Genomic DNA, 41,487 nt, shown 5'->3' on the forward strand with positions numbered 1-41,487 from the left:
GCACGGTGAACATCACCCCGAAGGAAGACGCGATCCTGCGCGATGTGCGCGATGCGCTGCGCGATGGCCGGGTCGACCTGCACCTGCAGCCCATCGTCTCGCTGCCGCAACGGCGCGTGTCCTTCTATGAGGGTTTCACGCGGCTCAGGCGCGCGGATGGCTCGCTCATCCTGCCGGCTGACTTCCTGGATGCTGCCCGCCGCTCCGGCCTGATCAGCACCATCGACAACTTCACCCTGTTCCGCAGCGTACAGATCGTCCGCCGCCTGGCCGAGCGCGACCGCCGCGTCGGGGTGTTCTGCAACATCGCCTCGGCCTCGCTGGAAGATCCCAGCCTGTTCCCGCTGGTACTGGAATTCATGACCGAGAACCGCGACCTCTCGGGCTCCGTCATCCTCGAACTTCGTGCGGACCGTTTCGAAGCCCGCTCGCCGGTGATGCGCGCCAATATGGAAAAGCTCACCGCGCTCGGCTTCCGCTTCTCCATCGACCACGCGCCCGGCCTCGCGTTCGACCTGCCGCGCCTGCAATCGGCCTGTGTCCGCTTCGTCAAGATGAATGGTAGCCAGCTGATCGAACAGCTGCGCGACCCGCAGGGCGAGCGTCCGGCCTCCAACATCAACCGCCGGATCGAAGGCAATGAGGTCAGCGCGGTGATGTCGCGTTATGGCATCACGCTGATCGCGGAGAAGATAGAGGATGAGGCCAGCGTCCTCGAAATCCTCGAATACGAGATCCCGTACGGACAGGGGCACGTCTTTGGCGCCCCGCGCCCTATAAAGGCCTCCCTGATGGAGGACACCGCCCCTCCTAAGGCCCTCATCGACCGCCTCTCGAATCTCGGCTGATCAGGATCAGGGCTTGAATCCGCCGGAATTTGCAGGACAGTGACTTCAGGATCGGGAGACCCGCGATGCGCCCACTGAAGTTTCTGCCGCTTGTTGTGACCGCCGCCCTCGGCGCCTGCGTGATTGCACCATCGACGACCGAGCTGGTTCCGGCCCAGGTCCAGGTCGAAACCGTGGTCACCGATGCCCGCCTCGCCTTCATCGGCATCACCGGCGTCCTGCCGGAAGAGGGCGGGGAGGGCCTGCCGCCCGCGCTGCTCGACGCGCTGATGGAGAACACCCCCGTCCGGCTCGACCTGACCATCAACCCGCCGCTGGAAGTCACGGCTAAAGGCGAGGACGGCTTTTTCCATCCGCTCACCGAGTGCGCCTTCGGCCCGGTCGAGGCCGGCGAGATATCAGTGCCGACCGGCTCTAATCACATGCTGCTGGATGTCCGCCTCGGCGCGCGCGAAACGTTCGCAGCCAACCTTCTGAGCTGCGAATATGCCCCGGCCGTCGCCTCGGAAGAAAACCCCGGCACTGTCGTGCGCGTGCGCGGCTGTTTCCTGCCGCAGCCGGTATCGATCCCGACCGCCGTGCAATGGGTGCTCAGCCCGCTGCCGGCCTCCGCCTGCGGCATTGGCGATTGACCCCGGACCCGGCCCGGCCTACCTCGCCCCGCGCATGACCCGACCCCAGTTTCCCTCCGGCCTCGCCGCGATTGCGGACCGCTATGACACGATCCTCTGCGATGTCTGGGGCGTGATCCACAATGGCCGCCGCGCCTTCACCGAAGCCTGCGACGCACTCGTCGCCTTCCGCAAGCAGGGCGGGCAGGTCTCGCTGATCACCAATGCGCCCGTCCCTGAAAAGCAGGTGGTGCGCTATTTCGAACCCCTCGGCGTGCCAGACGCCGCCTTCGACATCTGCGTTTCCTCGGGTGACGCCACCCGCGCCGAACTCGCCGCGCGCCCGGACATCACCGTCTGGCGCATGGGCGGCGACGAAGGCTGGGAGCATGACCGTTTCCTCTATGAAGGCCTCGGCCACACCTTCATCGACAATGAAAATGCCGATCTCCTGCTCTGCATCGGCCTGCGCGATCAGGTGAACGACCAGCCGGAAGACTACCGCGCCGAACTTGCCGGCGCCGTGCAGCGCGGCATCCCGATGCTCTGCGCCAACCCGGACAAGCAGGTCCGCGTCGGCGGCAAGCTCTACTGGTGCGCCGGCGCCCTCGCAGACATCTACGAGGATCTCGGCGGCCAGGTGATCTATCCGGGCAAGCCCTACGCCCCGATCTACCGCCTCGCCATCGAGCGCCTCACCGGCCTGAAACGGGCCCCTCAGCGCATCCTCTGCATCGGTGACAGCCCGGCAACAGACGTGCGTGGCGCCCGGCTGCAGGGGTTCGACAGCCTCTATGTCGGCACGGGCCTGAAGGAGCACGGCGCCAACTTCGAAGCCGAAGTGACAGACCTTCTGGCCGATTACGGCGAGCAGGCCACCTACGCCATGACCGGCCTCAGATGGTGACGCCGAGCCCGGCGGCGTGTAACGGACAAATCAGACACGGAAACAGGACCCCTACGGAATGACCCAGTTCACTGGCTACAAGTATGAAGACCTCCAGATCGGCCAGTCGCACGAGACCGTGCACACGATCACCGAGAACGACATCCAGCGCTTCGCCGAAGTCTCCGGCGACTTCAACCCGCTGCACATGTCCGACGAGTTCGCCGCCGGCACGATCTTCGGCAAGCGCATCGCCCATGGCGCGCTGACCGCCAGCTATATTTCCGGCATCCTCGGCAACGACCTGCCGGGCCCGGGCTCGATCTTCGTCGGCCTCTCCATGCGCTTCAAACGCCCCGTGCACATCGGCGATGTCGTCACCGTGCGCGCCGAAGTCGCCGACAAGCAGGACCGCGGCAACCGCGTCACGCTGAAAGTCGAATGCCTCGTCGAAGGCAAGCGCGTGATCACCGGCGAAGCCGAAGTGGTGGCCCCCAGCCGGGGAAGCTGATGGCGGTCTACGCGGACTTTCGCGGACTTCCCGAAAGCGCACGCGGCGCCTCGATCGCGCTTGGCAATTTTGACGGCCTGCATGCCGGTCACCGCGCCGTGATGGACGCGGCGAAGATTGCCGGACACGGAGCATTTTCCGTTGCCACCTTCGAGCCGCCGCCGCGCGCCTATTTCCGTCCCGGCGATCCGCCGTTCCGCATATTCCGCCCCGAACGGCGCAACGCCGCGATCCTTGCCGCCGGCGCCGCCACCGTGTTCGAGCTGCCCTTCAATGGCGAAATGGCCTCGATGACGGATGAAGGCTTCGTGCGCAGCGTGCTCGTCGAAGGTCTCGGCGTCAGCCACGTTTCCGTTGGCTTCGACTTCCGTTTCGGACGCGGACGCATGGGCCATGCCCAGCGCCTCTCCAGCCTCGGCCGCGCGCTGGGCTTCGGTGTCTCGATTGTCGAGGAAATCACCGGCCACGGCGCCAAGGCCTCCTCCACCGCTATCCGCCAGGCCCTCGTGGCGGGCGAGCCCGAGATCGCCGCCGAAATGCTCGGCAATCCGTGGACGGCCGATGGCATTGTCGAGTCCGGCGAACGCAATGGCCGCAAGCTCGGCTTTCCCACGGCCAACATCCAGCTCGGCGAACTGATCCACCCCAAGCATGGCGTCTATGCCGTCCGTGCACGGATCGAAGGCGAGGACAGCTGGCGCCCCGGCGTCGCCAATTTCGGCCGCACCCCCACCACCGGCCTGCGCGACCCGCTACTCGAAACGCACATCTTCGACTATTCCGCCGACCTCTACGGCAAGCGAATCGAAGTCCAGCTGATCGCCTTCCTGCGCCCGGAACTCAAATTCGCCAGCCTCGACCTGATGGTCGAGCAGATGCACAAGGACGCCGCTGAGGCGCGGGAAATCCTGGCAACGCCAGGCTGACAGGCGATTTTTTCTCTCCGAGAATGTTGGACTGAGCTTTTCACCAGGTCAGAATGGGCGCAGCATTACAGCCTGGAGACATTTGGGAGGTCACCATGCTAAAGGTTATCAGCACTCTCGCCATTCTCGCCGCTTTTGGGCTGCCCGCAGTGGGACAGGGCAATACGCCGCCCAGCGAAAAAGCGATCATAACATCGGTTACAGTCGAGGATATACAGGCGTTCGTCGTGTCCGAAGGGTATACACTTTCCGAGGCGGGCGCATTCGGTCCGCTTTCCGTAAGGGCGACGACCCCGGAAGGCCTCATCTTCGACATCATCGGGACAGCCTGCGAAACAGAGTATGGCGAGGGCTGCCTCGGTATGTTGATGCAGGTGGGATATTTCGCGGATGACGACGTGACGTATGAGCGGATCAACAACGCCAATCTCATGTGGCAGGCGACATCGACATGGTACGATCCGACCGAGGATGAAGAGGGCCCGACCTTAGGCATTACCCGGTACGTGATTCTTGATCGGGGCGTGACGCTCGACAACATCCGGGAAAACCTGGTCAATATGCTCGCCATTGCCCCACAGGTCGCGGACTATATCTGGCAGGTTGGTGCATATGCGCCGGAAATGGATGTCTCGGATAATCAGGGTTGGTAATGACGCGCCTCAGGGGGCAGGGGTGACAGCGCCCCGCCGGGCGTGATAACGCGTCCACCATGACCCGGCCGATACGCCTCATTGCGATACGAATTAGCGGCCCGGCCGCCGGCTGAACCGATTGTTCAGCGGTGGCCGGGTAAGCCATACTGGCTGATACCTCGATCCCTGATTCTTCCACGGCCCTGCTGAAGCGACGACACTTCCGATGACTGACACCGCCACGACCGAGCGCGACTACCGCGACACCCTCTTCCTGCCGAAAACCGAGTTTCCCATGCGCGCCGGCCTGCCCAAGGCCGAGCCGGAATGGATCAGGCGCTGGGACGCGCTTGGCCTCTACGAAAAGCTGCGCGCCGATGCAAAGGGCCGCCCACCCTTCATCCTGCATGATGGCCCGCCCTACGCCAACGGCCATATCCACCTCGGCACGGCGCTCAACAAGATCATCAAGGACATCATCGTCCGCTCCCACCAGATGCAGGGCTTCGACGCCTCCTACCTGCCGGGCTGGGACTGTCACGGCCTGCCCATCGAATGGAAGGTGGAGGAGGAGTTCCGCGCCAGGAACCGCCCCAAGGACTCAGTGCCCGCCGATGAGTTCCGCGCCGCCTGCCGCGCCTATGCCGAGCATTGGGTGAAGGTGCAGGGCAAGGAATTCCGCGCCCTCGGCATCGAAGGGGAATGGGACAACCCCTACCTCACGATGGCCTTCGAGAGCGAGGCGATGATCGTCTCCGAATTCCTCGACATGGCCATGAAAGGCGGCCTCGTCCGCGGCGCGAAGCCGATCATGTGGAGCCCCGTGGAACGCACCGCGCTGGCTGAGGCGGAGGTGGAGTACCACGACCGCAAGGTGCCGGTAGTGTGGGTGAAGTTTCCGGTCGCCGACGTAACCGGTCGCGATAAGGATGACATTCTTTATTCAAATGTGGTGATCTGGACGACGACGCCTTGGACGATCCCTGCCAATCAGGCGGTGAGTTACAACCCGAACATAACCTACGGATTGTATGACGTCACCGATGTGATGACCGAGGCTGAACTTGGGTTCGCGCCCTACATAAAAGCTGGTGACCGGCTGATTCTTGCTGACAATCTTGCAGAGGGCGCGCTGCAAGCAGCGAAGGCGAAAGCATGGTCTCGTGTCAGAGACGTCAAGCCGGGCGTCGACTTTGAATCTGTCCGCCACCCGCTTCATGGCGCGCCATGGGCAAAGGGATATTGGGGCGCAGACGATAGCGGCTTTGTTGTGCCCATGCTCGCCGGCGATCACGTCACCGATGACGCAGGCACGGGCTTCGTCCACACAGCCCCCGCCCATGGTGAGGATGACTTCGACGTCTGGGTCAACTCCGGGCGCACCACGCAGGAAATCCGCCAGATCGTCGATCCAGATGGACGGTATACGGACGAAGTGCCCGATCCCCTGCGCGGCCTCGAAATCATCGTCACCTCCGGCAAGAAGCGCGGTGAGGCGGGCAAGGCGAACGCGGAGGTGATCCGCCTCCTCGCCGAGTCCGGAAACCTGCTCGCGCGCGGCGTCACCACCATCCGCGATGCCCACTCCTGGCGCTCGAAAGCACCGGTCATCCGCCGCGCCACCCCGCAATGGTTCATCGCGATGGACAAGCCCGTGCACAATGGCAAGACGCTGCGCGAACTCGCCCTGAAGGCCATCGCCGACACCGAATTCTTCCCGCCCACCGGCCGCAACCGCCTGCAGGCAATGGTCGAAGGCCGCCCCGACTGGCTGATCTCGCGCCAGCGCAACTGGGGTGTGCCGATCACCCTGTTCGTCAACGCCAAGGGCGAGCCGCACACCGCCGCGCTGCCAAAGGAACAGGCTGACAAGCTCAACGCCAACATCAAGGCCGCCATCGAGAAAACGGGCGTAGACGGATGGTTCTCCACACCGGACGCAGAATTCTTCACCGGCACGGGCGTCTCGCCCGAAGGCTGGGAGAAGGTCACGGATGTGCTCGACGTCTGGTTCGATTCCGGCACCACCCACGCCTTCGCGCTTCGCAAGCGCGGCATCATCGACGAGAAAACCGGGCAGGCGGACGTCTACATGGAAGGCTCCGACCAGCACCGCGGCTGGTTCCAGTCCTCGCTCCTCGAAAGCTGCGCCACGCGCGGCATGGCGCCCTATAAAAAGGTCGTCACGCACGGCTTCATCGTCGATGCCGAAGGCAAGAAAATGTCGAAATCGCTCGGCAACACGATCGAGCCGCAGCAGGTGCAGAAGGAATACGGAATCGAAATCCTCCGTATCTGGACCGCCTCTGCCGACTATCAGGAAGACCTGCGCATCTCCGACGAGATCATCAAGGGCACGGTCGAAACCTACCGCAAGCTGCGCAACACGCTGCGCTACCTGCTCGGTGCGCTGGATGGTTTCTCTGCGGAGGAATCCCTCAGCCCGGACAAGATGCCCGGCCTCGAACGCTTCATGCTCCACCGCCTCGCCGAACTCGATGCGCAGGTGCGCGCCGCCTATGCGACTTTCGACTTCAAGCGCGTGATGACCCTGCTCATCAATTTCGTGAACGTCGAACTCTCAGCGGTCTATTTCGACATCCGCAAGGACTCGCTCTACTGCGATCCCGCCTTCGCCACCGCTAAGGCATGGGACAGCGAAACCTCCGCCTACGGAGATCGCCGCCGCGCCGCGCGCACAGTCATGGCCGCCGTCTTCGAACGCCTCCTCGGCTGGCTCGCCCCGGTGATGCCCTTCACCACGGATGAAGCCTTCGGCGAAAGCCACCTGAAAGGCACGGCGCCCTCGGTCCACCTCACGCTTTTCCCGCCGACGCCGGAGGCGTGGAAGGATGACGCCCTCGCCGCGCGCTGGGAGAAAATCTTCCATGTCCGCCGCGCCGTCACCGGCGCGCTTGAAGTCGAACGCCGCGAGAAGCGCATCGGTGCCTCGCTCGAAGCCGCGCCGAAAGTCTATGTCGCCGACGCCGCCCTCATCGCCGCCTTCGAAGGCGAAAGCGCCGCCGACATCTTCATCACCTCCGGCGCAGACCTCATCCACGCCGCCACCGGCCCCGCCGGCGCCTTCACGCTGGAAGATGCCCCCGGCATCGCCGTCGTCCCGGAAAAAGCCCCCGGCATCAAATGCCGCCGCAGCTGGAAGTATTTCGACCCGGCCGCCGCGCTGCCCGGCTTCCCGGACATCACGCCGCGCGATGCGCTGGCTGTGATCGCGTGGGACAAGGCCGCGGCCCGCTAAGCGATCTCAGAACCCTCTCCCCTCGGGGAGAGGGGCTTTGACAACCTGCACACAAGCGCTTGATCCCCCCGCCAGCCTCTGCAATCTCAGCCGCATGAAACTGGCGCCCGCCACAACCTGGCCGTTCTTCGTGATTCCCCTGGTCGTTGTGTTCGACCAGGTGACAAAGGCGATGATCCTGGCCGAGCCGCGCCTGAACGGCCTCGCCTGCCTCTCCGATGGCCGCCTCTGCGGCAAGATCGCCGTTCCCGGCCCCGTTGACCTGTCGATGGTCTGGAACCGGGGCATGAGCTACGGACTGCTGCAGTCCGAGGGCATCATGCGCTGGGTGCTTGCCGGCCTGATGGCGGCCATCGCGGCGGGCTTCTTCATCTGGCTCATCCGCGCCCATGGCCGCTGGCTGAAACTCTCGCTGGCGATGGTCGTCGGCGGCGCCATCGGCAACCTGATCGACCGGGTGCGCTTCGGCGCCGTGGTCGATTTCGTCGATGTGAACGAGCTGACCTTTGGCTACTTCCCCTGGGTCTTCAACGTGGCGGATGCCTCGATCACCATCGGCGCCATCCTCCTGTTTACAGACCAGTTCTTACTTTCGCGGCCAAAACAGGCTAACAGCGTGTAATCCGGCCTCTGGCCCTCAAGAAACGGACCTGCTCCTGACCATGAAGCACCCCCTCCTGATCCTCGCCGCTGGCGCTGCTCTTGCCGCCAGTGCGGCCTGCACCTCCTCCGGCAATAACAGCGGCAACACGCCGAACGAGTTCCGCGTCGTCACCAAGGCGCCGCTCAGCGTGCCCCCGGAATACAGCCTGCGCCCGCCGCCGGCCGGCACCACGATCCCCACCGAAGTCGAAGCGGCCCGCACCGGCTCGCCCACCGCGTTCGGCACGGTCATCGGCCAGGATGCCAGCGCTGCCGAGCGCGCACTTGTCGCCGCCGCCGGCGCCAATGCGGCCAATGCCGGCATCCGCGCGCAGGTCGACTATGAAGAGACCAAGACGATCCGCAAATCCGGCAGCGTGGCAGACCGCATCCTCTTCTGGCGCAAGGACAAGCCGGAAGATCTCGCGTCCGCCGCCACCGATAACGCCACCGGCGACCAGCAGGTCACCATCCAGAAAACGCAAGGCGGCCCGCGCATCAAACTGCCCGGCACCTGATCCGACCAACCTGCCCACCATCCCGAGACCGGAGAAAGCCCATGAAACGGAGTCTCGCCGCAGGGCTTCTCGCCCTGTTTGCTGCCAACGCAGTTGCTGAAGAAGCGGCCTGGTCGCCCACCACTTTCTCGCTCAGCAACGGGATGGACGTTGTGGTGATCCCCGATCACCGCGCCCCGGTCGTCACCCACATGGTCTGGTACAAGGTCGGCGCCGCCGATGAGGCGCCCGGCAAGTCCGGCATCGCCCACCTCTTCGAACATGTGATGTTCCAGCAGACCACCAATCTCGCCCCTGGCGAGTTCGACTCCATCGTCAGCCGCTCCGGCGGCCAGAACAATGCCTTCACCAGCTGGGACTACACCGCCTATTTCGAGCGCGTGCACAAGAAAGAACTCGGCACGATGATGGGCCTTGAGGCGGACCGCATGGTCAATCTCGTCATCAACGACGATCCCAAGGGCCCGTTCATCTCCGAACGCGACGTCGTGAAGGAAGAACGCCGCCAGCGCGTCGAGAACAATCCCGGTGTGATCCTGCAGGAAAAAGTGCTCTCCGCGCTCTGGAAGGGCCACCCCTACGAAATTACCGTGATCGGACGAATGGAAGAAGTCGCCGCGCTGACCCCGCAGGACGGCCTCGATTTCTACCGCGAATATTACAGCCCTGAGAACGCCATCCTCGTCGTCGCCGGCGATGTCACGCCGGAAGAGGTACGCACGCTCGCGGAGCAGCATTACGGTGTCATCCAGCCCACCGGCTCGGCGCATTCCGAGCGCAAGTGGCAACCCGTCGCGCCGCTGACCGAAACCCAGCTGATCACGCATGCCGATCCGAAAGTGCGCCAGCCTGTCTGGAGCCGCTACTATCTCGGCGTCTCGCAGCGCCGCCAGCCGGAAGAGGCGCTCGCCCTCGATGTCGGCCTTGAAGTGCTCGGCGGCGGAATGACCAGCCGGCTCTACCAGTCGCTTGTCGAACAGCAGAAGGTCGCCATCTCGGCCAACACCTTCGCCTGGACGACACTGCACGACGAGGGCCCGGCCGTGATGACGGCAACGCCCGCACCCGGCGTCTCGCTCGAAGACCTCGAGGCGGCCTTCACCGCCGAAATCGAAAAGGTTCTCGCCGAAGGCTTCACTGAAGCTGAAGTCCGCCGTGCACGGAACAAACTCGCTGCCGATGCCATCTATGGCCGCGACAGCCAGTCAAACCTTGCCAACACGTTCGGCGCGTGGCTCGCCCTCGGCGGCAGCGTCGAAGACATCCTCTCCTATCCGGATGATGTCCGTGCAGTGACGCCGGAACAGGCGATTGCCGCCGTGCGCGCCGTCTTCGCGCCGGAAAAACACTATATCGAATCCCACCTCCTGACGGCTGAAGGAGACTTCTGATGCGGGCCACCCAACTCCTCCTCGCCGGCGCCGCGCTGACTGCGCTTGCAGGCTGCTCGACCGTATCCGGATGGTTCAAGCCCGAACCTGCCGCCGTTACGGTCGTTGAAACCCCCGCAGAACCCGCCCTCAAGGTTGATGTCCACAAAGGCGAGTTCGCGGAGATCCAGCAATTCGTCACGCCGGGTGGTGTCTCGGTCTGGCTCGTCTCGGAGCCTTCGATCCCGATCCTCGCGGTCAACATGGCCTGGAAGGCGGGCACCGCGACCGATCCTGATGGCCATGAAGGCCTCAGCGAATCCGTCGCCTACAGCATGAATGAAGGCGCGGGCGACCTCGACTCGCTCGGCTTCCAGACGGCGATGGAAGACCTCAACATGAGCTTCGGCTGCAGCGCCGGCAGCGAATGGACCTCCTGCTCGGTCTCCTCGCTGACCGACAACGCCGCCGCCTCGATGGCGCTTGTCGCCACCGCCTTTGCGGAGCCGCGCTTTGATGCGGGCCCGTACGAGCGCTTCCTGCGCGAGAAGGAAGTCTCGCTGAAAACGCGCGAAACCAATCCGGGCTATCTCGCCTGGCGTGCCGGCGCGCAAGCTCTGTACCCGGATCATCCCTTCGCCCGCGAGACCAGCGCCGAAAGCCTCGCCGCGCTGACGCCCGAAAAGGCGAAGGAACGTATGCGCGCGATCATGACGAAAGACCGTCTCGTGGTCACGGCGGTCGGCGCGGTGACGCCGGAAGACCTCGCCCCGCTCATCGATGCGGCAACAGCCAGCCTGCCGGCCACGTCGGACGTGCCGGCAATCACTCCCATTGCCTTGCCGGAGACCGCGCCGCTCGCGGCGCCGAAGGTCGTCACGCTGCCCCAGCCGCAAAGCCTCGTGCGCTTCACCGGCCCCGGCATCGCGCGCTCGGACGCAGATTTCTTCCCGGCCTTCGTGCTGAACTACACGTTCGGCGGCGGCGGTTTCGAAAGCCGGCTGATGCAGACCCTTCGCGTCCAGAAGGGCCTCACCTACGGCATCTCCACTTCGCTCGACCCGAACCCGAGCTTCCTCACCTGGTCCGGCGGCGGCCAGACCAAGAATGAGAGCGCCGGCGAATTCATCGAGAACATCAGGATCGAGATGCAGAAATTCGTCGATGGCGGCGTCACCGAACAGGAACTGGCCGATGCGAAAGCCTACCTGATCGGCTCCTATCCGCTCGGCTTTGATTCGAACGCCAAGATCGCCTCGCAGATGATGACGGTGCGCCAGGAAAATCTCGGCGTCGATTATTTCGACCGCCGCAACGCGCTGATCGAAGCCGTCACCATCGAAGAGGTGAACGCCGCCGCCGCGAAATACCTCGTCCCGGACCGCTTCAACTTCGTTGTCGTCGGCGAGCCGCAGGGGCTGGAATAGTCCTCAGTCCACAGACTTCCTCGGCGTCGACAGTCCCGGCGCCGAGATACTTCCCGCATGGTCACGCCGGAAGGTGAACAGCTCCGCTGGCCGCCCGCCCGTGCCCGTCTCCATCTGACCCGTCCCGGCCACCAGCCCCGCCTTGTCCAGCGCGCGCCTAAAATTCTGCGTGTGCAGTTGCAGGCCCAGGATGCCCTCCACCGAGCGTTGCAGCGCCGTCAGCGTGAAGCGCTCCGGCATCAATTCGAACACAACCGGGCGATACTTGATCTTCCCGCGCAGCCGGTTCAGCCCCGTCGCCAGGATCCGCCGGTGGTCCGAGGCCATCGCCGCGCCGAGGCGCACGCCCGGCTCCGGCAATCCGGCATCGCGCGCGCATTCGGCCACCAGCCCCGTCTCGTAGAGCAGCTCATAGCGCTCCAGCACCCGCTCCTCGATCCAGCGCGCGCCGTCAAAGCCGAACGCGATCCGCGCCCGCTCCAGCCGTTTTTCGTTGCCCGCCGCCCAGGTCTTCAGCCGCGGCACGATCTGCCCGTCGATCATCGCCGGCCGGCGCAGGCGATGATCCTCCCACGGAAAATATTGATACCAGTCCTGCCAGGTCGCCTCGAATGAAGCCTCGGCGGGGCGTGCCTCCGGCGTCAGCGCCAGATAGCCGACCGAGATCACGCGCGCATCCTCCGGCCCGCCCGCCAGCGTCGCGCCCGGTGTCTCGCGGTCCTTGTCGCCGAACGTATAGAGCTGCTCCACATATCCGATCTCGAAGCCCGTCTGCTCACGCACCCATCCGCGAAGGGAAAGGTCAAACGTGCGGTGGTTCACCGGATCGAACGGGCCGAAGGGCAGGGCGTCCTCGCCGCTCGCCCGCCGCGTCACCAGCACGCGCGGCTCGCCGTCTTCCAGCGCCACCATCACTGCCGACAGGCCAATGATCACGGTCATCGCGCTTCCTCCTGCCGGGCGAGAGCCGCCTGAATGTCCATGAACCGGTTGAGGAACATCTCCTGCGCCTCCGTGGGCGGCAGCGGCGCCAGCTTCAGCTTGATGCCTTCCGGAGGTTTGCCGAAGAAGCCATTCGACTCCTCCACCGAAAACCCCGCCAGTTGCACCGCCTCGAACCAGGCGCAGATATTGTCTGCCCGCTTGATCGTCTTCTTCAGGCTCGCCGGCGTGATCGCCTTCAGGCCAAAGCGCACATGCACCGCCTCCTGCAGGCGCGCCTCCACACCCTTGTAGCTCTCCCCGAGGATCGCCTTGAACGGAGAGATCATGTCGCCGATCACATATTCCGGGCTGTCATGCAGCAGCGCCGTAAGCCATTCCTGCGGCCCCAGCCCCGGCTCCAGCTTGCGCACGATGCGCTCCACCAGCACCGAATGCTCGGCCACGGAAAAGGCATGCTCGCCCCGTGTCTGCCCGTTCCAGCGCGCCATGCGCGCCAGGCCGTGCGCAATATCCTCGATCTCGATATCCATCGGTGAAGGGTGCGCCAGGTCGAGCCGCCGGCCCGACAGCATGCGCTGCCAGACGCGTGGGGGCTTAACAGATCGCTTCACGGGCAGGCTCCATCGCGGTCATCTTAAGGGATTGGTAGCACGGGTAAACAAAGCGCGGCGATCCGCTTACAAACTCGCCGCATTAAGAACACCATTCCCCAATGCGCCATTAAGGCCTTTCCCGCATACAGGGCTCACCTGACAAGAGAACTATAAACGGGCCCAAGAGACTTATGACGGACGCGATCCTCAACTACTTCACCGGCCAGGCCTTCGCCATGACGATGCTCGCCTGCGGCACCCTTGTCGTCGTCGTCGAAGCCGTCCGCGCCAGCCGCCGCGCCCTCTGGGGCGACATGTTCACCGAGGATTTCGAGGAGTAGGGGGTTACCCCGCCTTCTCCACAAACACCGTCCCCGCCGAATAGCCTGCGCCGAACGAGCAGATCAGCCCACGTTCGCCCGGCTTGAAATCCGCCGAGTGTTTGTGGAACGCGATGATCGATCCCGCCGAGGATGTGTTCGCGTAAGTGTCCAGCACGGTCGGGCTCTCCGCCTCGCTCGCCTCATGGCCGAGCACCTTGGAGGAAATCAGCCGGTTCATGTTGGCGTTCGCCTGGTGCAGCCACATCCGCTTCAGCTCCGCTGCCGGAATGCCCAGCTCTGCCGAATGCTCGGTGATCATCTCCGCCACCATCGGCACCACTTCCTTGAACACCTTGCGGCCTTCCTGCACGAACAGTTTGTCCGGCGCGCCAATGCCTTCCGGCGCCGCGCGGTTGAGGAAGCCGAAATTGTTGCGGATGTTATTCGAGAACTGCGTCTTCAGTTTCGTGCCCAGGATTTTCCAATGCGCCTTGGGCGCCATCGCCTCGTCCTCCACGAGGATGGCGGTCGCCACATCGCCAAAGATGAAATGGCTGTCGCGGTCCGTGAAGTTCAGGTGTCCCGAGCAGATCTCCGGGTTCACCACCAGCACTGACCGGGCATTCCCGGCACGGATGAAATCCGCTGCCGTCTGGATCCCGAACGTCGCCGAGGAGCACGCCACGTTCATGTCGAACGCAAAGCCCTCGATCCCCAGCGCCTCCTGCACCTCGATCGCCATCGCCGGATAGGCGCGCTGCATGTTCGACGCCGCGCAGATCACCGCATCCACATCCTTCGCATCGCGCCCCGCACGCTTCAGCGCATCGCGCGCCGCATGCACGGCCATCTCCGCCAGAATGGAAATCTGTTCGTTCGGCCGTTCGCCGATACGCGGCGCCATGATATCGGGGTCCAGCACGCCGTCCTTGTCGACCACATAGCGCGCCTTGATGCCGGACGCCTTCTCGATGAACTCCACCGACGACATCGGCTTCGGTTCCGTCATCCCGGACTTGATCTCCGCCTCATTCTCGCGGTTCCAGTTTTCGGCCCAGGCATTGTAGCTGGCGACCAGTTCTTCGTTGGAAATAGAATGGGGCGGGGTCCACAGGCCTGTGGCGGAAATCACGGGGCTCGGCATTTGTCTCTCCGGCGGGGCCCGCCGGCACGCGGCGCCGGGCCCTTCTTGCTATATCTCTGTATCGCAAGGTGTAACGCGCGCCGCCCCGCCAGCACAAGGCCGGGGTTTCAGGCCCGGTTCGGGGGCCTTCAGGGCTTTTTAGGGTCGCCGAACACTTCGTTCAGCCGCGCGCGCTCTTCGGATTCCTGCTGGCGCAGCTCCATCTCATCGACCAGTTTCTGCTGCTTGGCCCGCTCGGTCGCCACCACCGTCTCACGGCACTTCGCGCGCTCGGCCTCGTCAGTGAACTTCGCGCAGGTCTCCAGCGCGGTCGCATCCGCCCGGTCGAGCCAGGTCTGGCACCCTGACAGCGTTACAAGGCCCGCCAGCGCCGCCGCAAGGGCTCCGCCGCGGCTCATCTCGGCGGCTTCCGCTCTTTTTCGCGCTTCACCGACAGCGCCACGTCTGCAACCACATTCTTCATGCACTCATCGCGCTCGGCCTGCGTTTCCTCATTCGCGCAGGCATCCACCGGATTGGCATAATAGGCCGCCGGCTCGCTCGAGGCGCAGGCCGCCGCCACAATCACAGCCGCCCCGGCGGCCAGCATCAGTCGCATCTTCATTTCGGTGTCCTCACGTCCCTGTGTCGGGGACAGCTTACCTCATGATCGTTCACCATGCCAACGGCCTGTGCCCAGGCATACACGATGGTCGGGCCGACGAACTTGAATCCCCGTTTCTTCAGGTCCTTGGACATCGCCTCGGACCAGGGGGTGAAGGTCGGCGCCTCGCGGAAATTGCGCCAGCGATTGATGATCGGCCGGCCGCCGACAAAACTCCAGCAATACTCGGAGAAGTCCTCGCCGCTCTCCATCATGAACAGATAGGCCTGCGCATTGCCGATCACGGCCTCGATCTTCTTCGCGCTGCGGATGATGCCGGGGTTCTTCATCGCCCGGTCAACCCGCTTCGGTGTCCACCGCGCCAGCCGCTCCGGGTCGAACCCGTCAAACTCCTCACGGATCGTCTCGCGCTTGCGCAGGATGGTGATCCAGCTGAGGCCCGCCTGCATCCCGTCCAGCTGCAGCTTCTCCCACAGCGCGCGCGGATCGCGTTCCGGAACGCCCCACTCCATGTCGTGATAGTCCCTGTACAGACGGTCGCTCACTGGCGCCCAGCCGCAATATGGTGTCTCGTCAATCATCGGCCGGGGTCTCCAGGTGCGCCTTCACTTCGGCAATCAGCCAGGGCGCGCCTTCAATCTCCGCCGGCGCGGCGTTCACCGTCACGGCCTCCTTGGCCATGATGGATTTCGCAAACCGGTCCGTGCGGATCAGCGCGAGGCCTTCGCCGCCCGCCGCGCTCGTCACGGTGCCGATCACGCCCGCGCCCGCGCGCACCTCTGCGCCGGCCTCCAGCGCGCCGCCGCGCACGCGCACCGTCCGTTTACGGATCAATCCCTTGCGCTTCATCCGGCTCGCCACTTCCTGCCCGACGAAACAGCCCTTGCGGTAATCCACGCCGTTCATCAGGTCCATGTTGATATCGGTCGGGAACACTTCCGCCGCGCCGTAGTCGCGCCCCCATTCGGGAATGCCCGCCGCAATCGCCAGCGCGTCCCAGCCGGGCAGGACGTCATCCGTTTCCGCCGCCGGCCGGATCATCCGTCTCGGCAGTTTCGGGCTCCGCGGATCGGGCACGCCTTCCAGGCTGATGACCGGGACCAGCGTCTCGTCCCGCACAATTTCCACCGCCGCCCGCAGCCGGAACATCTTCAGCCGCTTCAGCAGGTCGTCGGCGGCATCCTCATGCACATCGATCAGCACGCCGGAACCCAGGTGCAGCGCCAGATAGTCAGCGATCACCTTGCCCTGCGGCGTCAGCAGCGCGCCATAGCGCATCTGCCCCTCTGGCCAGCCGCCCACAGTATGCGTCACTGTGCGCTCCAGCAGCGCCAGCGTGTCCGGGCCTGTCAGGCGAAGGATCGCGCGGTGGGGCAGGCGGTGCATGCGCCGTCAGCCCTTCAACGTGCCCTTCGCCGCGATCACGGCGGTGGCAAGCCCGCTCTTCAGCAGCGATCCCGCGATGAACGGCACCACGCCGGTCGCCAGCGCAATCTCCGGCGTCGTCAGCATCGCCAGCCACGCCCCGCCCATCGCCAGGATCAGCGCGTGCAGCCCCAGGAAGCCCGCAAAGCGGAGCCCATGCCCGGCCACGCTATGAGCTTTCGGCAGGTACCCCGCCAGGAACGCCGCCACCGGGAAGGCAAACAGGTAGCCCGCCGTCGGCCCGGTGAACGCGATCAGTCCGGCCTTGCCCCACGCCAGCACCGGCGCCCCGGCCAGCGCAAGGCCGAGCCAGGCCATCACCACCGCCGCACCCGCTCTCGGGCCCAGCACCACCCCCATCAGCACCACCAACAGCGTCTGCATCGTCACCGGCACCGGCGCCATCGGCAGCGCCACATGGGACGACACGGTCAGCGCCGCGATCCCCGAAACGCCAATCAGCAGGGGCCGCAGCACGGGATGGCTCAGCGGAGGGGAAAGGGACTGCGACATGGAAAAAGCCTTCTGCAAATGACACGCGTTCATCCTCCCCCCACCCGCCAAGGTCAACCCGCCCCAAAATGTAAAAAGCTGGAATCCCTCGCTCTAAGCCCCCTCTCCCCTGGGAGAGGGGCTTGGGGGTGAGGGGGAGTGACGTCTGATCTTGTTGATCTGGGGTGATGCTGCGCCCCCTCATCCCCAACCCCTTCTCCCTGAGAGAGAAGGGGCTTGAAGGCGCCTTATGCAACACCAAATCAGCCCAAACGCCAAAAATCCCCATACGGATCAAAGCCCGAAAAGAAAAATCAGAAAACTTGCGCTACACCCCCAACACCGGGGTTACACTCCTCCCCATGATCCCGATGCGCGCCCTCCGAGCCAACCCGCACTTCGCGCCCCTGTTTGCGCATGTGCATGCGCTGTGCTGGCCGATCCTGTGGTGGTCTCTCAACCGGCTGCTGCGGTGGTATGCAAGCTCGGGCTATGAAGAGATCCTCTACGGCACAACCCCCTGGGGCTATGTCTACATCGCCTATCTCGGCGACCGGAAATCCGATCCCTCAGCCTACAGACCATACGAACTCACAAAACCTCGCTGGGATGACCCCGTGTGGAGCACCAACGTGCCCACGCCTCTCCTCGCCCTCACCACAGCCGAAACGCTGCGGCCCTGTCCCCATCCTCCCCTGCGCAGCGGGGGAGGTGTCGGCCTGCGAAGCCTCTGGCGTAGCAGGCTGACGGAGGGGGCCTGCACCCTCTCCTCCATCCCCAACACCTCCTAGGCCCTTGTCATCCCGGCGAAAGTCGGGACCCAGAGGCAGCCCCCGCGCACGCCTCAAGTCTGGGGCCTGGCTTTCGCCGGGATGACAGGAAATCGAGTTCAGGAAAAACCCACCGGCCGGGAACCCCCGCGTCCGGGCATTCGTGCTGCGCTCAATACCTGACGCCCCACGAGCAAGGCGCGCAGGTGCCGCGGGCTTCAGCCCGCGATCAGCACCGGGCAAAAACCAAAAAAACTTCAGCCCCGCTTTAGGAAACTCACCCGCGCCGCACCGTAATCGCGCGCTTCGATCACCGTCCAGCCGGTAAACATCAGCGCCTCGTCCGAGCCCGTCTCGACCACGGCGACCGCGTCCTCGCTCAGCCACTTGCCCGCCACCAGGCATTCCAGCGCCGGCTCCGCCAGCCACTTGTGATAAGGCGGATCGAGGAAGGCGAGGTTGAACGGCGCGCCGACGCCTGCGGGCTTCTCGCCGAGGTCGGTCGCCGAGCGGCGGTGCAGCCGCGTGTTCCCGAACAGGCCCAGCGCTTCGATATTGTCGCGGATTGCGCCGCGCGCAGCGTGGTCTGTTTCGACGAACAGGCAGAAGGCCGCGCCCCGGCTCATCGCCTCAAGACCGAGCGCGCCGGAGCCCGCGAACAGGTCGATCACCCGCGCGCTCTCCAGCGCCGGGGCCCAGTCGGCATGAGCGAGAATGTTGAACACGCTCTCCCGCGTCCGGTCCCCGGTCGGGCGCGTGCCCATCCCCTTCGGCGCCGCGAGGCTTCGTCCCTTGTGCTGTCCGGCAATGATGCGCATGGATGGGCCAATAGGCGAGCGCGCGGAGAATGGGAAGGGATGGCAGATTTTCCGGATGTCGAAACGCGGCTTATGCATGTCGGCGTTCCCGCGGCGATGGCTTCGGAGATTGCTGCCGAGGTCCCGGATATCAGGACCGCGACCCGGACTCGGAATGGTCTCGCCGCTGTCGTTGTCCTTGCTGCGTTCGTCGTCTTGGTCTTTCTGATGCCTGCCTTTCTGATGCTTGGTTCCTGGCTGGGCCGAGGCGGGCAGGAATGCAGGATCGGAAATTTCGGAACCACTGAGATTGCGATGCTGCTTCAACTGAATGCAATCTTTTCAGGTGTTCTTCTGGTGCAATGGCATTGGCTGAAGAGAGCAACCCACCGCACACGGATGCGCTTTCTCGCTGCCAGATTGCTTATGTTCTACAGCATGGGTGTCGGCCCTGCGCCGATGCAGCGCCTACTGGAAAAGTATCCGGAAACACGATCCGCCGATGATGTGCTGCGCATCGACCTTGCCCAAAGAATCCGGTTTTGGAGCTGGGGCTGGACCGGCATTCAGGCTGCAGCGCTGGCCTTTCTGTTGATTGCGCCACGGGTTTGCGCCTGACCCTGCGCCACGGCTTGCCTTCCCCAATGACAGCAGCCCGATCCTCCGCGCAAACAGGAGCCCGCCCATGTCCGCCACGGTCAAAATCGAAAACGACATCGCCCTCGTCACGCTCGACGATGGCAAGGCCAATGCCATCAGCCTGGACCTGCTCGGCGCCGCGAATGCCGCGCTCGATGAGGCTGAAGCGAAGGCGAAAGTCATCGTCCTCGCCGGCCGGCCGGAGCGGTTCTCGGCAGGCTTCGATCTCAAATTCCTCGCCTCCGCCGATCCGGTAAACCGCGCCAAGCTGGTGAACGGCGGCGGGCGCCTCGCGCTGCGCCTCTTCACGTCGGACAAGCCCGTCGTCATCGCCTGCACCGGCCACGCCATCGCGATGGGCGCCTTCCTGCTGCTCGGCGGCGACACGCGCATCGGGGGGCGCGGCGCCTACAAGATCGGCGCGAACGAGACGGTCAACGGCATGACCCTGCCGCCTTTCGGCGTCGAGCTGCCGCGCGCCCGGCTCAATCCGATGTATCTCACCGAGGCCCTCGCACAGGCGCGCCTCTACACGCCGGACGAAGCCGTGCCCGTCGGCTGGCTCGACCGTGTGGTGGAGCCGGGCGAGGTGATTGATGCCGCGATGGCGGAGGCTGAACGCCTGCTGCCCATCGCCAACGCAGCCTATGGCCGCAACAAACGCCTCGCCCGCCAGCCCACGATAGACCTGCTGACGCCGACTCTGGCGGGATAATACCTCGCGGCATTGAACCGCGCCGCGAAATCCCTAAGTTGCGTTCTCATTCGGGGGCCGGGAGGCGGCATGCAGAGACACACAGTCAGTTCCGGCTCGCCGTTCGAGGGGGAGATCGGCTTTTCGCGCGCGGTGCGTGCCGGGCCGCATGTTTGGGTCGCGGGCACGGCGCCGATTGGCGCGGATGGCAAACTGGCGGGTGAGGGCGATGTCTACCGCCAGACGCAGCGCTGCCTCGAGATCATCGCGCAGGCGCTCGAAGAGGCCGGTGCCTCTCTGCAACATGTCGTCCGTACACGGGTGATGCTCACCGATATCTCGCAATGGCGCGAGGCCGGCCGTGCGCATGGCGAAATATTCGGCAATATCCGCCCGGCCTGCACCTTTGTCGAAGTCAAAGGCTTTATCGACCCCCTATGGCTGGTCGAGCTGGAAGCAGACGCGGTGGTGCCATGACCTCGCCTATGGCCCGCGCGCTTGAGCTTGCCCGCGCTGCCGCCGAGGCGGGCGAGGTGCCGGTGGGCGCTGTCATCGTCAATCCGGTGACTGGCGAGATCATCGCCGAGGGCGCGAACCGTCCCATTGCCGGCCATGATCCGACCGCGCATGCCGAGATCATCGCCATCCGCGACGCCGCCGAACGCCTTGGCAATTACCGCCTCACCGGTCTCGACCTCTATGTCACGCTGGAGCCCTGCGCGATGTGCGCCGGCGCGATCAGCTTTGCGCGCATCCGGCGCCTCGTTTTCGCAGCGGCGGACGAGAAAGGCGGCGCGGTGCTACACGGGCCGAAATTCTTCGAGCAGCCGACCTGCCACTGGCGCCCGGAAATCCTTCAGGAATTTGCCTCCGCCGCCGAGGCTGCCGGGCTTTTACAGGAATTTTTTCGCTCGAGACGAAAATAAATTATTGCTGTACAATAATTTCTTGCGTATACGACCTCCATATTCTGGAGGCTGAGCCATGTCCGAACCCGAAATCCGCGAGACACGCGCCGAAAACCTGCGCGAGACGGCCTGGCTGTCAGTAGCAGCGATCGTGGTATTCGTCCTGCTCCTGCTCTCGGTCCTGGCCGATGTGGGCGGGCGCGTTAGCCATCTGGTGGTGACCCGTGAGAACTGGCTGGACGTGCTGAACGCTTTCCTGATCGCTCTGCTGGTCAACCTGCCCACGCTGATCCTGCTCGGTGTACTGACGGACTTCTCTGACCTGTTCAAACGCACGGGCGAGGGCGAAGTGTTCACGCAGAGAAACCTCCGTACACTGCGCAATGCCGGCTCGGGCCTGATCTGGGCAGCGGCGGCAAGCGCGCTGATCGTTCCCAACGTGTTGCGCTGGATCGAATTGAAAGGCGGCGGGGGCTTCCTGTGGCAGGCGAACGACCTTGCCCTCGGCGTCGCGGCCATGGGCATTGCCATCCTAGGTCTCAGCCACGTCTTTGCAGAAGGTATCCGCATCAAGACGGAAAGCGACCAGATCGTCTGATGGCCAACGAAATCATCGTCACGCTGGATGTCATGCTCGCCCGCCGCAAGATGCGGGCGAAAGACCTTGCCGCTGCCGTAGGCATTACCGAGGCGAACCTGTCGCTCCTGAAGTCCGGCAAGGTCAAAGGCGTCCGCTTCGATACGCTGGCGAAGCTTTGCGAAGTGCTGGACTGCAAACCGGGCGACCTGCTCGATTTCGGGCCAGCGCCGTAAGCGGCAATCTGCCAAATATTTTTGCCTGACAGCAAAGGGCTGGCGCGGCCCCCGCCCGGCATGATTAAATCCCCTGTAATCCGGCAAGGGGGTGGTTCATGGAGCATGCAGCGGTCAACGGTCACGGGCCCAGCCCGACCCTGATCAAGGACCTGCTGGTGTTCCTGATTGCCACCGGCATCCTCGTGCCGGCCCTGCGCGCGCTGAAGGTTCCCGCAGTCCTCGGCTTCATGCTGGCGGGCATCGCCCTAGGCCCTTTCGCGCTCGGCAATCTCGCGCATGACTATCCCGTCCTCGAATTCTTCTCGATCACGACACCGGAAGCGGCGCTGCCTTTTGCCGAACTCGGTGTGCTGTTCCTCCTCTTCCTGCTGGGCGTGGAATTCTCCTTCCAGCGACTCTGGGCGCTTCGCCGGGTCGTGCTCGGGGCCGGCAGCCTTCAGGCGCTCGTCAGCGCGGCGGTCATCGCCGGCATCGGCCTCGCCTTTGGTCTCGACCTGCCTGTGGCGATGATCCTCGGCTTCGCGCTTGCGCTGTCGTCCACGGCCATCGTCATGCAGGTGCTGATCGAGGCCAAGCGGGCGGCGCAACCGGTCGGCCGCTCGACCCTCGGTGTGCTGCTGTTCCAGGACATCCTCGTCGCCCCGATCCTGATCTTCGTCGGCTTCGCCGCGATGAAGACCGAAGCGAACATGGCGGGCGTGCTGCTCGACGCGCTTGTGCGCGGCCTCATCGCCATCGCCGTGATCTGGTTTATCGGCAACTATCTCTTGGGCCGCGTCTTTCGCCTCGCCGCGGCGAGCGGCGGGCGCGACTATCTGATGGCGCTGACCCTTCTGACGGTCGTTGGCGCCGCCGCCATCACCTACAGCGCCGGGCTCTCGCTCGCGCTCGGCGCCTTTCTCGCGGGGCTTCTGGTCGGGGAGACGGAGTTTAAGCACCAGACCGAAGTCGACCTCGAACCCTTCAAGGGCCTGCTGCTCGGCCTGTTCTTCATGACCGTCGGCATGAGCCTCGACCTGCCGGCGATTGAAGACAACATCGTCTACATCCTCGCCGGCCTCGCCGCGATGATCGCGCTGAAATTCATCATCGCCTATATTGCCTGCCGCCTGTTTGCAGGCGGCGGCCATCCGCTGGCACTGGAGGCAGGCCTGCTGCTCGCGCCGGCCGGAGAGTTTGCGTTCGTCATCCTGACAGCGGCGCAGACAAGCGGCGTGGTGACGGCAGACGTGGCAACCTTCGCCGGCGCCGTGGCGGGCCTCTCGATGATGACAACGCCGATGCTCGCACGCCTCGCCCGCGCGCTTGTGGGCAAGCGTCATGCGTCAGACGAAGGCACGCCGGATCTCGATCTCAGCCACCTCTCCGGTCATGTCATCCTTGCCGGCTATGGCCGTGTCGGCCAGTCGGTCGCCCGCCTCCTGCAGGATGAGGAGGCGACCCTGCTCGCGCTCGACCGGGAGCCGGACAAGATCCGCCTTGCGCGTCAGGCCGGGATACATGCTTATGTCGGTGATGCGGCGCGCAAGGAATTCCTCGCCGTCTGCGAACTCGACACGGCGGCGATGCTGATCGTTACGGTGGACGATGCCGAGCGCGCCGCCGCGATGGTGCGGGCTGCGCGCGAGCTTTGCCCCGGCCTCACCATTCTCGCCCGCGCACATGACGGCGATCATATGGCGCAGCTGCGCGAAGCGGGCGCGGCGCATGTCGTGCCGGAGGCCATCGAGTCCGGCCTGCAGATGGTGCAGATCGCTCTGGAAGTCTTCGGCTACGATACCGAAACCGTCCGTGACCGGATTGCCCAGGCGCGCGACGAGGAATACCGCAAGGCGTGAGGCTCAAACCCCTGCCGACACTTCGACGATCACGCGGCGCAGCCAGCTGATGGCGGGGTCTTCGCTCTTTTCACGCCGCCAGTAGAGCACACTGCCGAGCAGCGGCGTATCGAAGGGAAGGTCCTGCACGGCAAGGCCGGTCGCCTCCGCCATCGGGCGCGGCGCGACGAGGGCAAGGTCGGTAACGCGCACCACTTCGATGGCCGGCTGGTGGCTGGTCACGCGCAGCACTGGTGTGATGCGGATACCGGCGCTGCGCGCAATCTCCTCCACCAGGCTGCGGCCCTCGCGCCGGCTGGACACGGCGATATGACGCAGCGAGGCAAAGCGTTCCGGTGTCAGGCGTTTGTTCGCCAGCGGATGATCCTGCGCCAGCATGCAGGCATAGGGCGTCGTGAACAGCGGCTGGCGGTCCATGTCGACCCCGCGCAGTTCGGGCACATCGATGGCCACATCCAGCCGCCCCGAGGCGAGGTCGCCGGAGATCGCGGAGCGCACGGTCTGGCTCCAGGTGACACGCACGCCCGGCGCTTCGGCCTGCATCCGCCGGGCAAGGGCGGGGGCGATCATATAGACGCTGGCATCACGCGCGGTGATGTTGAAGACGCGCGTGGAGCGCGCCGGATCGAACTCCGAGCGCGGCTCAAGCCCCACCCGAAGCCGGTCCAGCGCTTCGCGAACGGCCGGCATCAGGGCCTCTGCCATGGCTGTCGGTTTCACGCCGCGCCCTTCGCGCACGAACAGCGGATCCTCGAAATGGGCTCTCAGGCGTGACAGCGCGTTGCTTACCGCCGGCTGTGTGAGGTGCAGAGTTTCGCTTGCCCGCGTCAGGCTGCGCTCTGTGTAGACGGCTTCCAGAACCGGCAGGAGATTGAGATCAAGGCTGCGCAGGTTCATCGGAGGGGTAAATTCCATATATCACTGACAGTGATGAATGGATTTCATAAAATAAAGTATCAGAATAGTCGAGTCTGCAGCATAATAGGCGGTGAAGTGGAGTTCCGGCATGAAAGCCGTGTTACAGCCATCCCGCCGCCTTCAGCAGTACCGCAGGTCGCGGTCCGGTGAGGCGAGCTTTGACCGTTCGCTGGAAGCTGACATCGTTGACGCGCTGGACCAGCTCGCAGCCGCAGGCAAATCGGAACAGGTCGAGCGCGACCGGCGAAAACTCGAACGCTCCCGCCGCACGATCTATCTCGGCCTACCCCAGCGCACGAACCAGCATGTAGGCGCACACGGCAGTTACCAGCCACTTCATCCACGCCTTGAAGTTCACATCGTTCATGGCGTCGAGGACCTTGCCGCCCAGCGTGGTGCCGGTCATCGACAGGGGAATAGCGGCGAGGATCAACCAGGCGGGCGGCAAGCCATCAATTCCGGCAGCGGTCACTACCGGAAGGCTCCAGAACACGATCTTCACGAGATGCGAGAGGGTCTGGGTGGTCGCCTCGGTCGCCACGATGGCCTGCCGGGTCATGTCGGTGCGGATAAAGAACAGCTGAACCAGCGGCCCGGCCACCCCCGCCAGCGTGTTCAGGCCCTGCGCAACGAATCCGGCGAACTCCGCCTGACCCGGAAGGCGGGCATCGAGACGAATCCAGCTGCGCGGAATCCAGACGAAGACCGCAATCGTGCTGATCAGGAAGTAGACGACCTGCTTCTCTGGCCGCCAGGCGAGCCAGAACAGGATCGCCATCGCAAAGGCAGAGCCAAGCGCGTAGCGGCGAAAAACCTGCCAGTTGATGTGGCCGCGCAGCCGGAAGGCGCGGTAGCCGTTGGAGACCATCTGGACAGTGCCGTGCATGACCATAGCGGCCGCCAGAGGCAGCAGACTGGTGAGCACCGCCATCAGGATCAGGCCGCCAGCGAGGCCGAAAATACCGGAAATGAAAGCGGTGACCAGCACCGTGGCAAGGATCAGAAAGGCCGAGAGCGGACTCATTCCGCGCGCTCTAGCGCAGTTCCTTCCCCTGCGCGAGAGCTTGGGAAAGCGTTTGCGCTGCCCCGGCGGTCTCAGCTAGGCTGAGCGCAGGAAACGGCCCGTAGATTTCAGGAATACCGAAGAGGAAATGACCCATGGCTGACACTCAGCACACCCCCGACGCCTATGCCGAACTCAACGACCTGCGCATGTCCGAAGCGGTCCGCCCGCTATACGAGCATGTGAAGCGGTTCATCGACGAGACTGTGAACCCGATGAGCGTCGAGTTCCACCGCCTCGGCGAAGGCAACAAGGACATCTGGACCTACGCCCCCGGCCAGCTCGAATGCCTCGAGAAAGCCAAGGACGAAGCCAAGAAGCAGGGCCTTTGGAACTTCTTCCTGCCGGATGCCGAAACCGGCGAAGGCCTTTCGAACCTCGACTATGCCTATATCGCGGCCGAACTCGGCAAGAATCCGATGGCGTCCGAAACGATGAACTGTTCGGCGCCGGACACCGGCAACATGGAGGTGCTGGAGCGCGTCGGCACGCCCGCCCAGAAAGAGAAGTGGCTGAAGCCGCTGCTCGAGGGCAAGATCCGCTCGGCCTATGTGATGACCGAGCCGCACATGGCCTCGTCGGACGCCAAGAACGTGTCGATGAAATGCGAACTCGACGGCGACGAATATGTGCTGAACGGCGAGAAGTATTACGCCTCCGGCGCGGGTGATCCGCGTTGCCGCATCATGATCGTGATGTGCCGGTCGAACAATGGCCCGGACGTCAACCGCCAGCAGAGCCAGATCCTCGTGCCGCTGCCGCATCCTGGCGTGACGATTGTCGGCCCGATGCATGTGTTCGGAGAGCCGGATGCGCCGCATGGCCACATGCACCTGCGCTTCGAGAACGTCCGTGTACCGAAGGAAAACATGCTGCTCGGCGAAGGCCGCGGCTTCGAGATTTCGCAGCTGCGCCTTGGCCCCGGCCGTATCCACCACTGCATGCGCTCCATCGGTCAGGCCGAACGCGCGCTCGATCTGATGTGTATCCGCGGCCTCAGCCGCGAAGCCTTCGGCAAGCCGCTGGCGAAACTCGGCGGCAATACCGAGATCATCAGCCGCGCACGGATCGAAATCGAAGCGATGCGCATGATGGTGCTGAAAGCGGCGAAAGCGATGGACGTGCTCGGCAACAAGGAAGCGCGCATCTGGATCTCGATGGTGAAGGCCATGGTGCCGGAGCGCGTCTGCACGATCATCGACCAGGCGATCCAGATCCACGGCGCCACCGGCGTGTCGCAATGGACCCCGCTCGCACGGATGTATGCCAGCCAGCGTACGCTGCGCCTCGCAGACGGGCCGGATGAAGTCCACCACATGGTGGTCGGCCGTCACGAACTGCGCAAGTACGAAGGCGGCGTCGAAGACCCGTCGCTGGCCGCTATCTGGCGCAAGTAAGCTCCAGCCTGCCGATGCAGGCTAACGTATGACTCCCGGCAGAGGCTCAGCTTCTGCCGGGATTTTCATGTCCGGGGTCAGGCCGCCTTGCCGCCGAACGGCAGGCGGATGAGATTTTTCCACCACTGGCGCCATTTCCAGGCACGGCGGAGCTTCGCATTCGAGGGCATGTCCATCGCGCCGCGCGGGACGAGCATGTCATTCATGCGCGGCTGGTAGCGCCGGATCAGGTCTTCCTCTATCCGCTCGCGATCCTTTCCGCTTCGTACACTGAGGATATGCCGCTCGGTCGCGCCGCGTTTCCACCAGGCCTCCCACCAGCGTTCATGCCCGTAGAGGCGCGAGCGGAAATCGGTGGCCTTGCCGATATAGAGCGGCTCGAGGAAAAACACGAAGCGGCGGCGCACGAAGATGTAGATGCCGCCGCCGCGGTCCGGAATGCCGCCGCGCGTCAGCGTGATCTTGAAGCGATAGGTCTCGCCCGTCTCGCCATACCAGACATGCCAGCCGAAGATGATCAGGCTGAAAGGAAAGATATTGAAGAGTGACATGGTCGCTGTGTCCCGGTCCCTGCGGATGCAGGCCCGGGCAACCTCGCTGGCGCCGGTTAACAGCGCATTAACTGTTGGCCGGCGCGCCCGTCAGGCGGGCAGCATGTGCACATACACTTCGTTGAGCGTGATCTTTCCGTCCTGCACGAGGCAGAGATCGAAGCCGCGCATCGCGCCATCCTTGCCGTTCTCGCCGATGGCGCAATACCAGCGCCCGCAGAAGCCGCCGGGGATGGGCCAGGTTTCGTCCGGCGTGTAGATCATCTTCGGCGTGGAGGCGAAGAGGCCTTCGAGATAGGGGCGCAGCTGGATATGGCCGGTGATCCCGGCGGCGGTGTTGTTGTCCTTGTAGACCGTGGTCTCGCTGTAGAAGCCGAGCAGCGTGTCTACATCCTTGGCGCTCCAGGCGGCGAGCCAGTCGGCATTGAAGCGGGCGATATCGAGGCTCATGCGGTTTCCAGTCCGAGCACGCGGGCGCGGTGTGCCTCGGTGAAGATTTCTGCGGGCGCATTTTCCGGGCCGGCCATGATGGCAACGCCGTGCAGGCCGAGGGTCGGGTCGGCGGCCTTGCGCTCATGATAGAGGCGGCGGCGCTCGCGGGCGGTTTCGCCGAATTCCATATCGAGCGCAGCCTGAATCTGGCCGGCAAAGCGCAGGCGGCGCATGCGCTCGGCGCGTTCCTCTGCATACGGAGTGAAATCCGGTGCCTTGCCGGCGGGCGTTTCCTTGAGGATGTCGGACACCATCCGCACATCCCGGTAAGTGATCGACAGGCCAAGGCCGTTGATCGGATCATTCCAGCCGGCTGCATCGCCGATGAGGACGCAGTCTTCGGCGAAGGGCTCGTCCGTCCAGCTGTCATTGTTGAAATAGGAGAAGAGCGGCCCGGCGGGTGTGCCTGCGGCGAGGGCGGCATTGTCCGGCGCGCAGTTCATGCGGAAGGCTTCGAGGAAACGCTGCGCGCCGCCTTCGCCGGCAAAGCGGCCTTTCTCCTCGAGTGCATAGCCGCCATAGACGCGCACCCGGCCATTGCCTTGCGGGAAGGCGAGGAAGCCGAAATTGTCTTCCGTGCCGATGGCCTGCCGGGTCGGGTTCCAGCCTTCGACATTCTCAATCAGCAGGCCGGCGAACCAGTGATGCGGTTTGTCCTGATGCAGGGGAATTCCGGCCGCGGCGCGCACTTCGGACTGGCGCCCTTCCGCGCCGACAATCAGCGGTGCGTGCGCCGTGCGGCTTTCGCCCTTGTGCGTGAAGGTGACGGACGGTGTTTTGCCCGTGATGATCTTCTCGATGACAACCGGGCGCAGGCTTTCGGCGCCCGCTTCGCGCGCGGCATCGTAGAGCGTCTGGCAATGGTGCGGGTGGCCGAGGCAGAGCGGGCCGGGCACATCCGGCGCGAAGATGCCGAGCGGAAGGGCCGCCTGCTCGCACTCTTCCGGCGCGAGGTTTTCATCATAGGTGACATGGTCGGTGATATGATGGCCGCCGGCCTGCATCAGCGTGTCGTAGAGGCCGATACGCCGTGTCTCGGTGACGCCCCAGGGCGCGATCCATTCGCCGCGCACACGGTCTTCATACCGCTCCGACTTTTCCAGCAGCAGCACCTTGCGTCCGGCGCGCGCCATCACGGCGGCCAGCGCGCCGCCCCCGACGCCGCCGCCAACGATGATCAGGTCGTAGGACATGCGCGTTTCCTCCGGAGGAAGATTAATGCCGGAGAGGCGCGGCTGGCAAACCCTGACGTGGGGGATGGTCAGCCGGCCTGCAGCGCGGCGCGCACCGGGGCGAAGCTGATACGGTGGATGGGCGACGGGCCGAGGCGGGCGAGCGCTTCGGCATGGGCGGCGGTGCCATAGCCCTTGTGCTGGCTGAAGCCATAGCCGGGATGGGCCGCGCAGAGGGCTTTCATCTGGCCGTCGCGGTGCGTCTTGGCGAGGATCGAGGCGGCGGAGATGGCGGGCTCTGTGAGGTCGCCCTTGATGATGGCGCGCGCGGGCGCGGGCAGGGATCTCGGCAGGGCGTTGCCATCGATGAGGATTTCGCCGGGCACAGCAGAAAGCGCGCGCGCGGCGCGCGTCATGGCGAGGAAGGTGGCCTCGCGGATGTTGAGGCGGTCGATCTCCTCCGGCGTGGCTTCGGCGATGGCCCAGGCGAGGGCGCACTCGCGGATCAGCGGAGCGAGCCGGTCTCGCGCCGCTTCAGTGAGTTTCTTGGAATCGGTGAGGCCGGGGATCGGCCGCGCAGGATCAAGGATCACCGCCGCCGCAGTCACCGGCCCGGCCCAGGGGCCGCGGCCAGCTTCATCGATACCGCAGGTGAGGAACGCGTTTCGCATGGCCTGAAAGGCTAACCGGGAGTCGGTGCGGGAGGCTATAGGCGCAGCGCATTGACGGGCGACTGGAGCGGGCGTATCCGTCCCCGCCATGATCATCAATCGCGCCCCCAAGCAACAACAGACCCGCCTCCGGGCGGCGCGGGCGTGCGGGACGTGGCGACAGGGCAGCTGACCCCCGCCTTCCCTGAATGACCCGATGCCCGCCCGGATTTCCGCGGCGGGCTTTTTCTTTTTACGATGAGGACTTTCCAGAATGATGACGGATGACGAGATCGAGACGGTGGCACGCGCCATGATGGCCTGCACTCTGCCAAAAGCAGGCTGGACGCACGCGGCGCATTTTGCGGCCGCGCTCTGGCTGCTGCGGGAGCGGGGCGAGACGGCGGCGCGGGCGGAGATGCCGGGGCTGATCCGGCGTTACAATGAGTCCGTAGGCGGACGGAATACCGAGACGGAAGGCTATCACGAAACGATCACGCAGGCCTCGCTGACTATGGCGGCGCGGGCGCTGGCAGGGGCGGGCGAGGCGCCGCTCAGCGACGTGCTGGCGGCGCTGATGGCCGGGCCGTGCGGCAAACCCGGCTGGATTCTCGCGCACTGGTCGCAGGAGGTCCTGTTTTCGGCAGAGGCGCGGCGCGCATGGATTGCGCCGGACCTTGCGCCGCTTCCCGCAGGGTGAGGGCTGGCCTTGCGCCGGGCGCTCGTCCAGCATGGTGCAAACGGAGGAGCGGATATGGACCTGGGGCTGAAGGACAAGGTGATCTTCATTGCAGGCGCGAGCCGGGGCATCGGGCATGGGATTGCCGAAGTGCTGCTGGAGGAAGGCGCGAAAGTGGCGCTGACGGCGCGGGGGCCAGAGGCGTTGGAGGAGACGCGGGCGGACTTCGCAAAACGCTTCGGCAAGCACAAGGTGTGGAGCTTTGCTGGCGACCTGACGCAGACCGCGCCGATCGAGGCCGCGCTGGCGGCGTGCGAGGATCAGTTCGGGAAGATTTCAGGCGCGGTGGCCAATGTCGGCCTGTCGCCCTCGCCGCTCGGTTTCGATGTGACGGATGAAGACTGGCAGGCGGGGCTCGACCAGAATCTCAACTCCGCCTTCCGCCTCGCGCGCGGCGCCATTCCGCGCATCGCGAAGAATGGTGGCGGCAGTTTCCTGTTCATCAGCTCGATTGCCGGCCTCGCGGCACTCGGCACACCGCTGATCTATGGCGCGACCAAGGCGGCCGTGAACCATCTGTCGACCTCCGGCGCGCGTTTCACCGGCGAGACGAATGTCCGTGTCAATACAATCGCCCCGGGCAACATCATCTTTCCCGGCAGCACATGGGAAAAACAGTCCACCGGCCCGCGGGCCGAGGCGTGGTGGCGCTGGATCAAGCGCGAAGTGCCGATGAAACGCTTCGGCCAGCCGCGCGAGATTGGCGATGCGGCGGCCTGGCTCCTGTCGGAGCGGGCGAGCTTCGTGAACGGTGCGGTGTTGGCTGTTGATGGCGGGCAGACGCGCTAGCCCGCCTCTTCCCCGTTGACTCTGGCGGATCACCGGTGGACGGTCTTGCCTTGATTGAGGAGGATTTCCCATGCGCCGCGTCTTGTCTGTTCTTGCCATTTCCGCCCTGATTGCGCTGCCCGGCCTGCCGGCGGTGGCGCAGGGCATGGAGCGGATGATGGTGACCTCCAACCGCGTGGAAGAAAGCGCCCGCGTGCGTGCGCCAGCCGTCTACCGCCAGATCCCGGCGGACTTCGTGATGGTGGCGCTGACCTATCAGAGTGCGACGCGTGACACGGCCGAGCGGCGCAAGGAACTGGAGACGATGTTCAACAAGCTGAAGGCGAAGGCGGACAAGACTGCCGGCTTCAGCCTTGCGGGCGGGACGCTCGGCCAGTCGATGTCGGATATCAATACGGTGCTGTTCACGGACGTGTTCACCACCGATTATTCCGGGACCGGACGATTCACCCTGACGCTGAGCATCGACACGCGCGAAGGCGAATCCTTCGAGGCGCTGATGAAGCGGGCCGACCAGTTCGTGAAATCCATCGAGACTTCCGGACGCGCGGAAGCGTATCTCGGCGACAGCCAGTTCATCGGCGCGCGCGATGTGGCCAAGCACCGGGCGGATCTGGTGGCCGATATTGCAACCGAAGTGCGTGGCCTGCGCGAGCTGTTCGCGCCGGCGCGGGTGTCGCTGACCGGGCTCGAGAGCCGCATCATCACGCAGCCCTCCGGCCCGCTGGTGCTGGAGATTTTCATTCCCTACACGCTGCGTGTGGAGAGCGGGGAATAAGGTTCAGAACGGCACGTTCGGATCATCTTCGCCGGTCTTGCCCAGCGCGAGGCCGGCGAAATCGAACACACCGGCATCATGCAGGTGGCTGGTGCGGACATTGGCGAGGGCGCGGGCCATGACCTGGCGCACGCCGGGCTTCTTGCGCTCCCATTCATCGAGCAGGTGCTTCATCGCGACGCGCTGCAACCCGTCCTGACTGCCGCAGAGATTGCACGGGATGATCGGGAACTGCATCGCCTCGGCGAATTTCGCCAGATCGGTCTCGGCGGAAGTGATCAGGGGACGGAACACCATCACGTCGCCCTCATCGTTCAGCAGCTTCGGCGGCATCGCGGCGAGGCGCCCTCCATGCACGAGGTTCATCATGAATGTCTCGAGCGCGTCATCGCGGTGATGGCCAAGCACGATGGCCTCGCAGCCTTCCTCGCGGGCGACACGGTAGAGAATGCCGCGGCGCAGACGTGAGCACATGGAACAATAGGTGCGCCCCGCCTCGACCTTTTCGGTGACGATGGAATAGGTGTCTTCGGTGATGATCCTGTGCGGCACGCCGATCTTCGCGAGCCAGTCTGGCAGGATGTGCTTCGGGAACCCCGGCTGGCCCTGATCGAGATTGCAGGCGATGAGATCGACCGGCAGGGCGCCCTGCCAAGCCAAATCCATCAGCACGGCGAGCAGGCCGTAGGAATCCTTGCCGCCGGACAGGCAGACGAGCCATTTCGGGCGCAGCTTTTCGCCCGTTTCGATGGCGCGCCGGTCGAGGAGGCTGTAGGTGTCGATCACTTCCTGCGCGCCGCGCACGAGACGTTTGCGCAGCTTGCGGAAGCTGACCGAGTCTGGCGCGTCGGCAAAAAGGTGCGGCGAGGAAGTGAGCGTATCCGGCATGGTGCGAGGATGTGCCATGAGGGGCGGGGGGCTGCAAGGGTGGTGGGTGCGCGGGCGACCGGACGCGGGGGGGAGCCGGCCGGTTTCTGTTTCTGAATTTTCGGAGCTCATCCTGAGCGAAGTCGAAGGATGGGCATGTGCCGCAGCAATGGCGAGCCCGCTCTATCCTTCGACTTCGATCAGGATGAGCTGCTCGGCGGCAGCGACTGGAGCGCTGGGTCCCGGCTTTCGCCGGGATGACAGGGGGCTAGGATGTGTCGAGTGAGGTGAGGGCGCAGGCCCCCTCCGTCTGGCCGCGATGCGGCCATCCACCTCCCCCGCTTCGCAGGGGAGGATGGGGATGGGGCCGCAGCGTTTCGTTTGTGATGAGGAAGGGGGTAGGCACGTTGGTGCTCCACACCGGGTCATCCCAGCGCGGGCGTTCAAGTTCGTAGGGTTTGTACGCTGACGGGTCGGGTTTCTTCTGGCCGAGATAGGCGGGGTAGACGTAGCCCCAGCGGGTCGTGGCAAGGAGGACGTTTTCGTAGCCGCTTGTGTCGTACCAGAGGAAGATGCGGTTGAGGCTCCACCAGAGGACCCACCAGCATAACGGGTGAACGTGCCGGAAGAGCGGCGCGAAGTTGGGATCGCTTCGGAGCTGGCGCATCGGGATCATGGGCGGGAACATAACCCCGCCTGTGGGGGTGTAGCGTAAGTTTCCTGCGATTTATTTTCGGGCTTTGATCCGTATTGGGATTTTTCCCGTTTGGCCTGATTTGCTGTTGCGTAAGCCGGGTTGGGGAAACCAGCGGAGGGGGAGGTGTATGGGGGCCAGCCCCTCATCCCCAACCCCTTCTCCTCATGGGAGAAGGGGTTTCTAACGTTGTGTCCTTCGCAGCCGTTGCAGGCGATTCCAGCTTTTTACAGGTTATTGGAGGCCGGCGCCGACAACCGGTTTGAGTTTGATCTTTTCTTTCGGGGCGCCGAAACACTCGCCGCGTTTGAGGGTGATCTTCGAGGGGAAGCCCTTCTTGTGGAACTTCACTTCGACGGCGCCCCAGCGGTCCCATTGCATGCCGTCTGAGGCGATGATCGGGACCGGGCAGCTTTTGCCGACATAGACGGGTTCGACCCAGTAACCGGTGAAGGTGCCGCGGTCCTCGTAATTGCCGCCGAGGCCGGGCACGAAGATGTAGGATTGTTCGACGCCCATGACGGGCGTGTAGGCGAGGACGGCGGTGGTGCCGTCGTCGCGCAGGTAGACGACCTGGTTGCCGCTGGGCAGGGACCAGACTTCGTCGGCGGCAGCAGCGAGCGGCGCGGCGGCCAGGATGGCGGCGGCGATAAGGGTGCGGAACATGGGTTGGGGTCTCCTCCTGAGAGGGGATCAGCTAAGCCTGACTGCAAAAAATTGATAGATGGATTCTGAGGGGATCAGACGGCGCGGCCCCTGAGGCTGGTGAGCCAGGGCAGGAGGGCGGCATTGACCTCTGCGGGGCGTTCCTGCTGGGTCCAGTGGCCGCAGCCGGGCAGGACGACGGCCGTTTCGAGGTTCGGCACGGCGGGGCGCATCTTGGCGATGGGATCGGTGACCATGCCGAAGCCGTTGAAGGCGGGGTCTTTGTCGCCGGCGATGAAGCAGGCGGGCTGCAGGATCGTCCGTCCCCGGAAGGGGCTCAGGAATTCGAAATCGCGCGTGTGGTTGCGGTATCGGCTGATCGGGCCGAAGAGGCCGGAGCGGCGGAATTCGGATTCGTAATAGTCGAGGTCGGCTTCGCTCATCCAGGCGGGCATTGTTTCCGGCACGGTGAGGCTGTCCATCAGTTTGGCGGCGGAAGGCAGGCCGAGTTTCCAGTCGCCCTCCTTCGCGTCGCCGGAGATGGAATAGTAGAAGCCGGCAAGGAAGCGGCGCAGGCCAGCTTCGAGATCGGCTTCGGCGCGGCCGGGGCGACGGAAATAGGACTGGTAGAAAAAGCGGTCGCGGTCGTCGAAGACGCGTTTGATGACATCGTCGAAGGAAAATTCCGGGGCGCCGTAGAAGGGCACGGAAAGGGCGGCCACGGCGGCGATGCGGTCCGGGTGGAGGAGGGTGGTGTTCCAGACCTGCGGGGCGCCCCAGTCATGGCCGATGAGGATGAAGGGTGCGTCCGGCGAGAGCACGGCGCCGACGCCGAGAATGTCGGCGATGAGGGCTTCCATCCGGTAATCGGAAACTTCGGGAAAGCGCGTGGAGCCGCCATAGCCGCGCACGTCCATCGCGGCGGCAGTGAAACCGGAGGCTGCAATGGGGCCGATCTGGTGGCGCCAGGAATACCAGCTTTCCGGGAAGCCGTGGACCATGAGGACGAGGGGGCCGGTGCCTTCGAGCGCGACGCGGATGGCGGCTTCGCCGGTGTGGAGGGTGCGGAATTCGGGCATGGCGGGGCCTCCGGCAGTTGGCGGGCAGGTTGCGACGGCGCAGGCAGGCGCGCAAGCGCCGCCGCCGGGGAAGGCCTTGCCGGCGCGCGCGGAGCAGGCTTCAGTGGCAGCAAGCGGCGGAGGGATTTGCCATGCTTGAGCTGATGATGACGCCTGTTTTCTGGGGGTCGCTCGCCACGCTGACCTTCCTCGAGATCGTGCTGGGGATCGACAATATCCTGTTCATCTCGATTGCTACCGGCAAGCTGCAGGGCGCCGAGCGGCAGCGGGCGCAGCGGATCGGCATCTGGGGCGCGATGGCGCTGCGGATCCTGATGCTGGGGCTGATCTTCTGGATCATCCAGCTGGAGAGCCATGCGCTGTTCCATGTATCGCCGGACATCGCGCTGATCCTGGCGGCGGGCGATCCGAAAGTGGCCGAACATATCGGCGAGTTCACGATGAAGGACCTGATCCTCCTGGCAGGCGGATTGTTCCTCTTGTGGAAGGGCACGCAGGAAATCCACGCCTCCGTGGAAGGACGCGGGCATGAGGAGGCGGCGGCGAAGACCGCGTTCGGCGCGGTGATCGTGCAGCTGTTCGTGATCAATATCGTGTTCTCGCTGGACTCGGTGATCACCGCCATCGGGATGACCGATGTGCTGGTGATCATGGTGGCGGCGGTGGTGCTGTCGACCATCGTGATGGCGGTGGCGGCCAATCCGCTGGCGGACTTTATCGGGCGTCATCCGACGACGAAGATGCTGGCGCTGGCGTTCATCCTGCTGGTGGGCGTGGCGCTGGTGGCCGACGGGCTCGGTTTCCATATCCCGCGCGGGTATCTCTACTTCGCGATTGCTTTCTCGCTGGGCGTGGAACTGTTGAACATCCGGGCCGGGAAGAACAAGGCGAAGGCGGCGGCCGGAGGGCATTGAGGAGGCGGGTGGAAGCTCGCTGAATTTGAGACGGGGTGAGAGGGCGCGCCCCCTCACCCCAACCCCTCTCCCAAGGGAGAGGGGCTGAAGGGATGGAGGAACAGATGACGGCGCATCATATAAAGTTCGAGAAACGGGATGACGGGATTGGCATCCTGACGATTGACCGCGCGGAGAAGCGCAATGCGATGACCTATGCGATGCTCGCGGCGTTCATCGGCAAGGTGCGGGAAGTGGCTGAGGATGATACCGTCCGTGTGCTGATCGTGACTGGGGCGGGCGGGACGTTCTGTGCAGGCACGGACCTGGCCGACCTGTCGACCATTCCGGGCGAGACGCGCGGCGTGCGTGGCGAGGCGCATGAGAATGATGTCTGGTGGCCGCTGGTGTCGTGCCCGAAGCCGGTGATCGGGGCGATTGACGGCTTTGCCGTGGGTATGGGGGCGGAGTTTTCGAGCCAGTGCGATGTGCGCATCGTCACGGACCGCGCGCGCTTTGCGTGGAACTTCGCGCACCGGGGCCTCGTGCCGGATACGGGGGCGGGCAGCTGGCTGTTGCCGCGCCTGATCGGGCATTCACGCGCGCTGCGTTTGCTTTACTCGGGCGGGTTTCTCGAGGCGTCGGAGGCGAAGGAGATCGGCTATGCGAACGAGGTGGTGGCGCCGGAGGCGCTGATGGACGCGGCGATAGCCGAGGCGAAGCGCTATCTCGTGTCCTCGCCCTTCTCGATCCGCCACATGAAGGCGCTGGTCTATGAGGGTCTCGCGCGCGAGTTGCCGGAGCACATGAAGGCGCATGTGACGGCGCTGTCGGCCTGTTTCAAATCGGCCGATCACAAGGAGGGGGTGGCGTCGTTCCTCGAGAAGCGGCCGGCGAAGTTTACGGGAACCTAGGAGCCGTCGATGGATGAGGATCTCGTGGTCATCCCGTTGCCTCTGGAGGCAGGCGGGGTCACCTATGCCATCGCGCGGCTGGTCGAGGTCGGCGGCGAGCCGTTTGCCGAGGCCATGCACGCGGTGCCGGGCACCACGTTTGCGCCGCCGCGCCGCATCTCGCTGTCGCGCTATGCACTCGCCCGCATCCGCCCAGGCAATGCCGAGCGCCCGGACCTTTACCTGTACGAGGGCATGATCCTGCCGCGTCCGCGCGAGGGGCATAACTGATCCCGCGCCGGCCGGCCGGATCAGCCCATTACAAACGCATTCAGTTTGTTGCCGTCGGGGTCGCGGAAGTAGCCGGCGTAGAAGGTGTCGCCGCGGGGGCCGGGCGGGCCTTCGCAGGTGGCGCCGAGGCTGATGGCGAGATCATAGAGGCGATGAACCTGCGCCTTGTCCTTGGCCTGCAGTGCAACCATCACGCCGTTGCCGACGCTCATCGGCTTGCCATCGTGCGGATAGCAGAGGCCGATGCCGGCGCCGCCTTCGGGCGTGCCCCAGGCGATGAAATTGTCCATCGTGAACATGCGCGGCGTGCCGAGTTCGGCGGCGATGGCATCATAGAATTTTGCGGCGCGGGCCAGGTCCGTCGTGCCGAGGGTGACGTATCCGATCATTTTTGATCTCCTTCTTGCAGAAAAGAACAAAAGCAGAACTTACAAGTCGTGTCGAGTCACATTTCAGTCGCGGGATTTGACGTAGGGCTGGCGGCGCGCTTCAAACGGCAGAGCGATAACGGAGTATGCCGATGACCCTTCCCAATGCCTATGCGATCCGGGTGCATCAGACCGGGGGGCCGGAGGTGATGGTGGCGGAGGCGGCGCCGCCGCGCGCGCCGGGGCCGGGCGAGGCGCTGGTGCGCCAGACGGCGGTGGGGGTGAATTTCATCGACACCTATCACCGCACGGGGCTGTACAAACTGCCGCTGCCATTTGTTCCGGGGTCGGAAGGTGCAGGCGTGGTCGAGGAGGTCGGCGAGGGCGTGACGCATCTGGGGCCCGGCGACCGGGTGGGCTATGTCGGGCGCGGTACTTACGCGACGCATTATACCGGGCCGGCGGCAGGCATGGTGGCGTTGCCGGCGGCGATCAGCGATGAGGAGGCGGCCGCCGTGATGCTGAAAGGCATGACGGCGTGGATGCTGCTGGAAGAGATCCGTCCACTGAAGGCCGGCGAGACAGCGCTTGTCTGGGCGCCGGTCGGCGGGGTCGGATCACTGCTGACGCCCTGGGCGAAACATATCGGCGCGCGGGTGATCGCGGTGACATCGAGCGCGGCGAAGGCGGAGCGGGCGAAAGCACTGGGTGCGAGCGATGTGGTTGTCGGTTATGACGATGTGGCGAAAAAGGTCCGTGAGCTGACGGGTGGCAAGGGCGTGGATGTTGCCTATGACAGCGTGGGCAGGATTTCGGCGGAGGCCTCGCTGTCGAGCCTGAAGCCGCGCGGCTGGTTCATCTCGTATGGCAATGCATCCGGGCCCGCCGATCCGATCCCGCCGGGGCGGCTGGCGGCGGGCGGCTCGCTGGTGATGACGCGGCCGACGCTGTTCAATTTCACGGACACGCCGGAAGCGCTGGCGCGGGCCTCGCGGCGGCTGTTCGGGCTATTGGCGGAAGGCGTGCTGGAGGCGGATATCGGCCAGCGCTTTGCGCTGAAGGATGCCGCCGAAGCGCACCTGGCGCTGGAGAGCGGGGGAACGAGCGGGGCGACGTTGCTGGTGCCGTGATGCGAATGGCGTTGGCGCATGCTGTTTCGGTGGCAGGGCATCCGGCGATCTTCATGCCGCTGGCCGCGGGTCTCAGCGCCGTGGTAGCGGGCGCGCCGGAAGACCTGACGCGCACGGTGCTGACGGTAGCGGGCGGCGCGGCGGCCGCGGTGATGCTTTACAGTTTCGTGCAGGTGCGACGAGGCAAATGGGCTGATACCGATGCTTCGGTGCCGGAGGAGCGCAGCGAGTTGAATCTCTTCCTGGCGCCGCTGCTGACTGCGGGGGCGGTATGGGCCTGGTGGAGCGCGCAGGCGCCGGAGATTGCGCTCGGCCTTGGGCTGTCGGCGGTGATCATTGCGACTTCGCTGGTGATGTCGCGGTGGGTGAAGCTGTCTCTGCATACAGCTTTTGCCGTGTTCGGGGCGGGGCTGTTCTGGCCGGAGATCCTGATAGTTGCGGCAGGCGCTGGAATGGCAGGGCTGATCGCCTGGTCGCGGTTGTATCTTCGGCGACATACGCTTGCGGATGTGAACATGGGGGCTGGAGCGGGCGCGTTGGCAGCGGCGGCGTTCCACATCCTGCCGGCGGTGTGAAGCCCCCTTGATTGCGCCTCAATCCGGGAGGAGGGTGGGGTGTCTTGGAGGAACAGGAAATGAGACGTGTTCTGATGATCCTGATGACGGCCGGGCTGGTGGCCTGCGCGCCGGAAGCAGTGGAGGTGCCGGCAGAGGTGGTGGAGGTGGCAGAAGTGGCCGCGCCGGCGACGCTGGATGAGTTCCATGCCTCGATGGACTGGCAGGCGGGGCCAGGCGAGACGCTGGAAGCGGATTGTGCCAACGCGGTGCATACGCTGCTGCGTCCCGGAGGGCGGGCGGCGGCGCTCAGCGCGCTGCAGGCGGCCGGGTATGAGTGTATCTACGGCGAGGCGCACGAGGATTATCCCGAGCCCGCCGCGCAGTGCACACGCAGCTTTGCGACGCGCGCCTGCCAGTTCGACTGGGAAGTGTTCGTGACGAGCGATCCGGCGCGGCCGGACAGTGTGGAGACTACGGATTCGAGTTTCCGGCGCGACTGTGTGGGCACGGCGGATGACTGGCCGGACGCGATGGAATCCGCGATTGATGACCAGTTGGCACCGCCGCCTGCACTTGAGCCTGAGCCGGTCTGACACGGGCTGCTGACGCCTGCTGGACGGGCGCGGGGCGATTGTTAGGTTGGCGGCAGTTGAGGACGTGAAGGGGACGCCCGATGATTCGAACGATGATGGCGGCTGCAGCGATGCTGGCGGCGATGCTGCCAGCCGCGGCAGAGGCGCCGGCTGCGCCGCCCGCGCTGGCCGAGGCGATGAAGTATTTCTATGTCGTGGTGCCCGCCGACGTGAACACCGGTAACCTCGCAACGGAAGTGCGCCGCAATGCGGACGGCACGAACCAGCGCCATGTGGTGATTGCGTACATTGATGCCGAGGACGCGAAGACGGAAACGGTTGAAGCGGGCTTGGCCGAGCGGACGGAGGGACGCCTCGTCAACGGCGCTGATCTCTGGGCTGCGACCGGCGGCGATGTGATCTGGCGCACGACCGCGGCGAATGCGGCGATCTCCAACACCTCGCGCGGCGAGCCGCCTTCGTTCTACATCACGCAGGGCGATGGCAGCATGGTGACGCAGGAATTCGATGGCGAATTCAAGGTCGTGTTCTATCTCGATGCTGAAGAGGCCGACCGGGTGAAGACGGAAATGACCGACTTCCTGGCAACGCAGGGACAGTCTGCGGCCCTCAATGTGGTTGTGGCCGATTTCTCCAAGGTGATCGGGGCGATTCGGGATGGCAGGTTGCAGGCGGTGCGTATTGCATCGTCGCCGAGCGTGGTGCGCTGGTCGATGCAACGGGAAGCGGGTGCGGTGCTGATCCGCGACTACAAGAGCGAGATGGACGAGGCGTTCGATGCTCTGGCAACTTTTGTGTTTGAATAGGGCGTAAAATGAAATTCCTTGTACTGATGGCCGGGATCGCGGCCCTTGCTCTGACAGGCAGCATTACCCCGGCGCAGGCGGAAGACGCCCCGCGGGCGCAGGCCGAGAGCGCGGGGCTGGCAGAGCTGCGCCGCGCGCTGGACGGGTTTCTGGTAATCCTGGCGATTGATCCGGAGAGCGAGGAAATCCTGCAGGTGAGATCCGAGCCGGGCGGTGTCGAGATCGTGAGGCCGCTGGTCTATATTGATGCCGAGGCGGCGTATCAGGATTGGCTCGGCGGCGGTATTCCGCAGACCCATGCGGTGGTGGCGGCCAATGCCATTGACGTGATCATCGAGACGCAGGGCGCGGCCGTCTGGATGGGGCAGGATCATGATGCGGCAATGGCGCAGGCGCGCATCGACCAACCGGCGCTGTTCTATGTGACCGATGCGGAAGGCGAGCCCGTGATGCACAACTTTGAAACCGGCGCCCGCATGCCATTGTTTGTGCGCCATTCGG

At 64.8% G+C, this 41,487-nt stretch carries 52 protein-coding genes (1 of these 52 running past the window's edge); 32 read left to right on the forward strand and 20 right to left on the reverse strand.

Annotated features, from left to right (window positions below; all coding sequences use genetic code 11):
• The 11 genes from ACK4TE_RS01410 to ACK4TE_RS01460 form a co-directional block, all read left to right on the forward strand.
• Positions 1 to 848 carry the 3' portion of an EAL domain-containing protein gene (locus tag ACK4TE_RS01410; RefSeq protein ID WP_409909679.1) on the forward strand. 382 nt of this gene lie to the left of the window's left edge, so 848 of the gene's 1,230 nt are visible here — the last part of the coding sequence; its start codon lies off the left edge, out of view; its stop codon occupies positions 846 to 848.
• Between the two features lie 65 nt (positions 849 to 913).
• Complete coding sequence (locus tag ACK4TE_RS01415) at positions 914 to 1,480, forward strand: hypothetical protein (RefSeq protein ID WP_409909680.1); 567 nt, start codon at positions 914 to 916, stop codon at positions 1,478 to 1,480.
• Between the two features lie 34 nt (positions 1,481 to 1,514).
• Positions 1,515 to 2,366, forward strand: a complete 852-nt coding sequence (locus ACK4TE_RS01420) for a TIGR01459 family HAD-type hydrolase (protein ID WP_409909681.1) — start codon at positions 1,515 to 1,517, stop codon at positions 2,364 to 2,366.
• A 58-nt stretch (positions 2,367 to 2,424) separates the two neighbouring features.
• Positions 2,425 to 2,856: a MaoC family dehydratase gene (locus tag ACK4TE_RS01425; protein WP_409909682.1), complete on the forward strand. Its 432-nt coding sequence runs from the start codon at positions 2,425 to 2,427 to the stop codon at positions 2,854 to 2,856.
• Complete coding sequence (gene ribF, locus ACK4TE_RS01430; protein ID WP_409909683.1) at positions 2,856 to 3,782, forward strand: riboflavin biosynthesis protein RibF; 927 nt, start codon at positions 2,856 to 2,858, stop codon at positions 3,780 to 3,782. The genes ACK4TE_RS01425 and ribF overlap by 1 nt, the downstream gene beginning before the upstream one ends.
• 95 nt (positions 3,783 to 3,877) lie before the next feature.
• Positions 3,878 to 4,435, forward strand: coding sequence for a YbjN domain-containing protein (locus ACK4TE_RS01435; RefSeq protein ID WP_409909684.1), 558 nt, complete (start codon positions 3,878 to 3,880; stop codon positions 4,433 to 4,435).
• Positions 4,436 to 4,643: 208 nt separating this feature from the next.
• Positions 4,644 to 7,676, forward strand: a complete 3,033-nt coding sequence (ileS, locus tag ACK4TE_RS01440) for an isoleucine--tRNA ligase (RefSeq protein WP_409909685.1) — start codon at positions 4,644 to 4,646, stop codon at positions 7,674 to 7,676.
• A gap of 37 nt (positions 7,677 to 7,713) precedes the next feature.
• Entirely contained in the window at positions 7,714 to 8,298 is a 585-nt protein-coding gene (gene lspA, locus ACK4TE_RS01445) for a signal peptidase II (RefSeq protein WP_409909686.1), read from the forward strand.
• A 40-nt stretch (positions 8,299 to 8,338) separates the two neighbouring features.
• Positions 8,339 to 8,836, forward strand: a complete 498-nt coding sequence (locus ACK4TE_RS01450) for a DUF3035 domain-containing protein (RefSeq protein WP_409909687.1) — start codon at positions 8,339 to 8,341, stop codon at positions 8,834 to 8,836.
• Between the two features lie 41 nt (positions 8,837 to 8,877).
• The gene (locus ACK4TE_RS01455; RefSeq protein WP_409909688.1) at positions 8,878 to 10,227 is read left to right on the forward strand and encodes a M16 family metallopeptidase; all 1,350 of its coding nucleotides are present in this window, start codon (positions 8,878 to 8,880) and stop codon (positions 10,225 to 10,227) included.
• The gene (locus ACK4TE_RS01460) at positions 10,227 to 11,633 is read left to right on the forward strand and encodes a M16 family metallopeptidase (RefSeq protein ID WP_409909689.1); all 1,407 of its coding nucleotides are present in this window, start codon (positions 10,227 to 10,229) and stop codon (positions 11,631 to 11,633) included. Before ACK4TE_RS01455 ends, ACK4TE_RS01460 begins: the two co-directional genes overlap by 1 nt.
• A 3-nt stretch (positions 11,634 to 11,636) precedes the next feature.
• Here the strand turns inward: ACK4TE_RS01460 and ACK4TE_RS01465 are convergent, their stop codons facing one another.
• Together ACK4TE_RS01465 and ACK4TE_RS01470 are read right to left on the reverse strand one after the other, a co-directional pair.
• On the reverse strand, positions 11,637 to 12,575 hold the full coding sequence (locus tag ACK4TE_RS01465) for an NUDIX hydrolase (protein ID WP_409909690.1): 939 nt from the start codon (positions 12,573 to 12,575) through the stop codon (positions 11,637 to 11,639).
• On the reverse strand, positions 12,572 to 13,150 hold the full coding sequence (locus ACK4TE_RS01470; protein WP_409909729.1) for a YfbR-like 5'-deoxynucleotidase: 579 nt from the start codon (positions 13,148 to 13,150) through the stop codon (positions 12,572 to 12,574). Before ACK4TE_RS01470 ends, ACK4TE_RS01465 begins: the two co-directional genes overlap by 4 nt.
• Before the next feature lie 212 nt (positions 13,151 to 13,362).
• Here ACK4TE_RS01470 and ACK4TE_RS01475 point away from each other — a divergent pair, with 212 nt between their 5' ends.
• Positions 13,363 to 13,512 carry a hypothetical protein gene (locus ACK4TE_RS01475; RefSeq protein ID WP_409909691.1) on the forward strand — a complete coding sequence of 50 codons (150 nt, stop codon included), beginning with the start codon at positions 13,363 to 13,365 and terminating at the stop codon, positions 13,510 to 13,512.
• Positions 13,513 to 13,516: 4 nt separating this feature from the next.
• Here ACK4TE_RS01475 and ACK4TE_RS01480 read toward each other — a convergent pair whose 3' ends face one another.
• The 6 genes from ACK4TE_RS01480 to ACK4TE_RS01505 form a co-directional block, all read right to left on the reverse strand.
• A complete protein-coding gene (locus tag ACK4TE_RS01480) occupies positions 13,517 to 14,638 on the reverse strand; it encodes a beta-ketoacyl-ACP synthase III (protein WP_409909692.1) in 1,122 nt (373 codons plus the stop codon).
• Between the two features lie 128 nt (positions 14,639 to 14,766).
• Complete coding sequence (locus ACK4TE_RS01485; RefSeq protein WP_409909693.1) at positions 14,767 to 15,036, reverse strand: hypothetical protein; 270 nt, start codon at positions 15,034 to 15,036, stop codon at positions 14,767 to 14,769.
• Positions 15,033 to 15,242: a hypothetical protein gene (locus tag ACK4TE_RS01490; RefSeq protein ID WP_409909694.1), complete on the reverse strand. Its 210-nt coding sequence runs from the start codon at positions 15,240 to 15,242 to the stop codon at positions 15,033 to 15,035. The genes ACK4TE_RS01485 and ACK4TE_RS01490 overlap by 4 nt, the downstream gene beginning before the upstream one ends.
• Positions 15,239 to 15,823: a DNA-3-methyladenine glycosylase I gene (locus ACK4TE_RS01495; protein WP_409909695.1), complete on the reverse strand. Its 585-nt coding sequence runs from the start codon at positions 15,821 to 15,823 to the stop codon at positions 15,239 to 15,241. Before ACK4TE_RS01495 ends, ACK4TE_RS01490 begins: the two co-directional genes overlap by 4 nt.
• The gene (locus ACK4TE_RS01500; protein ID WP_409909696.1) at positions 15,816 to 16,628 is read right to left on the reverse strand and encodes a YgfZ/GcvT domain-containing protein; all 813 of its coding nucleotides are present in this window, start codon (positions 16,626 to 16,628) and stop codon (positions 15,816 to 15,818) included. The genes ACK4TE_RS01495 and ACK4TE_RS01500 overlap by 8 nt, the downstream gene beginning before the upstream one ends.
• A gap of 6 nt (positions 16,629 to 16,634) precedes the next feature.
• Positions 16,635 to 17,180 (reverse strand): biotin transporter BioY, encoded by a 546-nt coding sequence (locus tag ACK4TE_RS01505; RefSeq protein ID WP_409909697.1) that lies wholly within the window; start codon positions 17,178 to 17,180, stop codon positions 16,635 to 16,637.
• Positions 17,181 to 17,530: 350 nt separating this feature from the next.
• Here ACK4TE_RS01505 and ACK4TE_RS01510 point away from each other — a divergent pair, with 350 nt between their 5' ends.
• Complete coding sequence (locus ACK4TE_RS01510; RefSeq protein WP_409909698.1) at positions 17,531 to 17,950, forward strand: hypothetical protein; 420 nt, start codon at positions 17,531 to 17,533, stop codon at positions 17,948 to 17,950.
• A gap of 236 nt (positions 17,951 to 18,186) precedes the next feature.
• On the opposite strand, the gene rsmD is transcribed toward ACK4TE_RS01510, so the two are convergent.
• Positions 18,187 to 18,747, reverse strand: a complete 561-nt coding sequence (rsmD, locus tag ACK4TE_RS01515; RefSeq protein ID WP_409909730.1) for a 16S rRNA (guanine(966)-N(2))-methyltransferase RsmD — start codon at positions 18,745 to 18,747, stop codon at positions 18,187 to 18,189.
• A gap of 39 nt (positions 18,748 to 18,786) precedes the next feature.
• On the opposite strand from rsmD, the gene ACK4TE_RS01520 reads away from it, so the two are divergent.
• The 7 genes from ACK4TE_RS01520 (at position 18,787) to ACK4TE_RS01550 (ending at position 23,621) form a co-directional block, all read left to right on the forward strand.
• A complete protein-coding gene (locus ACK4TE_RS01520) occupies positions 18,787 to 19,344 on the forward strand; it encodes a hypothetical protein (RefSeq protein ID WP_409909699.1) in 558 nt (185 codons plus the stop codon).
• 67 nt (positions 19,345 to 19,411) lie between these two features.
• The gene (locus tag ACK4TE_RS01525; RefSeq protein ID WP_409909700.1) at positions 19,412 to 20,080 is read left to right on the forward strand and encodes a crotonase/enoyl-CoA hydratase family protein; all 669 of its coding nucleotides are present in this window, start codon (positions 19,412 to 19,414) and stop codon (positions 20,078 to 20,080) included.
• 69 nt (positions 20,081 to 20,149) lie between these two features.
• Positions 20,150 to 20,536: a RidA family protein gene (locus ACK4TE_RS01530; RefSeq protein WP_409909701.1), complete on the forward strand. Its 387-nt coding sequence runs from the start codon at positions 20,150 to 20,152 to the stop codon at positions 20,534 to 20,536.
• An 8-nt stretch (positions 20,537 to 20,544) separates the two neighbouring features.
• Positions 20,545 to 20,985 carry a nucleoside deaminase gene (locus ACK4TE_RS01535; RefSeq protein WP_409909731.1) on the forward strand — a complete coding sequence of 147 codons (441 nt, stop codon included), beginning with the start codon at positions 20,545 to 20,547 and terminating at the stop codon, positions 20,983 to 20,985.
• 58 nt (positions 20,986 to 21,043) lie between these two features.
• Complete coding sequence (locus tag ACK4TE_RS01540) at positions 21,044 to 21,565, forward strand: DUF2975 domain-containing protein (protein ID WP_409909702.1); 522 nt, start codon at positions 21,044 to 21,046, stop codon at positions 21,563 to 21,565.
• Complete coding sequence (locus tag ACK4TE_RS01545) at positions 21,565 to 21,780, forward strand: helix-turn-helix domain-containing protein (protein ID WP_409909703.1); 216 nt, start codon at positions 21,565 to 21,567, stop codon at positions 21,778 to 21,780. The genes ACK4TE_RS01540 and ACK4TE_RS01545 overlap by 1 nt, the downstream gene beginning before the upstream one ends.
• Before the next feature lie 98 nt (positions 21,781 to 21,878).
• A complete protein-coding gene (locus ACK4TE_RS01550; RefSeq protein WP_409909704.1) occupies positions 21,879 to 23,621 on the forward strand; it encodes a cation:proton antiporter in 1,743 nt (580 codons plus the stop codon).
• A 3-nt stretch (positions 23,622 to 23,624) separates the two neighbouring features.
• Here the strand turns inward: ACK4TE_RS01550 and ACK4TE_RS01555 are convergent, their stop codons facing one another.
• The gene (locus tag ACK4TE_RS01555) at positions 23,625 to 24,536 is read right to left on the reverse strand and encodes a LysR family transcriptional regulator (RefSeq protein WP_409909705.1); all 912 of its coding nucleotides are present in this window, start codon (positions 24,534 to 24,536) and stop codon (positions 23,625 to 23,627) included.
• Positions 24,537 to 24,822: 286 nt separating this feature from the next.
• A complete protein-coding gene (locus ACK4TE_RS01560; protein ID WP_409909706.1) occupies positions 24,823 to 25,563 on the reverse strand; it encodes a TSUP family transporter in 741 nt (246 codons plus the stop codon).
• Between the two features lie 134 nt (positions 25,564 to 25,697).
• On the opposite strand from ACK4TE_RS01560, the gene ACK4TE_RS01565 reads away from it, so the two are divergent.
• Positions 25,698 to 26,999 carry an acyl-CoA dehydrogenase family protein gene (locus ACK4TE_RS01565; protein ID WP_409909707.1) on the forward strand — a complete coding sequence of 434 codons (1,302 nt, stop codon included), beginning with the start codon at positions 25,698 to 25,700 and terminating at the stop codon, positions 26,997 to 26,999.
• Positions 27,000 to 27,076: 77 nt separating this feature from the next.
• Here the strand turns inward: ACK4TE_RS01565 and ACK4TE_RS01570 are convergent, their stop codons facing one another.
• The 4 genes from ACK4TE_RS01570 to rnhB form a co-directional block, all read right to left on the reverse strand.
• Positions 27,077 to 27,550, reverse strand: a complete 474-nt coding sequence (locus tag ACK4TE_RS01570) for a GIY-YIG nuclease family protein (protein ID WP_409909708.1) — start codon at positions 27,548 to 27,550, stop codon at positions 27,077 to 27,079.
• Between the two features lie 90 nt (positions 27,551 to 27,640).
• Complete coding sequence (locus ACK4TE_RS01575; RefSeq protein ID WP_409909709.1) at positions 27,641 to 28,000, reverse strand: nuclear transport factor 2 family protein; 360 nt, start codon at positions 27,998 to 28,000, stop codon at positions 27,641 to 27,643.
• Positions 27,997 to 29,235 (reverse strand): FAD-dependent oxidoreductase, encoded by a 1,239-nt coding sequence (locus ACK4TE_RS01580; RefSeq protein ID WP_409909710.1) that lies wholly within the window; start codon positions 29,233 to 29,235, stop codon positions 27,997 to 27,999. The genes ACK4TE_RS01575 and ACK4TE_RS01580 overlap by 4 nt, the downstream gene beginning before the upstream one ends.
• A 68-nt stretch (positions 29,236 to 29,303) precedes the next feature.
• Entirely contained in the window at positions 29,304 to 29,885 is a 582-nt protein-coding gene (rnhB, locus tag ACK4TE_RS01585; RefSeq protein ID WP_409909711.1) for a ribonuclease HII, read from the reverse strand.
• A gap of 253 nt (positions 29,886 to 30,138) precedes the next feature.
• Here rnhB and ACK4TE_RS01590 point away from each other — a divergent pair, with 253 nt between their 5' ends.
• The 3 genes from ACK4TE_RS01590 (at position 30,139) to ACK4TE_RS01600 (ending at position 32,170) form a co-directional block, all read left to right on the forward strand.
• Positions 30,139 to 30,564, forward strand: a complete 426-nt coding sequence (locus ACK4TE_RS01590; protein ID WP_409909712.1) for a hypothetical protein — start codon at positions 30,139 to 30,141, stop codon at positions 30,562 to 30,564.
• Positions 30,565 to 30,618: 54 nt separating this feature from the next.
• Positions 30,619 to 31,392 (forward strand): SDR family NAD(P)-dependent oxidoreductase, encoded by a 774-nt coding sequence (locus tag ACK4TE_RS01595; protein ID WP_409909713.1) that lies wholly within the window; start codon positions 30,619 to 30,621, stop codon positions 31,390 to 31,392.
• Between the two features lie 70 nt (positions 31,393 to 31,462).
• Positions 31,463 to 32,170: a hypothetical protein gene (locus ACK4TE_RS01600; protein WP_409909714.1), complete on the forward strand. Its 708-nt coding sequence runs from the start codon at positions 31,463 to 31,465 to the stop codon at positions 32,168 to 32,170.
• 3 nt (positions 32,171 to 32,173) lie between these two features.
• Here the strand turns inward: ACK4TE_RS01600 and ttcA are convergent, their stop codons facing one another.
• The 4 genes from ttcA to ACK4TE_RS01620 form a co-directional block, all read right to left on the reverse strand.
• Positions 32,174 to 33,058: a tRNA 2-thiocytidine(32) synthetase TtcA gene (gene ttcA, locus ACK4TE_RS01605; RefSeq protein ID WP_409909732.1), complete on the reverse strand. Its 885-nt coding sequence runs from the start codon at positions 33,056 to 33,058 to the stop codon at positions 32,174 to 32,176.
• Positions 33,059 to 33,305: 247 nt separating this feature from the next.
• Positions 33,306 to 33,725 carry a hypothetical protein gene (locus tag ACK4TE_RS01610; RefSeq protein ID WP_409909715.1) on the reverse strand — a complete coding sequence of 140 codons (420 nt, stop codon included), beginning with the start codon at positions 33,723 to 33,725 and terminating at the stop codon, positions 33,306 to 33,308.
• A 240-nt stretch (positions 33,726 to 33,965) separates the two neighbouring features.
• Complete coding sequence (locus tag ACK4TE_RS01615) at positions 33,966 to 34,397, reverse strand: hypothetical protein (protein WP_409909716.1); 432 nt, start codon at positions 34,395 to 34,397, stop codon at positions 33,966 to 33,968.
• Between the two features lie 74 nt (positions 34,398 to 34,471).
• Positions 34,472 to 35,455 (reverse strand): alpha/beta fold hydrolase, encoded by a 984-nt coding sequence (locus tag ACK4TE_RS01620; protein WP_409909717.1) that lies wholly within the window; start codon positions 35,453 to 35,455, stop codon positions 34,472 to 34,474.
• Between the two features lie 131 nt (positions 35,456 to 35,586).
• Between ACK4TE_RS01620 and ACK4TE_RS01625 the strand changes: the two genes are divergently transcribed.
• The 3 genes from ACK4TE_RS01625 (at position 35,587) to ACK4TE_RS01635 (ending at position 37,532) form a co-directional block, all read left to right on the forward strand.
• Complete coding sequence (locus ACK4TE_RS01625) at positions 35,587 to 36,369, forward strand: TerC family protein (protein ID WP_409909718.1); 783 nt, start codon at positions 35,587 to 35,589, stop codon at positions 36,367 to 36,369.
• Between the two features lie 104 nt (positions 36,370 to 36,473).
• Positions 36,474 to 37,262: an enoyl-CoA hydratase/isomerase family protein gene (locus ACK4TE_RS01630; protein ID WP_409909719.1), complete on the forward strand. Its 789-nt coding sequence runs from the start codon at positions 36,474 to 36,476 to the stop codon at positions 37,260 to 37,262.
• Between the two features lie 9 nt (positions 37,263 to 37,271).
• Positions 37,272 to 37,532 carry a hypothetical protein gene (locus ACK4TE_RS01635; RefSeq protein WP_409909720.1) on the forward strand — a complete coding sequence of 87 codons (261 nt, stop codon included), beginning with the start codon at positions 37,272 to 37,274 and terminating at the stop codon, positions 37,530 to 37,532.
• Between the two features lie 20 nt (positions 37,533 to 37,552).
• Here the strand turns inward: ACK4TE_RS01635 and ACK4TE_RS01640 are convergent, their stop codons facing one another.
• On the reverse strand, positions 37,553 to 37,921 hold the full coding sequence (locus ACK4TE_RS01640; protein ID WP_409909721.1) for a VOC family protein: 369 nt from the start codon (positions 37,919 to 37,921) through the stop codon (positions 37,553 to 37,555).
• Between the two features lie 131 nt (positions 37,922 to 38,052).
• Between ACK4TE_RS01640 and ACK4TE_RS01645 the strand changes: the two genes are divergently transcribed.
• The 5 genes from ACK4TE_RS01645 to ACK4TE_RS01665 all read left to right on the forward strand — a co-directional run.
• The gene (locus tag ACK4TE_RS01645; RefSeq protein WP_409909722.1) at positions 38,053 to 39,030 is read left to right on the forward strand and encodes a quinone oxidoreductase family protein; all 978 of its coding nucleotides are present in this window, start codon (positions 38,053 to 38,055) and stop codon (positions 39,028 to 39,030) included.
• Between the two features lie 5 nt (positions 39,031 to 39,035).
• A complete protein-coding gene (locus tag ACK4TE_RS01650; protein WP_409909723.1) occupies positions 39,036 to 39,605 on the forward strand; it encodes a hypothetical protein in 570 nt (189 codons plus the stop codon).
• 59 nt (positions 39,606 to 39,664) lie between these two features.
• The gene (locus tag ACK4TE_RS01655) at positions 39,665 to 40,180 is read left to right on the forward strand and encodes a hypothetical protein (RefSeq protein ID WP_409909724.1); all 516 of its coding nucleotides are present in this window, start codon (positions 39,665 to 39,667) and stop codon (positions 40,178 to 40,180) included.
• Positions 40,181 to 40,260: 80 nt separating this feature from the next.
• On the forward strand, positions 40,261 to 40,986 hold the full coding sequence (locus ACK4TE_RS01660) for a hypothetical protein (protein WP_409909725.1): 726 nt from the start codon (positions 40,261 to 40,263) through the stop codon (positions 40,984 to 40,986).
• An 8-nt stretch (positions 40,987 to 40,994) separates the two neighbouring features.
• The coding region (locus tag ACK4TE_RS01665) for a hypothetical protein (RefSeq protein ID WP_409909726.1) at positions 40,995 to 41,487 on the forward strand (493 nt) is incomplete at its 3' end.

Source organism: Hyphomonas sp., assembly GCF_046313975.1.
GTDB lineage: Bacteria > Pseudomonadota > Alphaproteobacteria > Caulobacterales > Hyphomonadaceae > Hyphomonas.

Bases quoted from the DNA above. Each gene is read 5' to 3' on its own strand.
- rsmD (WP_409909730.1), bottom strand. From the start codon at position 18,747: ATGCGCATCATTGCCGGACAGCACAAGGGACGAAGCCTCGCGGCGCCG.
- ACK4TE_RS01580 (WP_409909710.1), bottom strand. From the start codon at position 29,235: ATGTCCTACGACCTGATCATCGTTGGCGGCGGCGTCGGGGGCGGCGCG.
- ACK4TE_RS01635 (WP_409909720.1), top strand. From the start codon at position 37,272: ATGGATGAGGATCTCGTGGTCATCCCGTTGCCTCTGGAGGCAGGCGGG.
- ACK4TE_RS01565 (WP_409909707.1), top strand. From the start codon at position 25,698: ATGGCTGACACTCAGCACACCCCCGACGCCTATGCCGAACTCAACGAC.
- ACK4TE_RS01655 (WP_409909724.1), top strand. From the start codon at position 39,665: ATGAGACGTGTTCTGATGATCCTGATGACGGCCGGGCTGGTGGCCTGC.
- ACK4TE_RS01420 (WP_409909681.1), top strand. From the start codon at position 1,515: ATGACCCGACCCCAGTTTCCCTCCGGCCTCGCCGCGATTGCGGACCGC.
- ACK4TE_RS01485 (WP_409909693.1), bottom strand. From the start codon at position 15,036: ATGAGCCGCGGCGGAGCCCTTGCGGCGGCGCTGGCGGGCCTTGTAACG.
- ACK4TE_RS01455 (WP_409909688.1), top strand. From the start codon at position 8,878: ATGAAACGGAGTCTCGCCGCAGGGCTTCTCGCCCTGTTTGCTGCCAAC.
- ACK4TE_RS01470 (WP_409909729.1), bottom strand. From the start codon at position 13,150: ATGCTGTCGGGCCGGCGGCTCGACCTGGCGCACCCTTCACCGATGGAT.
- ribF (WP_409909683.1), top strand. From the start codon at position 2,856: ATGGCGGTCTACGCGGACTTTCGCGGACTTCCCGAAAGCGCACGCGGC.
- ACK4TE_RS01425 (WP_409909682.1), top strand. From the start codon at position 2,425: ATGACCCAGTTCACTGGCTACAAGTATGAAGACCTCCAGATCGGCCAG.
- ACK4TE_RS01630 (WP_409909719.1), top strand. From the start codon at position 36,474: ATGACGGCGCATCATATAAAGTTCGAGAAACGGGATGACGGGATTGGC.
- ACK4TE_RS01645 (WP_409909722.1), top strand. From the start codon at position 38,053: ATGACCCTTCCCAATGCCTATGCGATCCGGGTGCATCAGACCGGGGGG.
- ileS (WP_409909685.1), top strand. From the start codon at position 4,644: ATGACTGACACCGCCACGACCGAGCGCGACTACCGCGACACCCTCTTC.
- ACK4TE_RS01625 (WP_409909718.1), top strand. From the start codon at position 35,587: ATGCTTGAGCTGATGATGACGCCTGTTTTCTGGGGGTCGCTCGCCACG.
- ACK4TE_RS01540 (WP_409909702.1), top strand. From the start codon at position 21,044: ATGTCCGAACCCGAAATCCGCGAGACACGCGCCGAAAACCTGCGCGAG.
- ACK4TE_RS01475 (WP_409909691.1), top strand. From the start codon at position 13,363: ATGACGGACGCGATCCTCAACTACTTCACCGGCCAGGCCTTCGCCATG.
- ACK4TE_RS01550 (WP_409909704.1), top strand. From the start codon at position 21,879: ATGGAGCATGCAGCGGTCAACGGTCACGGGCCCAGCCCGACCCTGATC.
- ACK4TE_RS01460 (WP_409909689.1), top strand. From the start codon at position 10,227: ATGCGGGCCACCCAACTCCTCCTCGCCGGCGCCGCGCTGACTGCGCTT.
- ACK4TE_RS01465 (WP_409909690.1), bottom strand. From the start codon at position 12,575: ATGACCGTGATCATTGGCCTGTCGGCAGTGATGGTGGCGCTGGAAGAC.
- ACK4TE_RS01570 (WP_409909708.1), bottom strand. From the start codon at position 27,550: ATGTCACTCTTCAATATCTTTCCTTTCAGCCTGATCATCTTCGGCTGG.
- ttcA (WP_409909732.1), bottom strand. From the start codon at position 33,058: ATGCCGGATACGCTCACTTCCTCGCCGCACCTTTTTGCCGACGCGCCA.
- ACK4TE_RS01590 (WP_409909712.1), top strand. From the start codon at position 30,139: ATGATGACGGATGACGAGATCGAGACGGTGGCACGCGCCATGATGGCC.
- ACK4TE_RS01610 (WP_409909715.1), bottom strand. From the start codon at position 33,725: ATGTTCCCGCCCATGATCCCGATGCGCCAGCTCCGAAGCGATCCCAAC.
- ACK4TE_RS01545 (WP_409909703.1), top strand. From the start codon at position 21,565: ATGGCCAACGAAATCATCGTCACGCTGGATGTCATGCTCGCCCGCCGC.
- ACK4TE_RS01530 (WP_409909701.1), top strand. From the start codon at position 20,150: ATGCAGAGACACACAGTCAGTTCCGGCTCGCCGTTCGAGGGGGAGATC.
- ACK4TE_RS01510 (WP_409909698.1), top strand. From the start codon at position 17,531: ATGCGCGCCCTCCGAGCCAACCCGCACTTCGCGCCCCTGTTTGCGCAT.
- ACK4TE_RS01560 (WP_409909706.1), bottom strand. From the start codon at position 25,563: ATGAGTCCGCTCTCGGCCTTTCTGATCCTTGCCACGGTGCTGGTCACC.
- rnhB (WP_409909711.1), bottom strand. From the start codon at position 29,885: ATGCGAAACGCGTTCCTCACCTGCGGTATCGATGAAGCTGGCCGCGGC.
- ACK4TE_RS01520 (WP_409909699.1), top strand. From the start codon at position 18,787: ATGGCAGATTTTCCGGATGTCGAAACGCGGCTTATGCATGTCGGCGTT.
- ACK4TE_RS01620 (WP_409909717.1), bottom strand. From the start codon at position 35,455: ATGCCCGAATTCCGCACCCTCCACACCGGCGAAGCCGCCATCCGCGTC.
- ACK4TE_RS01490 (WP_409909694.1), bottom strand. From the start codon at position 15,242: ATGAAGATGCGACTGATGCTGGCCGCCGGGGCGGCTGTGATTGTGGCG.
- ACK4TE_RS01595 (WP_409909713.1), top strand. From the start codon at position 30,619: ATGGACCTGGGGCTGAAGGACAAGGTGATCTTCATTGCAGGCGCGAGC.
- ACK4TE_RS01650 (WP_409909723.1), top strand. From the start codon at position 39,036: ATGGCGTTGGCGCATGCTGTTTCGGTGGCAGGGCATCCGGCGATCTTC.
- ACK4TE_RS01600 (WP_409909714.1), top strand. From the start codon at position 31,463: ATGCGCCGCGTCTTGTCTGTTCTTGCCATTTCCGCCCTGATTGCGCTG.
- ACK4TE_RS01415 (WP_409909680.1), top strand. From the start codon at position 914: ATGCGCCCACTGAAGTTTCTGCCGCTTGTTGTGACCGCCGCCCTCGGC.
- ACK4TE_RS01450 (WP_409909687.1), top strand. From the start codon at position 8,339: ATGAAGCACCCCCTCCTGATCCTCGCCGCTGGCGCTGCTCTTGCCGCC.
- ACK4TE_RS01640 (WP_409909721.1), bottom strand. From the start codon at position 37,921: ATGATCGGATACGTCACCCTCGGCACGACGGACCTGGCCCGCGCCGCA.
- ACK4TE_RS01435 (WP_409909684.1), top strand. From the start codon at position 3,878: ATGCTAAAGGTTATCAGCACTCTCGCCATTCTCGCCGCTTTTGGGCTG.
- ACK4TE_RS01575 (WP_409909709.1), bottom strand. From the start codon at position 28,000: ATGAGCCTCGATATCGCCCGCTTCAATGCCGACTGGCTCGCCGCCTGG.
- ACK4TE_RS01525 (WP_409909700.1), top strand. From the start codon at position 19,412: ATGTCCGCCACGGTCAAAATCGAAAACGACATCGCCCTCGTCACGCTC.
- ACK4TE_RS01555 (WP_409909705.1), bottom strand. From the start codon at position 24,536: ATGGAATTTACCCCTCCGATGAACCTGCGCAGCCTTGATCTCAATCTC.
- ACK4TE_RS01500 (WP_409909696.1), bottom strand. From the start codon at position 16,628: ATGCACCGCCTGCCCCACCGCGCGATCCTTCGCCTGACAGGCCCGGAC.
- ACK4TE_RS01535 (WP_409909731.1), top strand. From the start codon at position 20,545: ATGGCCCGCGCGCTTGAGCTTGCCCGCGCTGCCGCCGAGGCGGGCGAG.
- ACK4TE_RS01505 (WP_409909697.1), bottom strand. From the start codon at position 17,180: ATGTCGCAGTCCCTTTCCCCTCCGCTGAGCCATCCCGTGCTGCGGCCC.
- ACK4TE_RS01660 (WP_409909725.1), top strand. From the start codon at position 40,261: ATGATTCGAACGATGATGGCGGCTGCAGCGATGCTGGCGGCGATGCTG.
- ACK4TE_RS01495 (WP_409909695.1), bottom strand. From the start codon at position 15,823: ATGATTGACGAGACACCATATTGCGGCTGGGCGCCAGTGAGCGACCGT.
- ACK4TE_RS01480 (WP_409909692.1), bottom strand. From the start codon at position 14,638: ATGCCGAGCCCCGTGATTTCCGCCACAGGCCTGTGGACCCCGCCCCAT.
- ACK4TE_RS01615 (WP_409909716.1), bottom strand. From the start codon at position 34,397: ATGTTCCGCACCCTTATCGCCGCCGCCATCCTGGCCGCCGCGCCGCTC.